General features: G+C 47.0%; 49 protein-coding genes and 2 tRNA genes (2 of these 51 cut by a window edge). 16 read left to right on the top strand and 35 right to left on the bottom strand.

Annotated features, from left to right (window positions below; genetic code table 11):
* On the bottom strand, window positions 1-171 hold the start of the coding sequence (locus tag B2X65_RS01075; RefSeq protein ID WP_290609976.1) for a sensor domain-containing diguanylate cyclase. Its footprint begins 1,539 nt before the window's first position; 171 of the gene's 1,710 nt are visible here — the first part of the coding sequence; the start codon lies at window positions 169-171; its stop codon lies beyond the left edge, outside the window.
* Between the two features lie 243 nt (window positions 172-414).
* Between B2X65_RS01075 and B2X65_RS01070 the strand changes: the two genes are divergently transcribed.
* On the top strand, window positions 415-1,035 hold the full coding sequence (locus tag B2X65_RS01070; RefSeq protein WP_290609992.1) for a DUF938 domain-containing protein: 621 nt from the start codon (window positions 415-417) through the stop codon (window positions 1,033-1,035).
* 15 nt (window positions 1,036-1,050) lie between these two features.
* On the opposite strand, the gene kynU is transcribed toward B2X65_RS01070, so the two are convergent.
* Window positions 1,051-2,361: a kynureninase gene (gene kynU / locus B2X65_RS01065; RefSeq protein ID WP_290609975.1), complete on the bottom strand. Its 1,311-nt coding sequence runs from the start codon at window positions 2,359-2,361 to the stop codon at window positions 1,051-1,053.
* Window positions 2,358-3,269, bottom strand: coding sequence for an alpha/beta fold hydrolase (locus tag B2X65_RS01060; protein ID WP_290609973.1), 912 nt, complete (start codon window positions 3,267-3,269; stop codon window positions 2,358-2,360). Before B2X65_RS01060 ends, kynU begins: the two co-directional genes overlap by 4 nt.
* A gap of 200 nt (window positions 3,270-3,469) precedes the next feature.
* Between B2X65_RS01060 and yghU the strand changes: the two genes are divergently transcribed.
* Complete coding sequence (gene yghU, locus B2X65_RS01055) at window positions 3,470-4,315, top strand: glutathione-dependent disulfide-bond oxidoreductase (protein WP_290609971.1); 846 nt, start codon at window positions 3,470-3,472, stop codon at window positions 4,313-4,315.
* A gap of 3 nt (window positions 4,316-4,318) precedes the next feature.
* On the opposite strand, the gene B2X65_RS01050 is transcribed toward yghU, so the two are convergent.
* From B2X65_RS01050 to B2X65_RS01030, 5 genes are all read right to left on the bottom strand, one after another.
* Complete coding sequence (locus B2X65_RS01050) at window positions 4,319-5,155, bottom strand: MipA/OmpV family protein (RefSeq protein ID WP_290609970.1); 837 nt, start codon at window positions 5,153-5,155, stop codon at window positions 4,319-4,321.
* Window positions 5,142-6,452: an ABC1 kinase family protein gene (locus tag B2X65_RS01045; protein WP_290609968.1), complete on the bottom strand. Its 1,311-nt coding sequence runs from the start codon at window positions 6,450-6,452 to the stop codon at window positions 5,142-5,144. The genes B2X65_RS01050 and B2X65_RS01045 overlap by 14 nt, the downstream gene beginning before the upstream one ends.
* A gap of 199 nt (window positions 6,453-6,651) precedes the next feature.
* Window positions 6,652-7,767: a GNAT family N-acetyltransferase gene (locus B2X65_RS01040; protein WP_290609967.1), complete on the bottom strand. Its 1,116-nt coding sequence runs from the start codon at window positions 7,765-7,767 to the stop codon at window positions 6,652-6,654.
* Window positions 7,768-7,820: 53 nt separating this feature from the next.
* Window positions 7,821-10,910, bottom strand: a complete 3,090-nt coding sequence (locus tag B2X65_RS01035) for an efflux RND transporter permease subunit (protein WP_290609966.1) — start codon at window positions 10,908-10,910, stop codon at window positions 7,821-7,823.
* A complete protein-coding gene (locus tag B2X65_RS01030; RefSeq protein ID WP_290609965.1) occupies window positions 10,907-11,956 on the bottom strand; it encodes an efflux RND transporter periplasmic adaptor subunit in 1,050 nt (349 codons plus the stop codon). Before B2X65_RS01030 ends, B2X65_RS01035 begins: the two co-directional genes overlap by 4 nt.
* Before the next feature lie 278 nt (window positions 11,957-12,234).
* On the opposite strand from B2X65_RS01030, the gene B2X65_RS01025 reads away from it, so the two are divergent.
* Both B2X65_RS01025 and B2X65_RS01020 read left to right on the top strand, forming a co-directional pair.
* On the top strand, window positions 12,235-13,458 hold the full coding sequence (locus tag B2X65_RS01025; protein ID WP_290609963.1) for a hypothetical protein: 1,224 nt from the start codon (window positions 12,235-12,237) through the stop codon (window positions 13,456-13,458).
* A gap of 54 nt (window positions 13,459-13,512) precedes the next feature.
* Entirely contained in the window at window positions 13,513-14,004 is a 492-nt protein-coding gene (locus B2X65_RS01020; protein ID WP_290609961.1) for a DUF1543 domain-containing protein, read from the top strand.
* A 64-nt stretch (window positions 14,005-14,068) separates the two neighbouring features.
* Here the strand turns inward: B2X65_RS01020 and B2X65_RS01015 are convergent, their stop codons facing one another.
* From B2X65_RS01015 to zwf, 10 genes are all read right to left on the bottom strand, one after another.
* Window positions 14,069-15,955, bottom strand: coding sequence for a DUF885 domain-containing protein (locus tag B2X65_RS01015; protein WP_290609959.1), 1,887 nt, complete (start codon window positions 15,953-15,955; stop codon window positions 14,069-14,071).
* Between the two features lie 112 nt (window positions 15,956-16,067).
* Window positions 16,068-17,762 carry an NAD-dependent malic enzyme gene (locus B2X65_RS01010; RefSeq protein WP_290609957.1) on the bottom strand — a complete coding sequence of 565 codons (1,695 nt, stop codon included), beginning with the start codon at window positions 17,760-17,762 and terminating at the stop codon, window positions 16,068-16,070.
* A 56-nt stretch (window positions 17,763-17,818) separates the two neighbouring features.
* Window positions 17,819-18,664 (bottom strand): HDOD domain-containing protein, encoded by an 846-nt coding sequence (locus tag B2X65_RS01005; RefSeq protein ID WP_290609956.1) that lies wholly within the window; start codon window positions 18,662-18,664, stop codon window positions 17,819-17,821.
* A gap of 226 nt (window positions 18,665-18,890) precedes the next feature.
* Window positions 18,891-19,358 carry a Dps family protein gene (locus tag B2X65_RS01000; RefSeq protein ID WP_290609955.1) on the bottom strand — a complete coding sequence of 156 codons (468 nt, stop codon included), beginning with the start codon at window positions 19,356-19,358 and terminating at the stop codon, window positions 18,891-18,893.
* A 139-nt stretch (window positions 19,359-19,497) separates the two neighbouring features.
* On the bottom strand, window positions 19,498-21,087 hold the full coding sequence (locus B2X65_RS00995) for an ABC-F family ATPase (RefSeq protein WP_290609954.1): 1,590 nt from the start codon (window positions 21,085-21,087) through the stop codon (window positions 19,498-19,500).
* 132 nt (window positions 21,088-21,219) lie between these two features.
* Window positions 21,220-21,873, bottom strand: a complete 654-nt coding sequence (locus B2X65_RS00990) for a bifunctional 4-hydroxy-2-oxoglutarate aldolase/2-dehydro-3-deoxy-phosphogluconate aldolase (RefSeq protein WP_290609952.1) — start codon at window positions 21,871-21,873, stop codon at window positions 21,220-21,222.
* A 3-nt stretch (window positions 21,874-21,876) separates the two neighbouring features.
* Window positions 21,877-22,848: a glucokinase gene (locus B2X65_RS00985; protein WP_290609950.1), complete on the bottom strand. Its 972-nt coding sequence runs from the start codon at window positions 22,846-22,848 to the stop codon at window positions 21,877-21,879.
* Window positions 22,841-24,673, bottom strand: a complete 1,833-nt coding sequence (edd, locus tag B2X65_RS00980) for a phosphogluconate dehydratase (protein ID WP_290609949.1) — start codon at window positions 24,671-24,673, stop codon at window positions 22,841-22,843. Before edd ends, B2X65_RS00985 begins: the two co-directional genes overlap by 8 nt.
* 10 nt (window positions 24,674-24,683) lie before the next feature.
* A complete protein-coding gene (gene pgl, locus B2X65_RS00975) occupies window positions 24,684-25,373 on the bottom strand; it encodes a 6-phosphogluconolactonase (RefSeq protein WP_290609947.1) in 690 nt (229 codons plus the stop codon).
* 12 nt (window positions 25,374-25,385) lie between these two features.
* On the bottom strand, window positions 25,386-26,867 hold the full coding sequence (zwf, locus tag B2X65_RS00970) for a glucose-6-phosphate dehydrogenase (protein ID WP_290609945.1): 1,482 nt from the start codon (window positions 26,865-26,867) through the stop codon (window positions 25,386-25,388).
* A gap of 260 nt (window positions 26,868-27,127) precedes the next feature.
* On the opposite strand from zwf, the gene B2X65_RS00965 reads away from it, so the two are divergent.
* On the top strand, window positions 27,128-27,985 hold the full coding sequence (locus B2X65_RS00965; protein WP_290609943.1) for a MurR/RpiR family transcriptional regulator: 858 nt from the start codon (window positions 27,128-27,130) through the stop codon (window positions 27,983-27,985).
* 138 nt (window positions 27,986-28,123) lie between these two features.
* The gene (gene pyk / locus B2X65_RS00960) at window positions 28,124-29,560 is read left to right on the top strand and encodes a pyruvate kinase (protein WP_290609941.1); all 1,437 of its coding nucleotides are present in this window, start codon (window positions 28,124-28,126) and stop codon (window positions 29,558-29,560) included.
* Between the two features lie 105 nt (window positions 29,561-29,665).
* Here pyk and B2X65_RS00955 read toward each other — a convergent pair whose 3' ends face one another.
* Window positions 29,666-30,637, bottom strand: a complete 972-nt coding sequence (locus tag B2X65_RS00955) for a DMT family transporter (protein ID WP_290609939.1) — start codon at window positions 30,635-30,637, stop codon at window positions 29,666-29,668.
* A 175-nt stretch (window positions 30,638-30,812) separates the two neighbouring features.
* On the opposite strand from B2X65_RS00955, the gene B2X65_RS00950 reads away from it, so the two are divergent.
* Window positions 30,813-31,808, top strand: a complete 996-nt coding sequence (locus B2X65_RS00950) for an ATP-dependent 6-phosphofructokinase (RefSeq protein WP_290609938.1) — start codon at window positions 30,813-30,815, stop codon at window positions 31,806-31,808.
* A 37-nt stretch (window positions 31,809-31,845) separates the two neighbouring features.
* Here the strand turns inward: B2X65_RS00950 and B2X65_RS00945 are convergent, their stop codons facing one another.
* The 3 genes from B2X65_RS00945 to B2X65_RS00935 all read right to left on the bottom strand — a co-directional run bounded on the left by B2X65_RS00945 (window position 31,846) and on the right by B2X65_RS00935 (window position 34,283).
* Entirely contained in the window at window positions 31,846-32,664 is an 819-nt protein-coding gene (locus B2X65_RS00945; protein WP_290609936.1) for a LytR/AlgR family response regulator transcription factor, read from the bottom strand.
* Window positions 32,639-33,730, bottom strand: coding sequence for a sensor histidine kinase (locus tag B2X65_RS00940; RefSeq protein WP_290609991.1), 1,092 nt, complete (start codon window positions 33,728-33,730; stop codon window positions 32,639-32,641). Before B2X65_RS00940 ends, B2X65_RS00945 begins: the two co-directional genes overlap by 26 nt.
* A 136-nt stretch (window positions 33,731-33,866) precedes the next feature.
* Window positions 33,867-34,283 (bottom strand): acyl-CoA thioesterase, encoded by a 417-nt coding sequence (locus B2X65_RS00935; protein WP_290609934.1) that lies wholly within the window; start codon window positions 34,281-34,283, stop codon window positions 33,867-33,869.
* A gap of 166 nt (window positions 34,284-34,449) precedes the next feature.
* Between B2X65_RS00935 and B2X65_RS00930 the strand changes: the two genes are divergently transcribed.
* Complete coding sequence (locus B2X65_RS00930) at window positions 34,450-36,273, top strand: M61 family metallopeptidase (protein WP_290609933.1); 1,824 nt, start codon at window positions 34,450-34,452, stop codon at window positions 36,271-36,273.
* Here B2X65_RS00930 and B2X65_RS00925 read toward each other — a convergent pair.
* From B2X65_RS00925 to B2X65_RS00915, 3 genes are all read right to left on the bottom strand, one after another.
* Window positions 36,224-37,036 carry a M23 family metallopeptidase gene (locus B2X65_RS00925; protein WP_290609932.1) on the bottom strand — a complete coding sequence of 271 codons (813 nt, stop codon included), beginning with the start codon at window positions 37,034-37,036 and terminating at the stop codon, window positions 36,224-36,226. The two genes, B2X65_RS00930 and B2X65_RS00925, sit on opposite strands and share 50 nt — an antisense overlap.
* Window positions 36,999-37,856, bottom strand: coding sequence for a 6-pyruvoyl trahydropterin synthase family protein (locus B2X65_RS00920; protein WP_290609931.1), 858 nt, complete (start codon window positions 37,854-37,856; stop codon window positions 36,999-37,001). The genes B2X65_RS00925 and B2X65_RS00920 overlap by 38 nt, the downstream gene beginning before the upstream one ends.
* Before the next feature lie 83 nt (window positions 37,857-37,939).
* Entirely contained in the window at window positions 37,940-38,197 is a 258-nt protein-coding gene (locus tag B2X65_RS00915; protein WP_290609930.1) for a hypothetical protein, read from the bottom strand.
* A gap of 150 nt (window positions 38,198-38,347) precedes the next feature.
* Between B2X65_RS00915 and fabA the strand changes: the two genes are divergently transcribed.
* Complete coding sequence (gene fabA, locus B2X65_RS00910) at window positions 38,348-38,860, top strand: bifunctional 3-hydroxydecanoyl-ACP dehydratase/trans-2-decenoyl-ACP isomerase (protein ID WP_290609929.1); 513 nt, start codon at window positions 38,348-38,350, stop codon at window positions 38,858-38,860.
* Between the two features lie 83 nt (window positions 38,861-38,943).
* Here the strand turns inward: fabA and rmf are convergent, their stop codons facing one another.
* The 5 genes from rmf to rlmKL form a co-directional block, all read right to left on the bottom strand.
* Window positions 38,944-39,126, bottom strand: coding sequence for a ribosome modulation factor (gene rmf / locus B2X65_RS00905; RefSeq protein ID WP_019674311.1), 183 nt, complete (start codon window positions 39,124-39,126; stop codon window positions 38,944-38,946).
* A gap of 322 nt (window positions 39,127-39,448) precedes the next feature.
* Window positions 39,449-41,299, bottom strand: a complete 1,851-nt coding sequence (locus tag B2X65_RS00900) for a DUF3466 family protein (RefSeq protein ID WP_290609927.1) — start codon at window positions 41,297-41,299, stop codon at window positions 39,449-39,451.
* 50 nt (window positions 41,300-41,349) lie between these two features.
* Window positions 41,350-43,254 (bottom strand): ATP-binding cassette ATPase Uup, encoded by a 1,905-nt coding sequence (locus tag B2X65_RS00895; protein WP_290609925.1) that lies wholly within the window; start codon window positions 43,252-43,254, stop codon window positions 41,350-41,352.
* A gap of 33 nt (window positions 43,255-43,287) precedes the next feature.
* Window positions 43,288-43,512: a glutaredoxin family protein gene (locus tag B2X65_RS00890; RefSeq protein WP_290609924.1), complete on the bottom strand. Its 225-nt coding sequence runs from the start codon at window positions 43,510-43,512 to the stop codon at window positions 43,288-43,290.
* Window positions 43,512-45,641, bottom strand: coding sequence for a bifunctional 23S rRNA (guanine(2069)-N(7))-methyltransferase RlmK/23S rRNA (guanine(2445)-N(2))-methyltransferase RlmL (gene rlmKL, locus B2X65_RS00885; RefSeq protein ID WP_290609922.1), 2,130 nt, complete (start codon window positions 45,639-45,641; stop codon window positions 43,512-43,514). The genes B2X65_RS00890 and rlmKL overlap by 1 nt, the downstream gene beginning before the upstream one ends.
* A gap of 206 nt (window positions 45,642-45,847) precedes the next feature.
* On the opposite strand from rlmKL, the gene B2X65_RS00880 reads away from it, so the two are divergent.
* The 3 genes from B2X65_RS00880 (at window position 45,848) to B2X65_RS00870 (ending at window position 46,980) form a co-directional block, all read left to right on the top strand.
* Window positions 45,848-45,924, top strand: a tRNA-Met gene (locus tag B2X65_RS00880).
* A 58-nt stretch (window positions 45,925-45,982) separates the two neighbouring features.
* Window positions 45,983-46,059, top strand: a tRNA-Met gene (locus B2X65_RS00875).
* Between the two features lie 393 nt (window positions 46,060-46,452).
* Entirely contained in the window at window positions 46,453-46,980 is a 528-nt protein-coding gene (locus B2X65_RS00870) for a hypothetical protein (protein ID WP_290609920.1), read from the top strand.
* A gap of 53 nt (window positions 46,981-47,033) precedes the next feature.
* On the opposite strand, the gene B2X65_RS00865 is transcribed toward B2X65_RS00870, so the two are convergent.
* Entirely contained in the window at window positions 47,034-48,992 is a 1,959-nt protein-coding gene (locus B2X65_RS00865) for a sensor histidine kinase (RefSeq protein ID WP_290609918.1), read from the bottom strand.
* A complete protein-coding gene (locus B2X65_RS00860; protein ID WP_290609916.1) occupies window positions 48,989-50,182 on the bottom strand; it encodes a sugar ABC transporter substrate-binding protein in 1,194 nt (397 codons plus the stop codon). The genes B2X65_RS00865 and B2X65_RS00860 overlap by 4 nt, the downstream gene beginning before the upstream one ends.
* Before the next feature lie 188 nt (window positions 50,183-50,370).
* Between B2X65_RS00860 and B2X65_RS00855 the strand changes: the two genes are divergently transcribed.
* From B2X65_RS00855 to B2X65_RS00845, 3 genes are all read left to right on the top strand, one after another.
* A complete protein-coding gene (locus B2X65_RS00855) occupies window positions 50,371-51,831 on the top strand; it encodes a protein adenylyltransferase SelO (protein WP_290609915.1) in 1,461 nt (486 codons plus the stop codon).
* A 113-nt stretch (window positions 51,832-51,944) separates the two neighbouring features.
* The gene (locus B2X65_RS00850; protein WP_290609913.1) at window positions 51,945-52,472 is read left to right on the top strand and encodes a phosphatase PAP2 family protein; all 528 of its coding nucleotides are present in this window, start codon (window positions 51,945-51,947) and stop codon (window positions 52,470-52,472) included.
* 27 nt (window positions 52,473-52,499) lie between these two features.
* Complete coding sequence (locus B2X65_RS00845) at window positions 52,500-53,546, top strand: glycosyltransferase family protein (protein WP_290609912.1); 1,047 nt, start codon at window positions 52,500-52,502, stop codon at window positions 53,544-53,546.
* On the opposite strand, the gene B2X65_RS00840 is transcribed toward B2X65_RS00845, so the two are convergent.
* The 3 genes from B2X65_RS00840 to B2X65_RS00830 form a co-directional block, all read right to left on the bottom strand.
* The gene (locus B2X65_RS00840; protein ID WP_290609911.1) at window positions 53,517-54,875 is read right to left on the bottom strand and encodes a DNA recombination protein RmuC; all 1,359 of its coding nucleotides are present in this window, start codon (window positions 54,873-54,875) and stop codon (window positions 53,517-53,519) included. The genes B2X65_RS00845 and B2X65_RS00840 overlap by 30 nt on opposite strands.
* A gap of 59 nt (window positions 54,876-54,934) precedes the next feature.
* Entirely contained in the window at window positions 54,935-55,990 is a 1,056-nt protein-coding gene (locus tag B2X65_RS00835) for a GGDEF domain-containing protein (RefSeq protein ID WP_290609910.1), read from the bottom strand.
* A gap of 100 nt (window positions 55,991-56,090) precedes the next feature.
* On the bottom strand, window positions 56,091-57,335 hold the full coding sequence (locus B2X65_RS00830) for an Nramp family divalent metal transporter (protein ID WP_290609909.1): 1,245 nt from the start codon (window positions 57,333-57,335) through the stop codon (window positions 56,091-56,093).
* 215 nt (window positions 57,336-57,550) lie between these two features.
* Here B2X65_RS00830 and B2X65_RS00825 point away from each other — a divergent pair, with 215 nt between their 5' ends.
* Window positions 57,551-57,671 carry the 5' end (the start) of an amino acid ABC transporter gene (locus tag B2X65_RS00825; protein ID WP_290609908.1) on the top strand. It continues 698 nt past the right edge of the window, so 121 of the gene's 819 nt are visible here — the first part of the coding sequence; the start codon lies at window positions 57,551-57,553; its stop codon lies off the right edge, out of view.

The raw sequence follows: 57,671 nt of genomic DNA, 5'->3' as shown, positions 1-57,671 counted from the left end.
AACCTGATTTGATGAAAAAACCTGCTGAGCTTGCTTTAGCGAAAGCTGAGCATTATTTTCTTGAAAATAAACAATATACTTGCCAGGAACGCCATCTTTAAACTCTGATGTATTTATGGTGTTAGCATTGACGGAGTGACTAAACAGCAGCAAAAAAATAGCAATGTTCACAAGATACAGTGCCAACAAATTTATTATGTTGGTCAAGCTGATGCGATTATAAGCTACAACGTTACTAAGATGAGACATGCAAAACCAGAAGTTCTCATAATTCGTGATTAAATCTAGCTAACAAAGAGTAGCGACTCAATCAGTTTGTAGAATAAGCTGTTAGTATAATACAAAACGTTACTTTTGGACGCTGAACCTATTTTCAAACGTTCAGATGGCTATTTTTGGAACTGAAAATTGACTATGGTATCGCAAGTGAATTACGCCGATCTGCCCTTTTCTCAGGCATGTGAAAATAACAAAGAACCGATATTAACCCTGTTAACGCAGGCGTTTGCTAATTGTAACCAAATCCTGGAAGTTGGCAGTGGTACTGGTCAGCATGCCGTTTATTTTGCCGAAAACTTAGCACATTTACGCTGGCAGGCGTCCGATCAACCTGTTTACCTGACAGCGCTTGCTGAACGCATTCGCCGGGCCAACCTGGTTAATTTACCGATGCCGCTGGCACTGGATATTTGTGCAGGTACCGCACCAGCTATAGCTGCAGATGGTTTATTTACCGCCAATACCCTGCACATTATGCCCTGGCCGGTCGTACAACATTTTTTTAGCAGGCTAAAGGCGTTGTTACAAGACAACGCCTCGTTGTGTATCTATGGTCCGTTTAATTATCAGGGGCAGTTTAGCAGTGCCAGTAATCAGGCGTTCGATCTTAGCCTTAAAAGCCGGGATCCCGCGATGGGGATCAGAGATTTTGAGCAAATTTTAGCACTGGCGCAGCAACAGGGCTTTACGTTAAAGCAAGATTGCACTATGCCAGCCAATAATCGTTTACTCTGGTTTATCAAAACTGGCAACTAGCTTCCAGGTAACGCGCTAGGTTACTTTATGTTTTACCCTGTATTGGGGCTGTAAATACTCGCCGGTTTTAACCAGTTTTGCCAGGGTTGCTGCAGCATGCCAAATGTCGCTGTAACGTAAATAGAGCGGCGTAAAACCAAGACGCAGAATATCTGGCGCCCGAAAGTCTGCAACCACCCCATGCTTAATCAACGCCTGACAAATGGCGTAGGCATCTTTATGCTGATAAGCCAGTTGACTGCCCCGCTCTGCCGATTGCTGCGGTGTCAGTAATCTTAGCTGCGCCAGGCATTCGTGTTGCTGCACCAGCAGATGAAAATAACGACTTAGTGCCAGTGACTTCTGACGCAATAGCATCATATCAACATCACTGAATACATCGAGTGCAGCATCTAAGACACTCATAGATAAAACCGCAGGGGTACCCGTCAGAAACTGGGCAATACCATCTGCCTTCTGATACTGACTGGTAAAACTGAACGGCGCACTGTGTCCCATCCAACCGGTTAACGGTTGCGTCAGTTTTTGATGGTGGCGCTTTGCGGCATAGATAAATGCCGGTGCTCCCGGACCACCGTTTAAATATTTATACCCACAGCCGACCGCAAAATCGACATTACAGGCATCCAGTTCAACCGGCAATGCACCGGCACTGTGCGCTAAATCCCAGATAACTATAATGCCGTTGGCCTGAGCTAACTCGGTTAGCCGTTGCATATTTAACAGCCGGCCGCTTCTAAAATCAACCTGAGTAAGCATAACAACAGCAACCGCGGCCGCTAACTCAGGATCCGTTAAGGCCTGCTCCAGGGCATGGGTGTTGTCGCTGTCCTCTATCAATTTTAAGCGGCAATGTTGCTCACCCAGTAATGTAGCCAGGCCTTCAACCATATATAAGTCGGTTGGAAAATTACCCTTCTGCGACAACACAACGTTGCGATTAGTCTTGCCTGCTGATTGCAACAGCATGGCGCTACTGAGTACTTTGAATAAATTCACCGAGGTTGAATCACAACTAATTACCTGTCCAGCTGCCGCGCCAATTAACGGTGCTATTTTTTCACCAACTCTGGCCGGCAAGTCTATCCAACCATGGCTATTCCAGCTTTTTATTAAATCCTGCGGCCATTGCTGTGATAACACCTGTTGGGCCCGCTCCGCTGCCACTTTTGGCATCGCCCCAAGAGAGTTGCCATCAAGATAAAGGGTATTTTCAGGCAAGATAAAGGCGTTTCGTTTATCAGCCAGTGGATCCTTCTCGTCACATTGCTGCAAATATTCAAGACTAATTTCCAGACTGTCGGAAGCGGGGTTTGAGTAAGTCACTGTGCAAAAAACTCCTGCAAGGTTGCAATAAACTGTTTATACGCTGGGGTGTGCGGATGGATCCAATCAAAATGCCCGGCTTCGTTTACCAGCTGAAAAGGCATACCACTGGCACTGGCCTGCGTCACTGGCACTATACTATCCGTTGAGCCCTGCAATAACAGGGTTTTGGGGTGCATGGCCTGCTGTTGCGGGTTTGCTTGCAGGTAATATTCTGTTTGTTGTGCAGCGCTGCCTTGCAAAAACTGCCGGGTGGCTTTCTGGCAACTATTCTCTCCTGCGCTGTAACCTGGCATATCGGTAATCGCTGCGAGGCCAACCACCCCCTTTATTGGCGGCAAATTATACAAAGCGGCTTGATGATAACTTTTGCCCGCCGCCAATAACGCTAACTGGCCACCGGCAGAATGCCCCGCCAGTACAATATTGGAGTGATCAATTGGAAAGCCTGCCAGCAAGGATTGCACACTACTGATCCCAGTTAGCACATCATGAAAGCTGCCCGGCCAGCCGCCTCCGACATCACCTGTCCGCCGGTATTCAAGCGACCATACCGCAAAACCCTGATCAGCCAGCGCCTGGCTGAAGCCATTACTGTGGCTGATGTCATACGCATTTAACCAGCAGCCACCATGAATAAACACCACCAGGGGCGACGGCTGCTGCATTGTTGCCTTCGGTGGCAGATATAATTGACCATACTGCAGTGGCGCATTACCGTAGGCCAGCTGAATACTGCTATTGCCATAGGGTAATGCTGCCAGGCTACTATAGCTGACGTTATTGATCACTTGAAGGTTGGGCAGTTCTGCTGGAACACTAATTTGTTGCCGGTCATCAGGTAGTTTCTGAGCGCAGCCGCTAAGTACCAAAGTGGCAACAGCTAATGCTATTAGTCTCTTAATCATATGGTTAATGACAACCCTGTCAGGTTTTTATTAATTACCAAGTGTATTACTGTCAATGTTTAACGCATATTCTTATTTATTCTTGCTTAGTACTAAACTCTCTGTCAATGGCATCGGGGCACCTTGTATTTCAGGCATGTTAAGCCAATATCTTTAACATAACGTTTTAACCGGCTTAAATCTTTTATCAGGAGTTAACGATGAGTGAGAACTATACCCCACCTAAAGTATGGCGTGCCGACAAAGCAAATGGTGGCCAATTTGCCAATATTAACCGCCCGGTTTCAGGTGCCACACACGATAAAGAATTAGCGCAAGGCGAACACCCTTTACAGTTGTATTCCATGGCAACACCCAACGGCGTTAAAGTTACTATTTTGCTGGAAGAATTACTGGAGGCCGGTGTTAATGCTGCGGAATATGACGCCTGGCTTATCAGCATTAAAGACGGCGACCAGTTTGGCAGTGGCTTTGTTGAAATAAATCCTAATTCAAAAATTCCGGCACTGCTTGATAAAAGTTCAGGTAGCAGAGTGTTTGAGTCAGGCTCAATACTGCTTTATCTGGCAGAAAAGTTTGATGCGTTTATCCCAAAGGATTCTGCAAAGCGCACTGAAACACTGAACTGGCTATTCTGGCAAATGGGCAGCGCACCCTTTTTGGGAGGTGGCTTTGGCCATTTTTATGCTTACGCTCCAGAGAAGCTTGAATATCCTATTAACCGCTACACCATGGAAGCCAAGCGGCAACTGGATGTGTTAGATAAACAGTTAGCAAATAATACGTACATTGCTGGTGATGAATACACTATTGCCGATATGGCAATCTGGCCCTGGTATGGGTTGCTGGCATTAGGTGAGCTTTATGATGCAGCCGAATTTCTGCAAGTTCAGGACTACCCTAACGTTCAGCGCTGGGCAAAGCAACTGAATGCGCGGCCGGCGGTACAGCGCGGCAAAATTGTTAACCGTAATTGGGGTAATGGCTTACAGTTACCTGAACGTCATGGCAGTGCTGACTTCAGCGCTATAACGGGCAGTAACTAATTGCTACCACCCACTGACTGTCTGGGCCGAGCGGGCCCAGATATAAGTGACACCGATCCCCACCGACCAGCCACCGTTTTGTGCCACTAATGGACTATGCTGATTTTTGGCACTGCTTACCGTTTCATATCGGGCAAAACTAAAGCCACGCCAGTTTGATGAGAATTTTTTACTGATTGCACCAGTAAACCGAAGGGCAATTAAGCCAGGTTTAGCGTCGAACTCAGGGCGGTCACTTTGTGAAAATTGTTCTGCGACCTGATAAAAACGGTCTGTCAGCTTTTCACTGCCAAATAAGGCACTGACGCCAAGGGTGTAACTCAGATCATCTGTTGTGGTGACATCAGCAAACAGTGCCGGCTCGAAACTGATCCCACTATAGCGCATGCCCTCTTCAACATCGAATGCCGCCCGCAGCGGTAAGTCAAGACGCAGCCTGCTGCCCCAGATGTTATCGCTGATGGTCCAACGCAAACGTGGCCCAGCCTCTACCAGCGTACCTAGTTCAGGCATGCCCTGGCGCACCTTAATGTCGCCATCAGAAGCACCCAGAGCGGCCGCAAAGCCGACATCAACTTCCAGTGTTTCACTTTTGAATGCTCGTAAGCCAACGTTGTCACGATCTGCCCTTAGAAAGTCCCCCCGGTAAATCAGATACGGCAGAATAAAACTACGTTGAACCTGCTCGTTAGAACCGGGATACGCCAGTTGCTGTATGCTAAGGCCAAGCAACCCGGCCTCCCATAATGGCAAGTCAGTTGCGGGCTCAGCTTTTGCTGAAAAACTGCACACACCCATAGTGAGCAGCAAGATTGATTTGGCAAGGTTATTTTTCTGCATAAGGTATCGGTATCGTATTGGCGTGATGCAGATAAGGCTCAAGCAATTGCCAGATATTAACCCTCACTTGCAGCCGGGACGCCAGTAGATATAAACCGGCAATTTTACGGTGTAAAAACAATGCATCGGCCGGTGGACTGTGCCAATAATTTTGCTCGGTGCTAAGCGCTGTGCCGGCATCACGCAAACGTCGGGCTAAGTCACTCGCTCCAAAATCAAATTCTGCATTCTGGCGTAAAGGTTCGCAGGCCAATGCCACCAGGTTAAGTACGGCTGCTTTTTGTTCAGGTAAAATCGCCTGGCTGAAAAAACCGATGGTGGTTAAGGCGTCATCCAGTGCTTGCGGGTTATTACTGCAAGCGGCCTGGAATAACGCCCGGTAGCCATCACTTATTTTATCGGAATAATCTCGACAGGCACCAAAATCAAGTAGCACTAACTGGCTGGTGTTTGTGTTATACAGGTAATTTGCAAAATTAGGGTCAGTTTGCACTAGTTTAAACTCAAATAACTCTCTGAAAAACAGCGTGAAAATTAAACTTAGAACCCGGTCCCGCTCCGCCTGAGATGCTGACAATAAGTTTTCTATAGGATCCCCTTCAACATAAGACATGGTCAGTATAGTGTCACTGGTGAGCTCGGGATACACTTCAGGTAACAGGTAACGGTTATCCTCAACCAGAAATTGACGATACCGCTTTAAATACTCAGCTTCTTTTAGATAATCTGCCTCGTTTTTTAACTGTATTTTGGCTTCAGCTAACAGGCTGTGGTAATCCATTTCTGCCGGAATTAAGCCACTTACCCGCAGTAATGTCGCCACGTTGTCGACATCGCTGTCAATACTGGATCTGACCCCGGGATACTGAATTTTTACCGCCAGTTTGGTTCCATTATCATGATAGGCCTGATGCACCTGACCAATTGACGCTGCTGCAATGGGTTTAAAGGTAAAGTCGGCAAAATGCTGCTGCCACTGCTCCCCCAGGTTCAGCCTCAGTACCTGCGCTAACTGCTTAGCCGGCATCGGATTGGCACTAGAGCGTAACCGAGCAAGTAAATCTGTCAGCTCTGCTGGCAGTAAATCGCCGCTATCCATAGATAACAACTGACCCATTTTCATGGCGGCCCCACGCATGTGAGCCAATTGATCTGCAACGCGCTTAATATTTGCAGGGGTAAGCAGCATCGCTTTACTACTTGGCCTGTTACCTTGCGCTAATTGTCGGGCCCCCTCTGCCAGCATGCCACCGGCAACCCGCCCGGCAAGAGATGCAAGTCCGCCTAACCGACTCAATCGGCTACCAGGTACTGCTGATGCCTTGTTAACCATCATTACCCTTAATATTGCAACTAGTAGTTTGCATATACGCTACGGGGTACCGATAAGCTCACTCAAAACCCATGGTGGGTGTTATTTTGTTTTTATTAACTAAATAGCCAAGAATATGGATAATAAAACCGACAATAAATTCAATTTTTCAGTAAAAATCGGCTTAGGTCATCAGTTGATAATGCTGCAGCAGTGCCTGTTGTTCACGCTGACAGTAATCAGCGATTGCCTCGGTTAATGGGCTTGGGCTAAATTGATAGAAACCGCGGCGGATAACCGGAACAAAGCCGCGTTTAAGCTTGTGCTCGCCCTGCGCGCCAGCATCAAACTTTACTATCTTGTTGGCAATGCAATAGTCGATACCAGCATAATAACAACATTCGAAATGCAATTTATCAAACTCTGCCAGGCAGCCCCAGTAGCGGCCATACAAGCAGTCCGTGGATTTAAAACACAATGAAGCAGCGACCAGTCTGTCGTTCAGGTATGCGGCAAATACCACGATACTCTCAGCCATATCCCGGCCCCATAACAACATTGTCTCAGGCGTTAAATAGCCATTGTGGCCGGACCTTTTCTGATAAGTAGCCTGATAGAACTGGCTGAATTTGTGCCAGAAATCAGGGGTAAGCTCACTGCCTGCATGATATTTGACGATAATACCCTGTGCGCTTACCTGCGCGCGCTCTTTGCTGATTTGTTTGCGTTTACGGGAAGGTAATGCCGCTAAAAAATCTGAAAACGCATCATAATTATGATTGTGCCACTGAAACTGCACATCAAAGCGTTCCAGCATGCCGCTGCCACGCATTATTTGCTGCAAAGGAAAGTCTGGGTACAAACACTGAAAGTTACTACACGCCAGTTGTTGCTGGCGCTGACTTATCGCTTTAAACAGCAAGCCAAAAATCTGGGCAGGTTGTTCCGTGGCAGCTACCCCGAATCTTGGCCCTTCAGCTGGCGTAAAAGGTATTGCACAGAGCAACTTTGGATAGTACGCCAGGTTGTGATGCTGGTAAGCCTCAGCAATTGCCCAATCAAACAGGTATTCGCCGTATGAGTGTAGCTTCAGGTACATGGGCATTGCCGCAACCAGTGAGCCGTCCCGGTAAAGTAATAAATGTTGCGGTAACCAGCCACTGCCCTCGCCAACACTACCGCCTTGCTCTAATGCAACAAGAAAGGCGTGTTGGCAAAATGGCATATCAGTGTCAAATAAACGGTTCCAGGACACCGCACTGACTGTCGATAGATCATCACACAGCGTTATTTCTATCATTAAAATGCACTAGTTATTATTTACGTTACACAATGCTGTTACGCTAGCGCAAATTAATCAAGGGTCTGGGCCGCTTCTAATTCGCGTTCTAACCGGTTACTTTCGTCAGCCCGTGGTTTGGCAAAGCGCGCAAGTGCCAGGTACAGTACGGGCGTAAGGTACAGCGTAAATAACACCGCAATGCCCAGGCCGCCAAATACTACCCAACCAATAGCGTTGCGCGCTTCAGCGCCGGCGCCGCTTGACAGAATAAGCGGCAAACCACCCAGCAAGGTTGACAATAACGTCATGGCTATCGGGCGCAGGCGAATTTGAGCTGCTTCTTCTACCGCTTTACGCACAGAATAACCGCGGTCCCGCAATTGATCAGCAAACTCGACCAGTAAAATCGCATTTTTTGCTAACAACCCAATTAGCATAACCAACCCAATCTGCGAATAAATATTGATTGAGGTACCGGTTAAAAACAAGGCAAATAACGCTGCGGCAATGCCAAAGGGTACCGTTGCCATGACAACTACTGCACTGTTGGCACTTTCAAACTGTGCTGCTAATACCAATAACACTATGACAAACGCTAACACGTATGTCAGCGTAACCTCACGAGCGGTTTCCTCAAAGGTTAACGCCTCGCCCAGAAATACCAGCCCCACATTTGCTGGTAGTTGCTGCTGTGCCAGCTCGCGTAATTGTTCAACTGCCTGCTCCAATGGAAAATCTTCAGGCAATTGCATTTCCATTTCAATAGCCCGGCGCTGTGACTGACGTTCCAGCTCAGCGGCGACACCCTCTTCTGAGATATAGGCCAAGCTGGAAAGAGGTACTAAACCACCCAAACTTGAACCGACATAAAGGTTTGCAAGATCAGACGGATTGGTGACCGATGACGCTGCCGCTTGCAGAATGATGGGAACAGATTGATCTCCGACATTCAGATCAGCCAGATCGTCGCCATTAATCGCAACCCGCAAAGTTGCTGCAATATCTGACAATGGCACTCCCAGCTCTTCTGCCCTGCGCCGGTCTATATTAACCCGCAATTGCGGTTGTGTAGGCTGGTAAGAAATTCTGGGCATGCCAAGTTCCGGCAATTGTTGCTGAATGGCTTTTGAAAATGCCTGGGCTGCTGCAAAAATGTCAGCGTAAGATTCGCCAGTTAACGCCAGCTCCAGCCCGCCACCCTGGCCACGTAAATTCAGGCTGTTCGAACCAAAGGCCCGGGCCGGAGCGCCCGGAATAGCGGCAAGTTGCGGACTGAGCTGATTAATAATTTCCTGTTGAGATTTGTCGCGTTCACTCCAGTTTTTCAGCGGCACGGTAATAAATACCAGGTTAGGATCCCATTGGCCAACCACCGTATAAATAGAGTCGATATCGCCACCATCAACATAAGGCAACAGAATTTCTTCCATTTTATCTGCTTGCCGATCCATAAAGTTCAAGCCTACACCATCAGGACCCCGGGCAAATACCCGGATAGTGCCACGGTCTTCGCTGGGCATTAATTCGTTATCCAGCGTTACATACAAGGCACCTGCACCACCGGCGGCCAGTAAGCAGGCAATAAACACGATCAGGGCATGATCCAACGTCCAGTGCAAACTGCGGCTGTATATCGTTAATAGCCGGTTACCTACTCCGGCAAACATATTTTTGGCACCTTGCTTAATCGGCAACCTGGCCGTCAATGCCGGTACCAGCGATAAAGCGACGAAGGATGAAATAATAACGGCCGCGGCCAATACGCCGCCAAACTCCCTGAACAACCGGCCTGCAGTTGATGGTAGAAACGCAATGGGGACAAACACTGCCACTAATACCGCGGTGGTAGCCACTACGGCGAAAAATACCTCACGGGTGCCTATAACGGCAGCGGCACGTGCACCAAGACCCATACTACGCCGGCGCTGAATGTTTTCAGATACCACAATAGCATCATCTACGATAAGCCCGGTGGCAAGAACCAACGCCAGCAAGGTTAAAATGTTGATTGAAAAACCCATTAACCAAATTGCCGCCAATGCCCCAATCAGCGATACAGGAATAGATAGTGCTGGCACGATAGTGGCCCGCCATGAGCCGATAAATAACCAGAGGGTAAAAATGACCAGTAACACGGTCAAAGCTAGCGAAGTAATCACTTCGCGCACTGATCCCCGGATAAACTCTGCGTCATCCGAAGTCACCTGCAATTGTAATTCAGGAAAACGACTCTCAACTTTTTTTACCAGCGCCAGTACTTCATCTGATATTTCAATGGTATTCGAACGCGCCTGCCTGATAATGCCCAGGCCAATAACCGGACGACCATCCAGTCTGACCATACTGTTGGCATCTGCCGGCCCAAAATAGACCGTAGCAACATCGCCAATCCGGGTATTACCACTAATAATGATGTCCTCGACCTGTTCGGCGCTTACTGAAGTTGCATCCGCCCTGACAATAAGCTGTTGGTCGGTAGAGCGCAGGCTGCCGGCAGGCACATCAAACGGAGCCTGTCGAAGTGCTGCGGCAACGTCGGTAACTGCCAGGTTGAAACTGGTCAGGCGAAGTGGGTCAAGAATAACCCGCAGCACCCGCTGTCGGTCTCCGTTTAACCTGACATCCGCTACCCCTGGAATAGTTAAAAATAACGGCGCAAGATCGGTCTCAATGCGTTCCGTCAGGGTTTCTAAGTCCAGTGTGCTGCTGGAGACCGCAATACTTACTACTGACTCTGCATCGTTATCTGCTTTAACAATAGCCAAACGTTCCACCGCGTCGGGTAGTTCACGCTGAACGCGGCTAACCGCTTCGCGGGTTTCATTGGCGGCATCATCCAGATTAATCCCAGGTCGGAACTCTACCCGTACCCGTGAGCTTCCTTCTTCACTGGAAGCGTTGATGGATTTAACTCCTGACACCCTGGCAACAGCACCTTCCAGTTTACTGGTCACCTCGGTGTCTACCGTTTCGGGTGAACCGCCGGGGAAACTTGCCGTCACCGACACGATAGGCCGGTCAACATCTGGTAGCTCACGCACTTCCAGGCCATTAATAGCGGCAATGCCGGCGATGATGATCAGTAGGTTTAATACAATAATCAGTACTGGCCGGCGAATTGACAGTGAGGGCAAGTCATTGTGGATAGGATCGTGCTTCATAAACCAGCCCTTTGTACGTTTGCAGATTGCACGGTTTGGCCGGCGCGCAGGGTTTGTACACCTTCGGTAATTAACATGTCACCCTCGGCCAAATCGGCCGCCACCAGTAACCGGCCACTAAGCCGCTGTTTTATCTGCACATCGACTTTTTTGGCCTTGCTATCTTGCTCCATCCAGACATAAGCACCAGTTGCCCCCCACAACAGCGCCGCTTCAGGGACAACGGCATAGGCTTCACCGCTAACTTCAAGTTTCACCCGAAAGCTCATTCCTGGGCGGTATAAATCATTGCTGTTATCAAGCAGAGCACGCACCCTGATGGTACGGTTAACATTATCAATACGCGAATCAACCTGACTGATTTCGGCATCAAGGTTTATGGTGCCCCCCTGCCATGGCTGCAAGGTCAACTTTGGTTGTTGTTGTAACATGCTTAGCGCAGTTTCCGGCGCTCTGAAATTAACCAATAGCTGGCTGCGGTTATCCAGAGTAGTGATCGCAGTCTGCTGGGTAATTCTATCGCCAATTTCAACATCGGTTAAGCCGACGACACCGGCAAAAGGCGCCCTGACAGTGCGATCTTCAAGTTCTGCTTCCGCCTCTGTTACCGCCACTTTAATCAAATCCCGGGCGGTCATTGCATCATCCAACTGGCTTTGAGGTACTGCACCCTGACGTCGGCTGGTTGTCAGTCTCTCCAGGGTTCGCTCTGCATCAGCGAGCTGGATCCTGGCCCGGTCTAATGCCACGTGCTGGCGCCGTGCATCAAGCTCCAGTAAAACATCGCCTCGTTGTACTTGCTGTCCCGGGGTAAAATGAATGGCTGTCACTTTATCCGCCACCGCAGGGTAAATGACGACGGATTGCACCGCCTCAGCCGAACCAACCGCTTCAACCTGAGTGCTGATACGTTCAAATTCTACCGGCATGCTGATAACCTGTGCTGCCCGCCCGGCGCCGCGGTTCTGTGCAACGCTGCTGAAACTGCTTGTGCTAATTACTACTAATACGGCGAGGCATATCGCGTTTTGCCATGCTGTTGTCATGTACTGTTCCTTTGCGGCCGGTTAGCCGTTTATTAAACGGAAAAAAATCCCTGCAATGTGACACTGTGCACGTTAACAAAGTCAGATCTTTCCGACAGAAAAATGTCTGGATTAGCTATTACCGTCAATATACGGTTTATAGCCGATGATGATCACAAAACTCGCTCAATTGGCGACAGGCTGCGGTAATTTGAGTTAAGCGGCGCTTGCGCATCGACAGCACCGCATCTGACTGCTAGCATCGACAAGCTTTTCTACCTACGCTAAGAGGCAACGCCATGGCAGTCGCGACAATTAACAGTAAGCATAGTGCTTATTCCAATAAGCTTCGCTGGTTTGTTTTTAGCCTTATTCTGCTCAGCGTTATGTTATCCTGGAGCGGCATTATTGATCGCTATACCACCGCGTATATTGATGATGCTCTGGTTGAAGCTAGTTCTGCTTTTTTAATTGCCAGAGGCATGAATGCGCTTATTTCTTTTCTGCAATCTGTAACTTTTGAGTTCAGCGTTGGAGTCGGTGGCTCTGTTGGCGCTGGTGAGGTACTTGATCCATTAAACGACCTGGTTGAACAATACTCCTCAGCAATGAAACTTGCCATTGGTTCTCTGGTGATCCAAAAAGTATTGCTTGAAATCGTCAGCGATACGTTTTTTAAAATAATGCTGAGTATTTCAGCATTACTTGTCTTGGTCAGCTCATTATTGCCCGGCGTATTCAGCTCGGTTTATTTTAAGATGCTGCTGCTTCGTTGCTTTTTAGCATTATTGTTTCTGCGTTTTGCCCTGGTGTTGGTTGTGGCGGCAAATGGCCTGGTAGACAACGCTTTTTTATATGAGCGCACCCAGCAGCAAATGCATATTCTGGAATCGATTGAAGGGGTTCAGGACCAAGATAATCAGTTGATAAACCCGGCATTAACCCGTGACCTAACTGAAGATATCTCGACCTTACAACAACAACTGACAAGCAACAGCCGAACCGTGTTAAAACTTCAGCAACAGCAGCAGCAGGGGCAACAGGAGCTGGCCGGCCTGGAGCAACAATTAGACAGTCTGCTGGATGAGCTTGGGGTGTTACAGCGACTAAATTATCTTAAACCTGATCCCAGAGTTGAACAGTTAACGGCTAAAATAAAGCAGCGGCGCGAAATGCAGCAACGCTGGCAGAATGAACAACAGAATCTGCTGCGCCAGCAAGCTGATATTCGTAATCAGGTTCAGCTTGCCGAAATGGCTTTAGAGGGAAAAACACCGGGGTTTTTTGCCGCTATTGCAAACAGCTTTTCGTCGCTGGGCGATGGTATAGCGGCAGTTAAAGATGCAGTTAACCCGCGTCTGGTTTATCAGTTAAAGCAGCGACTGGACGATGCCGTAACCAATATTCTTAATGTTATGGCATTGTTTTTCTTAAAAACCTTATTATTGCCACTGCTGTTTTTATATGTGCTGAAAAAAGGATTTACAGTTATCTGGCAAAGTAAGCCAGCAGTAGTAAATTAACCTGTTACCCGCTACTATCTGCGCCTGATTAAACCGGTGTAAGGATGTAAACCCATGTTGTATATGGTCATGTTAGGCGGCAGCCACCCTAAAGCAAATGTTGAGCTGCACGATGTCGTTTTCGTTGCCGGTGACAACCTTGAACAAACCTATCCGCAATTACGTGCGCTATGGTTTGCCGAGCCCAAAGGATTGCATATAGATGCCTGGATGGCGATATCCGGAGTAGACGGTTTTGCGGTTACCTTAGCCGATACGCCCCAAACCTCAGGCCCTAAGTTATTTTTTATTAATTTAGGTGGCTATCTCAGCAGTATATTTGGCGAAGAGCATCGTTATTTCATGTTGGTTGCTGATAGCAAAGCGCAAGCTAAGCAACTTGCAAAACAGCACCTCAATCTGAAATGGGACAAACCTCACACCGATAATGTGTTCGAGGTGGAACAATGCGTGGCACTGGAACAGGTTGACGGACGCTTTGTACAGCTACACCCGGCGGAGCACCAGGGCTGTTACTTTGAAAATGACTATATTGTCATTGGCTAAATAACGATAAAGTAACGGGTTACCAGTAATGGGGTGTTACTGACAACCCGTTAAGCACTATGGCTTAGCTGCTTGCACTGATTTTTAGCTGGCTTACCCAGTTTTTCACCCGACGCTCTAACACATTAAGTGGCAAGGCCCCACCGGTTAAAATCGTGTCGTGAAATTCACGGATGTCAAAGCGATCACCTAATTCCTGCTCGGCATACTGGCGTAGTTCCAGAATTTTAATCATACCAATTTTGTAAGCAGTCGCCTGACCTGGCATCACGATATAGCGACGTACCTCAGACACTACTGCGCCCTCAGCAATTGGGGTTTTCTCACGAAAATACTCTATCGCCTGCTGTTCAGTCCAACCTTTGCTATGTAATCCAGTATCTACCACCAGGCGCACCGCACGCCACATTTCGGTGATTAGCCGGCCAAAATCAGAATAGGGGTTCTGATAAGCGCCCATTTCTTTTGCCAACAATTCAGCATATAACGCCCAGCCTTCTGAATACACAGTAAAGCGAGCCTGCGTGCGAAAAGCGGGTACAGAGCTGAGTTCCTGGGCTATTGAAATTTGCATATGATGCCCCGGACTGCCCTCATGATAAGCAATGGCTTCCATTTCATTTTTCGGCATCGCGCGCATGTCAGACAAATGGGCATAGTAAACGCCAGGTCGTGTTCCATCCGGAGTGCCAGGAAAATAATGTTGCGCTGCGCCAGGTTGCTCTCGAAACGGCTCTACCCGTTTAACCACCAGGCCCGCCTTCGGTAAGGTACCAAAGAATTCAGGTAACCGGCTATTAATAAAATCCAGATATTGCTGAGAGTCATCAATATAGGCTTGTCGACCGGCATCAGTATCCGGGTAGTAAAACTGGTCGTCCGTTTTTATAAATTCAAAAAATGCCTGTAAATCACCAGGAAATCCCAGTTTATCCTTTATGGCTGTCATCTCCTTTGTCAGCCTTTCAACCTCATCTAAACCAATCTGATGAATTTCTTCTGCGGTTAAATCCGTAGTGGTTGACACTTTCAGTTGATGGTTATAATAGGCTTTGCCGTTCGCTTGTTTGCCAACTCCGGTAGCGACAGTGTCGGTATTTTCTATATCGTCTTCTAACCATTGCTTGAGACCACTGTAAGCCGGCTTAAAATGCTGCTCTAACGCTAATCTGGCTTCATTGGTCAGCTGCTTCGCCTGTTCATCACTCAGTTTGTCTGCGGCAATCAGGCTGTTAATTTTAGCCTTGGTATCGGCCCATAAAGGGATATCCTGCTCTGCATCCGTTAATGGAGCCCCAGCTAGCAAGCTCTCTAATTGAGTCAGTACCCCCTCATAAGCAAATTTTGGCGGACGAACCCCCTGCTCCGCATTTTGTTGAGCCCGCGCCAGTAAGTCTGTTATCGCCTTACTTATCCCTTCAATGCGCGCAACATAAGCCTGCATATCATCGGCGTTTTCTACTTTGTGAAAATTAATCAGAATTTGCGGCAGTAAGGCATGGATCCCCTGCATTTGGGTAAAAACATATCTGTTTTGTCTGAATTTTGCACCGGCCTTGGCCATTTCGTATTGATAGACCCAAACGTCATAGGATGTCTGAGCTTCCAGGTCCAGTTCATCATACGCAAAGTTGGCTTTAAGTTCGGTAACGGATTGCTCCAGCCATGCCAGTTGTTGCTGTTCAGCTGCCAGCGTGACATCATCAATTTGATCGTATTTGTCTTTTCGTCCCATAAAGGTCATCTGTATAGGGCTTTGTTGCAGTTGTTGTTCGTACTTTTCGGCAAACCATTGGTTTAGCCTTTCAGTCGTCGATACTTCAGCAGTTTGTTGGCTGACTGATTGTTCAGTTAGTGCGGTTGAATTAAAGTTGTTGGTGGTGTTTTCGGGGCTTGGATTACAGCCAGTGAGGACACTGGCCATCGCAATAAACAGCAGAGATTTACGCATTATTATTCCTTATTAACGGGCAAAGATTACTCCCAGCGTACCGTTAATAAGGCATTGAGTCTAAAACTAAATGTAACAAGATTTGTTTTGCTAAGGCTCTGATATAAAGCTGTTAACCACTAACACGCTTATAATGCCGATACTGCGGCTTCCAGAAATTATCTTCAATTCGTTGCTGCAGTAAATTGTCATCAATTTCCAATGCTAAACCTTGTTGCTGAGCCACCTTTGCCACAGCAAACGCAATTTTTTTACTAAGTTCAGCCAGTGCAGTAAAGGGCGGTAGCAGCCCTCCTTTTCCGGTGTTGGCTAACGGCGATGTCGCCGCCAGGGTTTTACTGGCTGCACGAAGCATCTCATCACTGATCAAACGCGCTTTAACCGCAATGACGCCCAGGCCAATACCTGGAAATATATAACTGTTATTGCACTGTGCTATCAGATGCTGTTTACCCTGATATTCAACCGGAGCAAAGGGGCTGCCGGTGGCGACAATTACCTCACCTTCTGTCCACTCTATGACCTGTTGCGGTGTAGCCTCGACCTGACGCGACGGATTACTCAATGGAAATATAATAGGTTTACTGCAGCCTTTTTTCATCGCCCGCACCACTTCTTCGGTAAATAACCCGGCCTGACCTGATACACCAATCAGTATATCAGGGGTGGCGCAGTGCATAACGTCAAGTAAACTCGGATACTCCCCACTATAATTCCAGTTAGCAATAGCGGTCGCATTTTGGGTCAGGGCTTGTTGGAAATCCCGTAAGTCTGGCATGGTTCCGGTCAGTAAACCTGCACGGTCAACCATAAAAATTTGCTGTCTTGCCTGTTGTTCAGTGATGCCCTCAGCCACCATCTGGCTGATCACTTGCTCGGCAATACCGCAGCCGGCAGAGCCTGCACCGACAAATACCACCTTCTGGGTACTAAGTTTAACGTTTTTACTTAAGCACGCTGCCAGTAAGCTGCCAACCGTTACTGCCGCAGTGCCCTGAATATCATCATTGAAACAACAAATCTGCTCGCGATAACGCTGCAGTAATGGCATGGCGTTGGGCTGGGCAAAGTCTTCAAATTGCAAGATGGCGTCTGGCCACCGGCGTTTAACCGCCTTGATAAACAGCTCAATAAATTCGTTGTAGTCATCCTGACCAACCCGTTTATGGCGCAGTCCCATATACATCGGGTCGTTTAGCAGCTTTTCATTATTTGTGCCCACATCCAGCATCACTGGCAAGGTATAGGCAGGGCTTATGCCACCACAGGCGGTGTAAAGTGACAATTTCCCAATCGAAATGCCCATGCCGCCAATACCCTGATCACCCAGCCCCAACACACGTTCACCGTCCGTTACCACGATCACTTTAACTTTTGCTTTGGTGGCATTGCGCAAAATATCATCCAGATTATGCCGATCTTCAAAGCTGATAAATAAGCCACGGGCGCTGCGATAAATATCAGAAAACTGTTCACAGGCATCGCCAACGGTCGGGGTATAAATAATCGGGATCATTTCTTCTAAGTGCTGCTGTACCAGCCGGTAAAACAATGTTTCATTGTTGTCCTGAATTGCCCGCAGGTAAATATGCTTGTTTATGGCTGAATCAAAACTTTTATATTGCATATATGCCCGGCTTACCTGCTCTTCTATCGTTTCAAAGCGCGGAGGCAATAAGCCAGTCAGATTAAATACGGCCCGTTCCTCTTTGCTAAAGGCACTGCCCTTATTCAATAGCGGGGTTTCTAACAAGGCCGAGCCGGAATAAGCGGTATATAACGAGGCTTTTACTTTTGCTTCAGACATAACAATGTTCCAGATAATAGCGCCGGCACTGCGAACAGTGCCGGTAACAGAATGGATTAATAAATAGTGCTGATACGTGGGTTTAACACAGACAGGATAAATAAACCTTCAGTATTACAAAAATCGATAGCCTTAATTAAGTCGGATTGTTCCAGGTGCAATAGTTCCAACACAAAAGGATCAATCAATGACTTAATACTGTAAAGATCAGGGTGCTGGTTGGCGAGCGCCATGCGCACTGCAAGATAACTGATTAAAACATCAGGCTCGGCAGCACTAAACTGTGTACTGTGTTGCCGGGTCAGGGGTTCAACAATACTGTCAGGTAATTGCCACAGGTTTAACAGTTCTCCGCCACAGGCAGCATAAGTAAAACCCAGAATAGTTTGCTGCAGCTGCCAGGGTTTAATTTCATTGTTGTAGTGCTGGCAATGTGCCGCATTGTCCGGCGCTTGTTGCATAACAACTAGCTCGCCAATATTGTGCAGTAAGCCAGTAACATAGAGGCGATCAGGCTGTCGCAAACCACAAAAGTTTGCCAGATATTTGCCAATGAGTGCGGCATTAATACTTTGTTCCCAAAAGCGTTCCAAATCAATTGAAGCTGAACCTAACTTGCTGCATGCAGAGCTGACCGCGATACTGACCACCAGATTATATAACTGGGTTTTTCCTAATACTAACAATGCTTTACTAACGGATTCGACCTGATAGGGCAAGCGATAGACAGCACTGTTAGCCAACTTTAATAGTTTTGAAGTGAGTACAGGGTCAAGTAAAATAACTTCAGCGATGTCGTCCAGACTGGCTGTTTCCGATTCCATTAATTCTTTCACGCGAAGGTAGCTATCGGGGAACACAAATAAATCGACAGCGTGTTGCGCATATTGCAAGGCGTTCATCGGGGACATCTCCGGTTGGGTCTATCAGCACCAAAAGCATCTAACGCTTTTAAGTGTTACTGCTGGTGCTGATTTTACAAGTTTTTGCCGGAAAAACTTAGTACTTTTTAAAGACATTACGATTAAACACTGATTTTAAAAGAATATGGATAAAAAAACAGCGCCACGGCGCTGTTTTTTTCATGCTTGAAACGAAATAAGTTACAACGGCTTATGTCACAACGCGCTATGCAACCAGACTGCGTAGCATCCAGGCCGTTTTTTCATGTACCGTCATTCGTTGAGTTAGCAGATCCAGGCTGACTTCATCAGAGGCCTTATCCGCCACCGGTACAATAGAACGCGCGGTTTTCGCTATGGCTTCCTGCCCCTTTACTAAGTCTTTAATCATATCTTCTGCCGCAGGAATACCCTCTGCTTCTTTAATACTGGTCAGTTTAGCAAACTCTTTATAAGACCCCGGAGCGAACTCTCCTAATGCCCGGATCCGTTCAGCAATTTCATCTACTGCCTCAGCCAATTCTATATACTGTGTTTCAAACAACGTATGCAAGGTTTGAAACATCGGCCCGGTTACGTTCCAGTGGTAATTATGCGTTTTAAGATACAAGGTATAGGTGTCGGCAAGCAACACGGCTAACCCTTCACAAATGGCTTTACGTTCGTTCTCTTCAATACCAATATTGACTTTCATACTGACGTCTCCTGTTAACTAAGCGACTGAATAAATACTATAGGTTAACAAAGAGATGGGGCCGGTGTGCCAAAAAACAAGCCGGCTGCATTACGCGTTACCGGCTGCGAGTATATCAAGTGCTGTGAAAAGTCAGAAATCAGCTGGCCTGTGCAGTTAAATACTCTTCGTAAGTACCAACGAAATTACGGATATCCTGATTGGTTATTTCAATAATACGACTGGCCAGGGTTGACACAAACTCGCGATCGTGGCTGACAAAAATCAGGGTGCCTTTATAGTGTTCCAGCGCCATATTCAATGACTCAATAGATTCCATATCCAGGTGGTTAGTGGGTTCATCCATCACCAGAATGTTGGGCCGCTGCAGCATTAACTTACCAAACAGCATTCTGCCCTTTTCGCCACCTGACAGCACTTTCACCGACTTTTTAATTTCATCCTGTGAGAATAATAAACGGCCTAAAATGCCCCGGATAGCTTGCTCATCATCTGAGGGCTGTTTCCATTGACTCATCCAGTCAAATAAACTCATTGCCTCAGAAAATTCATGAGCATGGTCCTGCGCGTAATAGCCAATTTTGACATTTTCAGACCATTTCACGACACCTGATTCCGGCTTTAGATCACCCATCAGACACTTTAATAGCGTGGTTTTACCGATACCGTTGGCACCTAAAATAGCGACTTTTTCACCAACCTCTACCGTCAAATTAAGATTTTTAAGCAGATGCAGGTCAGTAAAGCTTTTATTAAGCCCTTCTACTTCCAGGGCTAAGCGATATAGTTGTTTTTGCTGCTCAAAGCGGATAAACGGGTTTACCCTACTGGATGCTTTTACTTCTTCTAACTGAATTTTATCAATTTGTTTAGCACGTGATGTTGCCTGCTTGGCTTTCGAGGCGTTAGCCGAGAACCGGCTTACAAAGGTTTGTAACTCGGCAATCTGCGATTTTTTCTTGGCGTTATCGGATAGCAAACGCTCGCGGGCCTGCGTAGCGGCAAACATATATTCATCGTAGTTGCCCGGGTACAACCGCAGCTCACCGTAGTCGAGGTCAGCCATATGGGTGCAAACGCTGTTTAAAAAATGCCGATCGTGCGAAATAATAACCATTGTGCTATTGCGCTCGGTCAGAACATTCTCCAGCCAGCGAATAGTATTGATATCCAGGTTATTAGTTGGTTCGTCCAGTAACATAATTTCCGGATCAGCAAACAGCACCTGAGCCAGTAAAACCCGCAGTTTAAAACCGGGTGCGATGGCTGACATCAGCCCAAAATGTTGCTCTACCGGAATACCGACGCCAATCAGCAACTCGCCGGCTCTTGACTCAGCGGTGTAACCATCCATTTCGCCAAATGCAACCTCTAAGTCGGCTACTTTCATGCCGTCTTCTTCGCTCATCTCGCTGCTACCGTAAATACGGTCGCGTTCTTCCTTGACTGCCCACAATTCGTTGTGGCCCATGATCACCGTATCGATTACAGAATACTGTTCAAAGGCAAACTGATCCTGATGCAATTTTGCGACGCGATGATTCGGCTCAACGGAAACATTCCCCGCAGTTGGTTCTAATTCGCGACTGAGAATTTTCATAAATGTCGATTTACCACAACCATTGGCCCCGATCAGACCATAACGGTTACCCTCACCGAATTTAATGGAAATGTTTTCGAACAACGGCTTGGCGCCGAATTGCATTGTAATATTGGCAGTTGAGATCACTAAAAGGTCCGCTACAGATTGTACTGGATGAAAAAGGTGCGCCACTATACGCGCTTTGTCCTTTAAATTCAAAAAAACCGGCATAATAGCCGGTCTTTTTCGATTTTAATCAGCTGCTGCTGCAGCCTGAAATTAACTGTCCTGAATTGCCCTTTCAACCGCAACCCGGGTTAACTCAGTAATCATAAACCAGTTTTTTTCAGTGACTGCAGTATCCGGGACTATCCATGACCCACCGACGCAACTAACATTAGGTAATGCCAGATATTCCAGGTAATTCTTTTCATTGATCCCGCCCGTAGGGCAGAAACGGATATCAGAAAACGGGCCGTAAATCGATTTTAACGTTTTTACGCCGCCGGCGGCTTCCGCAGGGAAGAACTTAAAATGGGTATAGCCCAAGCCCGTGCCTTCCATTAGCTCAGAAATACTGGCAATACCGGGGATCAGCGGAATAACGGAGTCTTTACCCGCTTGCAGTAGCTCCCGGGTCAGACCGGGGCTAATGGCAAATTTCGCGCCTGCAGCAATAACCTGTTCTAACTGCGTAGCAGTAGTTACCGTGCCAGCGCCAACGATCGCTTCGGGAACTTGCTCCGCCAGCAACTTGATAGCATCCAGAGCTACCGGCGTTCGCAGGGTCACTTCTAAAACTTTAATACCACCGGCTAACAGCGCTTTTGCCATAGGCACGGCGTCAGCCAGATCTTTAATTACAATAACCGGAACTACTGCACCTTGTGCAAATAATTCAGCAGGTTGCAGCTGCCAATTTTCAAATGCCATAGATTAACTCGCCAAAGATTGTTTTAAGTAAACTGCAGCACCAAGTAGACCTGGCTGGGGAGCAGTCACGATATAAGTGGCGATCTGGCGATTAAACGCGCTAAACCGACCTTTTGCTTCAAAACGGGTTCTGAAATCACTTGCAGCCATTAACGGTAATAATTTAGGGGCAATACCCCCCGCAACATACACGCCACCAAACGCACTGAGTGTAAGCGCTAAATCGCCCGCAATACTGCCAAGGCTAGCAAAAAACTGGGCTACTGTAGCGCTGGCAAGTTCAGAACTTCCCTGCAGTGCCAGGCTGCCAATTTCACCGGCCGATAACGGGGCAACGTCCAGCTGGCGGTGCAATGCCAGCGCACGATAGATAGCCTCTAGCCCGGGCCCGGATAACACCCGCTCTGGCGAGACATGGCCATATTCTTTACGCAGTACCTGCTGAATAAACCATTCCTGCTCTGTCTGGGCGGCCCAGTCAACGTGGCCACCTTCACCGGGCAATGGAATAAACTGATTATTGACACTTATCAGATGGGCAACACCCAAGCCGGTGCCGGCACCCAGCACGGCCATCGGCAGATGTGACTGCGCCGTGCCGTTACCAAGCTGCACCTTATCGTTTTTTGTTAAGGCCGGCAGGCTCATCGCGACAGCGGTAAAGTCATTCATCACCAGCAAACGCTCTAAACCAAGCTGTTGTTGCATCGCACTGACCGAAAAATTCCAGTGAAAATTGGTCATACTAATTGAATCACCGTTAACCGGGCAGGCAATGGCAATAGCAACATGCTTTAAATTGCTTAGCTGTTGCTCTTGCTGATAATGCGCCAGTGCGTCAGCCAGGCTGGCAAATGTTGCGCAGGGATACACCGCGACCTTATCAAGGTTAAGGCTATTGAGGTTTACCCGGCTAAAGCGGGCATTCGTGCCACCAATATCAGCAACAATGGCGTAATCAACGGTGTTAGCCATGCAAATGTTCCTCAGTCACAAACAAACTGCAAGCACCCTGCTCTGCACCACTTAACTGCGCGCGCATTGCGCCAAACATTTCCCGGCCCATACCATAAAAATTATGACTTAAATCGGCTTGCGCCTGCTCTCTGGCGTTAAATTCGGCCTCATCAACTAATACTTCAAGCTTGCCGCTGTTACCGTCTACCAGAATCATATCACCGGTTCTAATCCGACCAATGGCGCCGCCATCTACTGCCTCTGGTGTGACATGAATTGCCGCAGGCACTTTACCTGACGCACCAGACATTCTGCCATCCGTAACCAACGCCACTTTAAAGCCTCTGTCCTGCAATACGCCAAGTGGTGGTGTTAACTTATGAAGCTCTGGCATACCACAGGCTTTAGGCCCCTGAAAACGGACCACCACGATGCAATCTTTATTCAGCTCGCCCGATTTAAACGCGGCGTCTAGTTCATGCTGACTCTGAAATACCACAGCCGGTGCTTTAATCACTTCAGTACCATCACGCAAAGCTGACGTTTTTAAGATGGCGCGGCCCATATTGCCCGATAGTACCTCTAAGCCGCCATGGCTTTTAAACGGTTTGGCAACGGTGGCTAATACATCAAGGTCAAGAGACTGCGCTGGCGCATCCACCCAATGTAATTTGCCATCTTTTAGCAGCGGCTGCTGGGTATACCGACGTAAACCAGGCCCTGCGATAGTCTGAACATCTTCATGCAATAAGCCCGCGTCCAGTAACTCGCGGATCAACAACGCCATGCCGCCAGCATGTTGGAAATGGTTTATATCAGCCTGGCCATTAGGGTAAATCCGGGTGAGCAGCGGTGTGGCAGCTGATAGCTCGGCAAAGTCATCCCAATTAACGATATAACCCGCTGCCCGCGCTACAGCAACCAAATGCATGGTGTGGTTGGTTGAGCCGCCGGTGGCCAGCAGACCAACTATGCCGTTGACGAGTGCTTTAGCGTCAACAAGCTTACCAATGGGTAAATACTCATGGCCTAATTGGGTTAACCGCGTAACCTGACGCGCGGCGGCTTTGGTTAATTCATCGCGCAGCGCACTACCAGGGTTAACAAAAGAAGAGCCTGGTAAATGTAGCCCCATCATTTCAACGACTAACTGATTTGAGTTCGCTGTACCATAGAAGGTACAGGTACCAGCAGAGTGGTACGACGCTGATTCCGCCTCGAGTAATTCTTCTTTACCAACTTTGCCTTCGGCAAACAGCTGGCGAACCCGGGCTTTTTCCTTGTTAGGAATACCAGACGGCATGGGTCCGGCTGGCACAAAGACAAAAGGCAAATGACCAAAACTCAATGCTGACATTAGTAGGCCCGGCACGATTTTGTCACAAATGCCAAGCATCAGGCCGCCGTCAAACATATTGTGAGACAAGCCAACCGCAGCAGACATGGCGATAATATCCCTGCTGAGCAAACTGAGTTCCATTCCCGGCTGCCCCTGGGTGACACCATCACACATAGCCGGTACACCACCGGCGAACTGGGCGACGCTACCCACGTCATTAACAGCCTGCTTAATTATTTCGGGATACGTTTCATAGGGCTGATGCGCCGACAACATATCGTTATATGAAGAAATAATGCCGATGTTAGCTTTGGTCAGGCTTCGTAAGTCAGCTTTGTCCTGCTTATTGCAGGCGGCAAAACCATGAGCCAAATTACCGCAACTTAATACGCCCCTATGTGGGCCGCTCTGACCCGCTTCTTCTATCCGCGCCAGATAAATAGCGCGGCTTTTGCTGCTGCGGGCAATAATACGGTCAGTGACCCGTTGAATAACAGGATTCATAACGCTTCCTCTAATTAGCGGCGTACATAACGGCCACATCTACATCTGGCTGTTGCAAAATAGCCCGGATTGGCATGCTGGTAACATCAGTACCTGCCTGTGCAGACTTTAGCACGGCAAGTTTGCCGGAACCGACAAGGTGAATAAACAAATGTTGTGTATCAAGCAGCCGGGGCAAACTTAACGAGATGCGCTGAAACGGCGCTGTTGTTGGATTAACGGCTAATACTGCTGGTGCATCAGCAGACAGGCCTGCAGTCAGTTCAGCACTGCATGGAAACAGTGACGCGGTATGACCATCTTCTCCCATGCCCAGAATAACGGCATCAAAGGAGGGTAATGATGCGATACGAGGTAGTACCTTGGCAATCGACTGTTCAGCCGTCGCTGCGCTGGCATATAAACTGATAAATTCGGCCTTTGCGGCATTTGCTTGTAGTAAATTCGCTTTAACAAGACGCTCGTTACTGTCGGTGGCATCAACCGGCACAAAACGCTCATCCGCCAGCAAGATGGTGACGTTTTCCCATGCCAGCTCAGCTTCCGATAATGCATTAAACAATGCCGTGGGTGTGCGCCCACCAGATACCACCAAATAGGCCCGGCCCCGCTCTGTAATAGCCTCATTTAGCAGGGTAACCAATCGTTTCGCAAAGTCTTCGTTCAGTGTATTGGTGTCGTTGTATTGATGAAATTGCATAGTTAAATTCCGTTATTCGTCCCAGTTCCGTTCATCACGTGCCAGCATAGAAATGGAAGCGACCGGGCCCCAGGTTCCGGCCTGGTAAGTTTTAGCCGGCTCGTTGTTGTTTTTCCAGGCGTTAAGAATGCCATCAACCCAAAGCCACGCCTGCTCAACTTCATCGCGACGTACAAATAAATACTGATTGCCCAGCATCGCTTCCAGTAGTAACCGCTCATAAGCATCGGCAATGCGCTGTGACTTGAAGGTTTCATCGAAACTTAAATCAAGTTTGCTTTGCTGCAGGCGCATGTGTTCGCCCAGGCCCGGGATCTTGTTCATTACCTGCACTTCAACCCCTTCATCGGGCTGCAGGCGAATAATTAATTTATTGGCTGGTAATTCATTGTAGGTTTCATGAAAAATGTTATGAGGTTGTGGTTTAAAACAAATAACCACTTCACTGTGTTTTTTAGGCATGCGTTTACCGGTACGCAGATAGAATGGCACGCCAGCCCAACGCCAGTTATCGATATCAACCTTGATTGCAACAAAGGTTTCAGTGCGACTGCCCGAACGGGCGCCCTCTTCTTCCAGATAGCCTGGTACCTGTTTGCCCGCAACAAAACCGCCGGCATATTGACCCCGAACAGTTTTTTCCTGAACGTTGCTACTGTCAATCCGGCGTAACGCTTTAAGTACCTTCAGTTTTTCGTCACGAATACTGTCGGCATCTAATCTGGCGGGCGGCTCCATAGCGATTAACGACAGCACCTGCAATAAATGATTTTGCACCATATCACGCATCTGACCGGCATCATCGTAATAACTCCAGCGCCCCTCTACTCCAACCTCTTCTGCAACGGTAATCTGCACATGATCTATGGCATTATGATCCCAGTTCGATGCAAAAATGGCGTTAGCAAAGCGCAAAGCCAGCAGGTTAAGCACCGTTTCTTTACCCAGATAGTGATCGATCCGGTAAATCTGGCACTCCTTAAAATGTGCCGCTACCTGATCATTGATAACGATTGAAGACGCTAAATCATGGCCAATGGGTTTTTCCAGCACCACTCTTGAAGGTTCTGCTGCTAAGCCTGCAGCAGCCAGCCCTTTGCACAGATCGCCAAATAATGCGGGGGGGGTAGCGAAATAACTTACTGGCGTGCGTTTTGAAGCGTCAACCAGTTTTCCAAGTTGCAGGTAGTCACTGGTTTGGGTTAAATCCAGCTGCACATATAACAGCCGTGCGCAAAGTTGCTGCCAGACCGTCTCATCTAAGGTTTCTTTTTTAAGAAACGTGGTCAGGTTAGTTTTCACCATCTCAAGATAACCGTCATTATCCATGGCATCACGGGCTACGCCGATAATTCTTGTGTCAGCAGCCAGCAAACCCGCTTTTTCAAGTTGGTACAGGGCCGGTAATAGCTTACGACGGGCTAAATCACCTTTCGTGCCGAATAAAATTAAATCGCAGGCGTTATTCTGGGCATGTTGTGCTGATGTTGTCATGTCTGACCCTTGCAATAATACGTAATTTTACAACACTTAACGCATACTAACGCGGTGAAATGTCGCTGTAAACCTGATTTGTTGTAATTTAATTACATTAGAACTTATATTTTGACTAATCTTACATATTAAGGCAGCCTTAGCAATGTAATTACAGTTTTGTGGTAAATTTAATACTGTTTTGTCGGCCCGCTTGGTGTATAACCAAACGGGCAACAATTTTTGTTTCAAAGCCACTCTTATAGATCAGGAATTAGCGGATGAATGTACTGGAAAAAATCGTAGGTAGTGCTACCAGCTTCAGCAAATCTGAGCGCAAGGTTGCTGATGTTATTCTGGCTAATCCACAAATTACTATACATAGTAGTATAGCAGCACTGGCTAAAATGGCCGATGTCAGTGAGCCTACCGTTAACCGCTTCTGCCGGCGCCTTGATACTAAAGGCTTTCCTGATTTTAAACTTCATCTGGCACAAAGCCTGGCCAATGGTACCCCTTATGTAAACCGCCACGTAGAAGAAGAGGATGGCCCTGAGGCATATACCGCTAAAATTTTTGAGTCTACCATGGCGGCGTTAGATACTGCCAGGCAACATGTTGATATTAATACTATTAATCGTGCTGTAGATGTATTAACTCAAGCTAAGAAAATTTCTTTTTTTGGTTTGGGCGCGTCGGCATCTGTCGCCCATGATGCCCAGAATAAGTTTTTCCGCTTTAATGTTCCCGTAGTGTGTTTCGATGACATCGTAATGCAACGGATGTCGGCAATTAACAGTTCAGACGGTGATGTGGTGGTGTGTATCAGCCATACCGGCCGCACCAAAAACCTTTGTGACATTGCCGCCATTGCCCGGGAAAATGATGCTACTGTTATTGGAATTACTGCCTACGACAGCCCGCTGGCGCGTGAATGTACCCTGGTGCTGTCTTTAGATGTACCGGAAGATACCGACATGTATATGCCAATGGCCTCACGAGTGGCGCAACTGGTGCTGATTGATATTCTGGCGACGGGCTTTACCTTACGTCGGGGCAGTAAATTCCGGGAAAATCTGAAAAAAGTTAAAGACAGCCTGCGTGGTTCACGCTTTGAAAAGAAAGACTTTAACAATTAAAAATACCAACTAACCCGTCAACAGGTTGGGCAACTGCACCAACCTGTTATGTTAGCGCTTAATGTCGCTGTATTCTGTAATAAAATTACATTACACTAAACACCTTGTAAGATCCGCGTTTAACAGCAGGAGCATCTGATGCCAAGAAGAACCAAAATAGTCGCAACCCTCGGCCCCGCTACCAATACCCAGCAATCTATTGAAAAACTTATCAGCGCCGGCGCTTCCGTGTTCAGGCTGAATTTTTCTCATGGTAGTGCTGATGATCACCGGGAACGGGCCACTATGGTAAGAGCAGCCGCAAATAAATTAGGCGCACATGTTGCTATCCTTGGCGATCTGCAGGGCCCGAAAATTCGGGTGTCGACCTTCAAAGAAGGCGCAGTGCTGTTAGCTGAAGGGCAGCAATTTGTATTAGATGCCGGCTTGGCAAAAGGTGAAGGCGATCATCATCAGGTGGGAATTGATTACAAAGCGCTACCACAGGATGTAAGCGACGGTGATTTATTGCTACTGGATGACGGCAGGATCCAACTACAGGTTGAGCGCGTTGATGGTGATCGGGTGTACACCATTGTTACGGTTGGCGGCAAGCTCAGTAACAATAAAGGCATTAACCGTCAGGGCGGCGGATTAACTGCTCCTGCCCTGACTGAAAAAGACAAAGCCGATATTATTACTGCGGCAGAAATAGATGTCGATTTTCTTGCTGTGTCATTCCCACGCAGTGGTGATGACATGCGCCTGGCTCGTGAATTAGCGCGTGCCGCAGGCTCTGAAGCTCGTTTAATGGCAAAAATCGAGCGTGCTGAAGCGGTAGCTGACAATGAAACCCTGGATGATATTATCCGGGCATCGGATGCAGTGATGGTTGCGCGTGGTGATCTAGGGGTAGAAATCGGCGACGCTGAACTGGTTGGCCAACAAAAAAGAATTATCGCTCGTTCCCGTCAGCTTAACCGTGTGGTGATAACGGCCACTCAGATGATGGAAAGCATGATAGAAAGCCCCATGCCTACCCGTGCTGAGGTAATGGATGTCGCTAATGCCGTGCTGGATGGTACTGACGCAGTGATGTTATCTGCGGAAACTGCGGCGGGTAAATATCCTACTGAAACCGTAAAAGCGATGGCCCGGGTTTGTGATGGCGCAGAAAAACACCCCAGTGTGCAAATCTCTAAACACCGGATGGACGTCGCCTTTACTGAAATCAGTGAAACGATAGCGTTATCTGCCATGTATGCCGCTAATCATTTATCCGATATTAAAGCCATTATCGCTTTAACGGAGTCGGGTTACACTGCCAAGCTGATGTCACGTATCACTTCTCCGCAGCCAATTTATGCGTTATCACGTCATGATAAAACCTTAAATAAGATGGCGCTGTATCGTGGGGTCTATCCGGCATTTTTTGACAGCACAGAACTCCATGAGCAATCATTGGCTGATGCTGCTATTGCCGCCATTCGTAAACAGGCTGGCCTGAAAAGTGGCGATCTGGTTATTATGACCCATGGTGATGCCATGGAAACCATCGGGGCGTCAAACACCTGTAAAATTGTTCAGGTTAAATAGACCGGAATTATAGACCAGTATTACGTCGGTTGACCGAGACTGACCGTACTTAAAGAATGTAAAAAGGGCCTAAGGCCCTTTTTTGTTGCCCGCATATTTCCCGGGTTAAAACACGTCTCGTTGTAACTTTCTGACCCGTTTGGCAGCCCGATACTCGACAAACTGTGGTGCCAGCGCGGTTAAGGCCGAACCGGTAACAACCATCAGAGCGCCAAGCCACGACCAGAGATTAAGCTGCTGAGCTTGCAGAAAATCCGGAAACAACCAGCTGGTAATATTGGCAAAAAGAATCGTAAATAAAGGCGTTACAGCCAATACTGCACTTACCTTTGATGCTTCCCAGTGGTGTAATGCTTCTGCAAAAGCGCCATATGCCACCACGGTGTTAAGACAGCAAAATATCAGCAGTGCCCAATGTAAATAGCTCATCATGAATAACGGTGCAAAATCAGAAACCGGTATAAAGCAAATGGTACCGGCAACGTACAACAAATACATAATTTGTTTTGAGCTGTAATTAACCAGTAATTGTTTCTGTGCCAGCGCATAAGCAGCCCAGGTAATACCGGCAGCAATGACTAATACTACACCAAGCGTTTCTGAACTGGCTTGCATAACCAGCTGCACCAGCCGCTCGTTGAAAAACAGTACCAGGCCCCCCAACAAAGTGCCAGCGCCTATTTTCTGCCACAGTAAAAGTTTTTCTTTAAAAATAATAATGCCACCGAGCATCATCAGGAATGGGGCTAATTGAATAACTACCTGCCCTGTTTCTGCACTCAGGTAATTTAACCCGCTTAAGTACATGATGTAGTTTGATAATAAACCCACTACGGCGATCAGCATCAATCCCGCAACTTTACGGTTGGCCAGCAATTTAAGTGCCGGCAACTTACCGCGGGCTGCCAGCCATATGCCGACAATAACAGCTGCTGCCAGAAACCGGATGGCGGTGATGGTATTGGCTGACATCACTTCTAGCACCATTTTTAACGCTATCGGCAACATCCCCCACAAAATAGCCGTGGTTAACGCCAATGATAGGCCAATTAAACTTTTTCCGGTAATTTGGTGCATACGGCAAGGTTCCCTCAAGCAGACAAAGGCTGGTTGTCCAGCGCGGGTATTGTCGCTTATTTTCCGTTGTACTGTCTTGTAGTTTGTGAAAATTTGCGACAAATCAAGTTCAGTTGTGATTGAACATCTATACTGAGCCCAGGCTTAAGCTGGCAGTATAGGAGCAGCAAAGACAATGGGTAATATCAAACGATTAGCAGTATTAACTTCTGGTGGTGATGCCCCAGGCATGAACGCCTGTATCAGAGCTGTTTTGTTAACTGCTAATGCCTGCAATATCGATGTCATCGGTTTTAAACATGGTTTTAATGGTTTACTGGAGCAGGAGTTTCAGACATTACACCCTCACCATGTCGATAACATAATCCAGCGTGGCGGTACCATTTTAAAAAGCGCCCGTTGCCCGGCTATGGAACAGCCCGATGGGCCGGTTAAGGCGGCAGCAATTTTGGATCAACTGAATATTGATGCACTTATTGTTATTGGCGGTGATGGCAGTTTTCGCGGCACCATGGCCATTAGCAAACACTACCGTGGTCAGTTAATTGGTGTGCCGGGCACCATTGATAATGATGTTGACGGCACTGACACTACCATTGGTTTTGCCACTGCCATTGATACAGCACTGGATGCGATTGATAAAATACGCGACACTGCCGACGCATTCGAGCGTATTTTCTTAGTGGAACTGATGGGCCGCCATAGTGGTTACCTGAGTCTGGCCGCTGGCATTGCCGGCGGAGCTGAACAAATAATTTGCCCGGAATTTGGCAAACTTGATGCAGATAATCTTAATACGATTATTACGCCTATTAAGCATGCCCAGTTACTGAAAGGAAAAACCAGTTATCTCATCGTGGTGGCAGAGCATAGCTACCCCGGCGGCGTTACGGCACTGGCCGAAGCCCTGACAATGGCGATCGGGATTGAATGTCGGGCTTGCATCCTGGGCCATATTCAGCGTGGTGGCAGCCCGGTTGGTGCTGACAGGATCCTGGCCACTAAGCTGGGCGCATTCGCAGTAGAGCAGTTGCTGCAAGGGGCTAATTTAGTAATGGCAGGCGAAGTGGATGGCGAAGCCCGGTTATACCCTCTGGCCAAAACCGGCGAACGGGCAAAAGCTATCGATCCTTTTTTAGTGCGGTGGCAGCAGCAGATTGGCAGCTTTTAAGCTGCCACATCCGGGTTATCAGCGCTGATCATTAACGCTAGTGACTAAACACCTGTTTGACCCTGTCTTTGTAACTGCGGCTGACCTTAACGGCCTGGCCATTGGTTAGCATTAGCTGATGTTCGCCGTTCGACAACATTTGTAACTTAGCAATTGTATGGACATTAACAATGGCCGAGCGGTGCACCCGCACAAACAGTCTGGGATCAAGTTCTTGCTCCAATTCTTTCATAGTGCGGCGAAGAATATGCGTTTGACCGTCTTTAGTATGAATGCACATATAGTCGCCGGCGGCATCGACCCAGTCTATTTCTGCAACAGGAACCCGGGTAATTTCACCACTGTCCTTAATACTAATAGCCTCTGGAAAGCGGTCATTAACGACAGGCTCAGATTTATCCAGACGTTGAAGAATATTTCCGGTCTCGTCACCGGTCAGTTTTGCAACGGCGGCTGCAAGCTGCCCTTTATGCTTCTGACTGTCTGCGGCCGCATGAAACTTTAACACTTTCTCCACTGCCGCTTTCAATCGTTCAGGCTCGACAGGTTTTAACACGTAATCAAGTGCATTCACTTCAAAAGCATTAAACGCATAATGATCGTAAGCGGTAACAAACACAATATAAGGTAATTTTATCTGCCGTTGCTGCAGGGTTTTTAATACCGCAAAACCATCCATACCCGGCATTTCAACATCCAGAAATACCACATCAGGTTTCAATTCCAGGATCTGGCTGACGGCTTCATCACCATTGCTGCACTGTGCAACCACATCTAACTCAGCAAAGGCAGCAAGCCTGACCAGCATGCCTTTTCGTGCTAAGGGTTCATCATCTACTATTATTACCTTCAACATGGTTTGTTTCCACTTGCTCTAACTGTAATGGGATCCGGATATTGACTTTAAGCCCTTTAGGCTCGTTGTGTGTCAATACCAGAGCAAAATCATTATCATAAAGTGCCGCCAGGCGCTCTTTGGTATTCACTAAGCCAACACCACTGGCACTGTTTCTGGGAATTCCGTCACTAATTGGCATGCCCGGTCCGTTATCAGACACTTCCAGTAATAAATCGTGCCCAAATTTCTTCGCGGTAATAGCAATGCTGCCGCCACTGACCTGGCTGGCAACCGCGTATTTAATGGCGTTTTCAATTAACGGTTGTAAGATTAAACTCGGCACCAGGGCCCGCTCCGTACCTTGCTCAATATCAAAACTAATGGTTAAGCGCTCAGAGAAGCGAACTTTTTCAATCTCCAGATAAAGCTTAGCAGCATACAGCTCCTGCTCCAGCGGCACCCGGTTAATTGGATCTTTATAAAGAGAATACCGTAAAAAATCACTTAGTCTGGTAACCATTTTATTGGCCGTGTCGGTTTCATTTATCAATACCAGCGTCGAAATAGCATTTAAGGTATTAAACAAAAAATGCGGATTGAGCTGATAGCGCAACATTTTCAGCTGTGCTTCATGGGCTTTATTAGTGGCCGTTAGCGACTTTTGTTTCTCAAGTTGCAGGGTCTGGTAATACTTGATCCCAAAATATAAACCACTCCAGCTCAGCATGACATAAAAGGCAACCGGTGTATCTTTAATGAACTGCAGCCAATCGTCCGGACGGTAGCCATGACGATAAATTTCCCAGTAATTAAAGTTTCTTACGATAGTCCATATGGCAGCGATCAATAATGCCACTACCAGCACCAATAAAATCATGCGCCAGGGTTGCCAGAACCAGATCCGCTGATAAAGATAGCGCAGCGGTATCGTGATAAGCCAGCCAACGTAGGCATCAAGTGCTACAACGATAAGGTAGGCATCACGGGTTTCCTGTACCAGAGAGCCGAGGTAATTGACAATGGCGAAACCCAGCCATCCCAGACTATGCAGGATCCAAAATTGCCGGTTGCGATCTTCAAACACTTTGTACAAGTTAAAATTCCGGGTTATTGCGCTTTGCAAAGTATAACGAAGATAGCGTCTAAAGCCTTGACGCTTGAACTGATTTCAACAGACATTAATCGCAATTTTGCAGATGATCTTTGCTGTCAGCACATACTCAGAAATCAGCCAGTACCGGCGTGGGTTTCCGATCCGAATCCAAAGCAACAAAAGTAAAACTACCCGATATCGCTTTATGCTGATCATCGCTGTACATATTTTCTACAAAAATATCTACGTGCACTTTAATACTGGTCCGGCCAACATGCTCAACCCGTGCTACCAGCTCAATAATAGTGCCGGCCGGAATAGACTCTTTGAAATCAACCCGGTCAGAACATACCGTAACCAAGGGCTTGCGACAGAAACGCGTTGCAGCAATAAATGCAGCTTCGTCCATCCAGGCCAATGCTTCACCGCCAAATAACGTATTGTGATGATTCGTTCGACCAGGAAAGACTGTCTTAGTAACCCGGGTGACGGCATGAGCCATTCGTTTGGCAATAAGGGCTTCACTGGGTGGCGTGTTTGACATAAGCTACTCACTCTATAATGACTCATTAACGGCATGTATTATAACAGGCCTTCAGTGCACACCGTTATTGTCTGACAATCAAATAGCATGCCTGGCCATCAAATAGCACATTTGGTGGTTAATATCCGTTTTCAGGGTCAACATCACTACAAGAGGTTTTAGCAACGTGGTCAGTTACCAGTTAACAATACAAGATATCAGTAGTCACTTAATTTCGCTTACGTTAAGCTTTCAACCCACCTCTTCTGTTCATCAGTTAAGTATGCCGGCATGGCTTCCCGGCAGTTATATGATCCGTGATTTTGCGAAACATATCGTCTCTATCAGTGCCTTTGATGAAAATGGTTCACTGGAACTAGCGCAGCTGGATAAACAGTGTTGGCAGCTAAGGTGTCGTCACGCACCGGTTAGTGTTAAGTATGTTATTTATGCTTATGATTTGTCCGTCCGTGCTGCGTATGTTGATGATGAGTTGGCGGTATTAAACCCGGCGGCGTTATGTCTTAATGTTAGTGAGCTGTCGCAAACGCCACACCAGATCCTGCTAACTAAGCCCACTGCGACCGGTACAGAAAACTGGCGGGTAGCGACTGCATTATCTCCGGTTAACGGCACCCCTTTTCTAGATTTTGGTCTGTATCAGGCGACAGATTATGCCAGTTTAATTGACAGCCCCATTCTGACAGGAATTTTCAGCCTGCAGCAGTTCAGCATTAATGAGATCCCTCATTATCTGGTGGTAACCGGTAATAACCTGGCTGACATAACTCGTTTGACTAACGATTTACAACAAATTTGTCAGCAACAGCGCCAGGTATTTAAAACCTTACCCACTGATTTAGACCGATACTGGTTTTTACTGTGGGTCACAGAGCAAGGATACGGTGGCTTAGAGCATCAGTTCTCTACGCTTTTGCTCTGCAATCGTTATGACTTGCCAGAAAAAAATATGACGGACCCTGATGATAACTATCAGCAATTGCTTGCGCTGTGCAGCCATGAATATTTTCATACCTGGTGGGTAAAACGATTAAAACCAACTGAATTCCATCCCTATCAATTGGATGCTGAGCAATACAGCCGGCAGTTATGGATCTATGAAGGCTTTACCTCTTACTTTGATGATCTGGCGTTAGTACAAAGTGGAATAATTCAACCTGAGCGCTATTTGGCTCAGCTGGAAAAAACCATCAGCCGGGTAACACGTAGCCCGTCGGATATGCTGCAGAGCCTGGCAGATAGTAGTTTTAATGCCTGGACAAAATTTTATAAACAAGACGAGAATGCCGTTAATGCGGTGGTTAGCTATTACGCGAAGGGGGCTTTACTGGCTTTTTGTCTTGAAGGCGCCTTGCGCCAGCAAGGCAGTTCATTACAAGACATTTGCCGGCATATGTATCAACACTACCTGACAAGCGGTACCGACGAGCACAGCCTGTTTAACAGTTTAACCGCTATGGGATTTGCAGAGCTTGCTGACAAAGCACGCGACTGGGCCTGCCAGAGTAAGCCTTTACCTATCAAAGATGCCGCTTCGCAACTTGGCTTAACGCTTAACTTTCGTCCGGCGTTGGATCACGCTGATTTTGGTGGTAAAGATAACAAGGAAGGTCGCGCCCTGCCGGCGTATCTGGCGGCAGGTATTAAGGTGCAACAAGGTTTAGTCACTGTTACCCAGATAATCGCGGGGGGTGCAGCTGCTCAGGCGGGCGTAATGGTCGGCGATCAGCTACTGGCTTTGGCCGGCTGGAAAATAACGGAACAAACATTGCCGCAATTACTAAAACGCGTAGAGCTAGCAACGCAACAACCGCTTGTTGTTTACCGTAAAGACCGTTTGTTGACCCTGCAGCTACCTATGCAAGTTGCTGCAGCAAAAATCGCCTGCCTGCAATTTAATGATGCTTTGAAGGCGGCAAGTTGGTTACAACAGGACGTTACTATTCCACCAGCAGCAACTGAGGGTCCAACCGCTCCTGAAACCAGTTAATCCGCCAGTCCAGATGAGGGCCGGTTACCCGGCCTGTGGCACCCACTTCAGCCACTTTTTCACCCTGCCGAACGTGTTGGCCAACGACGACATCAATAGCATGTAAATGCATTAAGGTAGAGCTGACACCCATCCCATGATCGATAATCAACGTAAAGCCTGAATAGTATAAATCTTCCGCCAGTAGCACTATACCCTCCCACGGGGCGAGCACTGGCGCACCGACAGGGGCAGCGATATCTAAACCATAATGCGGATTGCGTGGCTCGCCATTAAATACCCGTTGACTGCCATACACCCCGGATATCCGGCCCTCTGCAGGCCGATGTGGCTTAGCAAAAATAGCCGTTTGTTTACTCAGGGTGTTACGTACTGCCCTGACCTTCCGATTGTCGCGCTGAATTCGTGTCGTAACCTCAGCCGGTGGTGTGACATATTTTTGTGCCACGCCAGTGATGCGCTGAATATCGTACTGCCGAGCCTGGAATTGCAACGGTATGATGTGTTGCGTGTCATCTGGCTTAATAACGGTTAACTGATGTGCCAGGCTGGCATCACGGCCAATCCCAAACACAAACTGGCCTTGAGCGGTTACACTAAGCGGCTGCTCATTGAACTGCACTTTTGAGCCAGCTGGCACCTCACCTCGGATTAAACTGCCCTGGATCAGCTTACCGTCGAGGACCACCTCAGTGTTTGCTTGTAAATTCAGGCTCGTTAAAATACTACAACTGAGCAATAGCGCCTTTAGCCACACCTTCATATGCTACAACCTTATACGTTTTGCTGTTGTCCATTGCTTTTAGTTCGGTGGCGATATAGTCCGCCAGACACTCTACCGTGGTATCACAAGGAACTATTTCACAATGGTTTTTAGGGATAACCAGTTCAAACCACCCCTGGCTTGCCTGGTAGCGGAAACTATAGGCATCAGGCTGCTTATTAAGCCATTGCAATGTTTCGCTGTCACATAAATCTGTTTGACTACCTAAATAACCATCCTGCCAACGTTCGCTCCAAAGCTTATTTAAACGCGGTGACAACATGCCGTCGGCGTAGATCTGTATAGTTGAACGATGACCGTGGGCAATACGTTGACAGTTGCCATCGTGTTTTTTTAAACCATGACTGTAGTGGTAATAAAAACCCGTACTTGCTTCAGGACGCAAGGTTAAAGTTAAACCTTCAACATTTTCAGGTAATAACGGCTTTATTTGCTGTTCAAGAAACTGCCCGACACTCTTTTCGTTAATCTGCAGGCAAGGTATACGTGCAAATGCTTCCTCGGGTGAAGCCAAACTAATCAAACCACGTTCACTATGATAGCGCACAACACTGCAGGTGCTGTCCTGTTCCAGGCTCAGGGCATTACAGTTTAACGGTAACGCCAGCTTGTGATCCACCAGCTGATCAATTGCCTGTTTAATGACCTTCTTAACTTTGGCAAAATCAAACACCATGGCGGTGTCATCTAAACTGCCTTGTAATTCGGCGTCTACAATATAACTCTCCCCTACCATTCCCCTTTTAAGGTCCAGATAGGAAAAATCAATTACCGTTAGAGAGTTTACAAATAAGATCATCTGATAATCCGGGCTAATTCAGTTGCAGCAAAAGCCAAGTATACCAATTCAATGCGCTGGCAGTAAGAGTAAAGCCAGTGCTTTTAACGCTTATGTTCCGTCAACCAGCTATTCAAAATGCCAATCTGTCCACATTTATGCGCCGCATACATCAGTCGAATGGCGTTACTCAGTAATGTACTGTCATTCCATTGCGTTTTTTCTTGTATTTCCTGATAGCAACTTAACGCTTCCGGTGTCAGATAACCACGCAGTTCTTTCTTGCCTGACGCTTGCTGACGCTCGCGGTACCGCTGTTGTTTTTCGGCATTACTCAGCGCACGTTTATTGTCGTTGCTCATTGCTATACTCATACTTATTTATTTGTCAGGAAAAGACTGGCCACCTACAATTAACAGACCGGCCGAAAAACAGCGAATCGACAAATCGGACTTGTCTGGCGTACAACTGTTCGCTAAAGTGACGCAGCAATTATAATGGGTTAAACATACATGACTAAGAATAGCTTTACAAAAGAAGATTTAATCGCGTGTGCGAATGGTGAATTATTCGGCGAGGGTAACAGCCAGTTGCCGTCTGACAATATGCTGATGATGGACCGTATTGTTCATATATCTGAAGAGGGTGGCTTGTATGGCAAGGGTCAGATCATTGCCGAGCTGGACATTAACCCTGAACTTTGGTTTTTTGCCTGTCACTTTAAAGGCGACCCGGTTATGCCAGGGTGTCTCGGCCTGGACGCCATGTGGCAGCTGGTTGGCTTTTTTCTGGGCTGGTGTGGTGGCCCCGGTAAAGGCAGAGCATTGGGTGTTGGTGAAGTTAAATTTACCGGTCAGATTTTACCTACGGCAAAAAAAGTAACCTATACCATTAATATGAAACGGGTCATTAAGCGTAAACTGTTTATGGGTATTGGCGATGGCGTGGTCAGTGTTGATGGCCGTGACATCTATGCCGCCACTGATTTAAAAGTAGGCTTATTTCAGGACACTTCAAGCTTCTGACGCTGAACCACTGAATTAATACATAAAAACCCCGCTTAATCTGCGGGGTTTTTTCTAATCAATGAGATAATAGTTCTTTCCAGTTAGAGGCCTTTGTTAAACAAACCGACATTTCGATCTTCCATTGCTTCCCGCCAACCTCCGAGCCATTGCGAGCGGGCATCTAAATTTTGATAGGGACAAATTTCTTTAGAGCGTCCGGTAACACCGGCACGATAACCTTGAGCATGAGCACGTTCCAGACGATCACGTTTTTGTCTTTTCATACGGCAGTCTTCCTCAACATATTTTTATTGATTAACAGTACAGTCGTTGCATCAGCAGTCATCAATTCATCGCTAAATACAGTTGAACGCATATTGCAACAACGTACTGATTAATTGATAGCTGACAGGACGGTAAGGTTCAATCTAAAATAGCAGATATACTGCTTGACAAAACCTAACAAACTGAAGTGCCATACAATTTAATTATGTTTTTTGCTATATTTTATTATGCTTAAAATACAAATTTTGATAACCATTTTAACAAGCCCGGCTTAAACATAAAAAAAGCTGCCGAAGCAGCTCTTTTTAGCACAAGATACTGTTAGCGTCTGCGACGGTATAAAGCGCCAAAACCAACAAGTAACAACAGCCCTAAACTGCCTAAGCCACCGGCTTTACGTTCATAAGTATCTTGCTCAGTATTGCAATTGTCTGGCTCTCCATTGGCGATGGGTAATAACTTAACCGCCTTAGCCTGCTCGACCAGTTGCGGGTTACCACTCTCGTCCAATATCGGTTGTCCTTTGGCATCCAGCTGGGGCAGCGACTTTAATACTGTTGCCAGGATTTCGCCATTGTTATTAATTGCTCTGGCATCAACGATTGTAAAATCAGCGTTACAGCCAACCAGGGTATTCAAATCCTGAAAAGTATCACTGGTCATATCATACACAAAACCATGCTGACGCCGGTCTGTTGTGCCACCAATGATAATTTCAGCTCGTCCGACAATCTGGCCATTATCATTAATATCAGTTGCTACTGAAGATGAGCTGACGAAAAAGTCAGTTGGAAATACAACGGTAGCCGCAGCCACATCATAATAAAAAAACTTATCGCGCCTTGAACCATTGATAGTTTTTATTGCATAGCCGGTAGCGATATTATTATTATTTATATCTGTAGCGATACTCGCTAACCACTGGGCAGGGTCAACCATGCCCGTTGCTTCACCGTCCTGGTATAAAGTGGCATGAGGCGCAACATAGGCACGGCGAAACTGCCGACCTAAGCTATCGAGAAACAGAATGCTACGATCACTATCGCTGAAAATGGAATACCCTACCGCTATACCGTTATCATTGACCGCAGTAGCAGCACTGGCGTAGCGTATCTCTGATTCGTCCTCAGCAGCTTCGTACGCCAAACCAGTGCCTTTTTCACCAAGAAAACCGAAGGTTTGACTGACCGTTGCGCTGCCATCAGCTTGTAACTGCCATAACACTGCCCGCTCAGAATAACTCTCTGGAATGACAATGGTTTGATTGCGAACAATTTGACTCTTTAAGTCAAAAAACGAAAGTGTCCGACTTTCATGCTGACGATTAAGACAGTACACCGCAGGCTCACTAGCACCAGTGCATAGCGCTGCCAATTCTGTCTTAATATCATCATCCAACGCAACGGAGCCCGAGCCGGCAATCAGATTCTGACTATTGATGGCAAATGCCTGACTAAACCCGCCTCCCATCTCGGTATAAGGAGGTAATAAATTTACCGGACCATTGCTGGTAACGGCTACCCCATACTGAAAACCCGGCTCTGGCTGCCATACCGTAAAAGTTTCAGGCTCCTGCGAATCTGCATCTTCTGCATCAGGATCGGGCGTTGTGGTAAACTCCTGCTTACTGGAAGGCGCGGTAGCGATGCCTACGGCCACGCCTTGCTCATTAATATCATAAACATATTCGCTGTTACCGCGAAGTTGGTTAACATCCCGCAAGGAAATAGCGACAGGCATGCCATTCGCAGGCAGCGAAATAGCCACAGCCTCACCCACTGGCTGGTTTCTCTTATCTGGACTGGCAGCCAACACAACACTAAGGATATTTAATACCGTGGCATCGTAAATGCCAAGCTTGGCATCTGCAATTTGCTCTTCTGTTAAAATGGCTTTAATGGCATCACTTTCAAAATCAATGGTACTGCCATCCAACGGAAAATCGATAAAATTAACAATGTTAACGACTCGGGTTGTCAAGCCGTCCCGCACAGTGAGTTGCGTATAGCCCTGACCGGTAACAATAGCATCACCCTGATCGTTTAACGCAGCAGCAAAGGTTGCCTTGGATATAGTGTTTGGCTCCAGCTCTGCCACTTGATATACCGCCGCTGTGGCAGAAAATGCAGTTAGCAAAGGTACTAATGCTAAACTGATCCGAGATAATTTCATTCAACGCCCCTAATGTACTTCTGATGTACTTATAATCTGTTATAAAAAATCTATGAACCGGATGCTTCTAATTGTTCCCAACGCGCAAAAGCTTGCGCCAGCTTCGACTCAGTCTGCTGCAATAGGTTCAACGTCTGTTGGCTATCGGCAGCATTTCGTTTGAAAAATTCCGGATCATTAACCTGTTGCTGTAACGCGCTGAGCTCAGCATCAAGTTGCTCAATCTGTTGGGGTAAAAGTTCAAGTTCACGTTTTTCTTTGTATGATAACTTCTTAGCGTTACTAACTAAAGGTTCCGCTGGCTTTTCTGACACCGCTTTCTCGCCAGTGACCGGTTTATCATTGGCTTTTCTGACACTCTGGCGCGCCTGATAAGCTGTGACATCGTCGTAACCGCCTGCGATTTCTATAATCCGGCCGTTACCGGCAAATAATAACGAACTGGTTACCGTGTTATTTACAAACTCACGGTCATGGCTAACCAATAGAACGGTGCCCTGATACTGCTGCAGAATATCTTCCAGCAATTCGAGTGTTTCCACATCCAAATCATTGGTTGGCTCATCGAGGATCAGCAAATTACTGGGCCGGGCAAATAGCTTAGCCAATAACAAGCGGTTCTTTTCACCACCCGAAAGTGCTTTAACTGGCGTACGTGCCCGGGCCGGTGGAAACAAAAAGTCTTGCAAGTAACTCAGAACATGGCGGCTCTGGCCATTTTGCTGCACTTCCTGCTTACCATCAGCGACGTTATCTTGTACCGTTGCTTCTAAATCCAAAGCTATCCGATGCTGATCGAAGTAGGCCACTTCTAAATTGGTACCACGTTTTATCTCGCCACTGTCGACCTTGTAATCATCAAGCAACACTTTAATCAGGCTAGACTTGCCAACACCATTTGGACCGACTAACGCAATACGATCGCCACGCATTACCAGCAAATCTAAATTGTCCATAACCGGCTTGCCGTTAAATGCCAGGCTTATACCCTTACTTTCAAACACCAGTTTGCCTGAGCGGTTCGCCTGCTCAATATTAAAGTCGACTTTACCTTGCTGCTCCAAGCGTGCCGCCCGCTCCTGACGTAATGCTTTTAATGCCCTTACCCTACCTTCATTACGGGTTCGACGGGCTTTAATGCCCTGGCGTATCCACACTTCTTCTTCTGCCAGACGTTTATCGAACAACGCGTTATGCTTTTGCTCGTCTTCCAGCATTTTTTGTTTACGATCCAGATACTCCTGGTAATTACCAGGATGTGAAGTCAGCTCGCCCCGGTCTAAGTCAATAATTCGGGTAGCTAAAGCACGGATAAACGCCCGGTCATGCGATATAAAAATAATGGCGCCGTTAAAATTCAGTAAGAACTGCTCAAGCCACTGAATAGCGGCTAAGTCTAAGTGGTTAGTAGGCTCATCTAGCAATAAGATCTGTGGTTTGGCAATTAATGCCCGGGCCAGCGCCGCTTTGCGCAACCAACCACCTGACAACGTTGCTAAACTGGCATCCGGATCCATTTCAAACTGCTGACACAAATCACTGACCCGAGCCTCCAGTGACCAGCCATCACGGGTATCCATTTCATTCTGTAGTTGTTCAAACAAGCGATACTCGGCATCACCTGCGCCTTCCAGATTCTCTGACAAGGTATAAAATTGCTGCAGCTTTTCAGCTAGATCACCCGCGCCTTCGCGAATAAAGTCGGCAATTTTAGCTTGCATTTTGGCTGGAGGATCTTGCTCTAATCGGCTTAGCACAACACCGGTATTAACCACTATCTGGCCATCATCCAAATTTTGCTGACCGGTCAGCAATTTCAAGAATGACGATTTACCGGCACCGTTGCGGCCCACTAAACATACCCGCTCACCGCTGAACAGGCTAAAGTCGACATGATCTAATATCGGGTTAGTGCCAAAGGCTAAACAGGCTTGTTGAAAACGTAACAATTCCACTACTTACTATCCTTCACTCTATACATGCTATGACTAAACATTTTTTAACCAGCTGGCCATACTGTCCGCATCAAACGGCCAGTATAACAATTCATTACCTGCCGCCAGCACCGGAATATGTACCCTAAATTGCTGCAGCAATTTTTCATCGTCAATAATGTCAACCACTTGAAAGTTCACACCCGCGTCTGTCAGCAGCGCTTCGGCCTGCTCACACAGATGACACCCCCAGGTGCTATATAAGGTGTATTGCGTCATTAGCGTGTTAACTCAAAACAGACATGAATATTGGGGTTACGTTTAAAGTCTTCTGGCAAAGTCGCTGCAGAAATATCTTTAACCTGCCAACCCGCCTCTTCCAACGCCACCTTATCAATTTTAAAACGGCGTTTGTTGTTAGAGAAAATGACTTTGCCGCCCGGGTTTAAGCGCCCCACCAGCATATTCAGCAAACTGACATGATCCCGTTGCACGTCCCAGTTATCTTCCATTCGCTTTGAATTGGAAAAAGTTGGCGGGTCTACAAAAATTAAATCAAATTGGTTGCGACAGCGTGCTAACCATTGCAGACAATCCGCTTGTTCAAACTGATACTGTTTAGCCTGCGGGCCACTAAGCATTAAACCATTTTGAGTAAAGTTGCGCTTCGCCCAATCTAAATAGGTATTTGACATATCAACAGTGGTTACTGCTTTGGCCCCGCCGATGGCGGCGTGAACCGATGCTGAGCCGGTGTAAGCAAATAAATTAAGTACGGTTTTTTCTTTTGCTTGCTGCTGAATTAACCGCCGGGTTAGACGGTGGTCTAAAAACAAACCGGTATCCAGGTAGTCACGCAGGTTAACTAAAAACTTAGCACCGTACTCAGTCACTTCCTTGTACTGGCCGGCTTTGGCCATGGCCTGATACTGATTAGCGCCTTTTTGTTTTTCCCGGACTTTTAAAATCATTTTATCTGAAGTGATACCAAGCACCTGAGGTACCTGGTTCACCACATCAAACAAGCGCTTCTGGGCAATTTGCTCGTCAACCGTTGCCGGTGCAGCATACTCATGCACCACTACTTCGCCATCGTACCAATCCACGGCTACGTTATATTCCGGAATATCGGCATCGTACACACGATAACAGCTAATGCCTTCCCGTTTTGCCCACTTTTGCAGTTGCTTCAGGTTTTTAGCCAGCCGATTGCCAAATGAGCTACTCTCGTTAAAAAATAGCGATGGCGCATCAGAACTTACCGCAACTTGTTTTTCGGTCAGCTCAAACAAAGTGAACTCACAGTCGAGCGGGCCATTGGTAAATTTATAGGTTTTACTTTTAGATAAGCGTAGTGAACGCAGCAAGTCAGCATTAGAAGTAATAATAGCTAAGCGCCAGCCCTGATAATGCTGCTTTAACGCCAAAGCAAATTTACTGTATAGCGGAATTAAACTGGGTAAGTCTCCCAGCCGTTCACCGTAAGGCGGATTAGTGACAATAACACCAGCTGTTTCTGCCACACTGCCCTTAAGCTCTGTGGCATCGGCATAATCGATTTTGACATACTCAGCTACGCCAGCGCGGGCAATGTTTTGTCGTGCCTTGGCTAACGCTCGCTCGTCGGTATCACTGCCATAACAAAGTGTTTGTGATGGCAACTGTACTTCTTTGGCTTTTGCCTCCGCTTTTAACTGCTGCCAGACACTGCCCCGATGCCCTGGCCAGCCTTCAAACGCAAAGCGTTCGCGGTTAAGCCCCGGCGCTTTATTCAGAGCAATTAATGCCGCTTCAATTATTATGGTACCGCTACCACAAAACGGATCAAATAATGGCTGCCCGGCTGTCCAGCCAGAACGTTTTAATAAGGCGGCAGCTAAATGTTCCTTTAACGGCGCTTCGCCCTGACCACTGCGATAACCGCGTTGATGCAGCGATGGGCCGGAGAAGTCCTGCAGGAAATGAAAATAGTTTTTTTCTAAGCGAACCTGAAAGCGCATGTCGGGACTTAAGCGATCGACATCTGGCCTTTGGCCGGTCTCTTCGCGAAACTGATCAACAATGGCATCTTTTAAGCGCATGCCACCAAACTGGCTGTTGTCGATGGTGGCGTGCTTACCCACACAATCTACTGCCAACGTCTGGCGGATGGTCATTAACTGTGGCCAGTCAATTTTGCGGGCAATCTGGTATAAATCTGATGCTTCGGTTACGGGTTCTGACTGAATAAGGCGCATGATACGCGTGGCCAGACGCGACCATAAACACAGTTGATAAGCACTGCTTAACTCTGCTTTAAAGCGCACCACACCCATAGATACTTTAATCACGTCGCCCTGATGATGACGAATTTCATCCGCTAACAGCTCTTCGACGCCTTTTGACGTTAAAGCCCAGAATTCCAGCATAACACCCAACCTTCAAATAAAATGGCCGACAGTATAACAGAATGTGCTTTAAACACGTTTGAAGAATTGTAATAGTGCGTTATATCGTTGCTTAAATCCGCAAGGTGCTGCTTAAACGAGCACTTAAGCTGAATAACATAAAATAACACTATTAACATCTTGCATAGCCCGAATAAAAACACTAAGATGCGCCCCGCAATGACGGACGCGGGATGGAGCAGCCTGGTAGCTCGTCGGGCTCATAACCCGAAGGTCGTCGGTTCAAATCCGGCTCCCGCAACCAAAAAGCCATCATTGCATAACAAACTATTACAACCACTGCTCAGTTGTAATAACTCGGACGCGGGATGGAGCAGCCTGGTAGCTCGTCGGGCTCATAACCCGAAGGTCGTCGGTTCAAATCCGGCTCCCGCAACCAACATCTAAGCCTACTCTTTGTAGGTTTTTTTGTGTCTGTTATAACCCCTCGGGCTCCTCTTTATAACCGCGGGGCGAAGGTCACAAATCCGGCTCCCGCAACCAACATCTAAGCCTACTTTTTGTAGGTTTTTTTGTGCCTGTTATAACCCCTCGGGCTCCTCTTTATAACCGCGGGGCGAAGGTCTAAATCCGGCTCCCGCAACCAACATCTAAGCCGACTTTAAAGTCAGATTTTTTTGCGCCTAAAATTCAATAACCTAAAATTACTTTGCCGATTATTTTGGCGAAACACCCTACTGGGACGAAATGATGCAGCGGTAGCGCCTTCGCACACTTGACATCGCGTATCTGCCAACACATTCTAAATCATCCGTTATTATGGACTTTCGAAATGCAACCCACACTTTCTGTCGAGGCAGTTGTAACTGGTACAGGCCACCCATGGAGCTTTTGGCTTAATTGGTTAAATGAAATTAACGCCGGCGCGTTGGCGCACAAAGATATTGTGAGTGCCTTGCTGGCGGCACATAAAATCAGCCACTGGTGGGCACAAATGTTAACGGTGCAATATGAGCAGGCCATTGGCAGGCGTGTGCCCGGTCAGGATTGTAGCGGCCGCTTTAGTGTGTCAGTCAGTAAAACTCTGGCAGGATCACTTGATGATGCGCTCGCTTTTTGGCAGCAGCTAGTTGCAAATGTTGATGAATTTTCTGGCGTAGCAATCAGCGGCAACCCCACCGTAAGCCAAACCGAAACATGGCGCTACTGGCGCTGTAATCTGGCCGATGGCTCACGGGTCAATGTTAATATCAGCCAGAAAGCATCAGATAAAACCAGCCTGAGCATTCAACATGAAAAACTGGAAAGCACTGAACAGGTTGAGCAATGGCGCAGCTACTGGAAAGCCTGTTTAAAGTAACACCGGCATTGGCTGGATGAATTTGTCAGATTGCAGCGACCCTATACTTTAATTCAGGCGTCTACATTTTTTCTGTGTTTAACCACAATTCTTATCGGCAACGTAATAATAAAAGTAGCGCCGTGGCCCGGCTGACTTTCGCACACTATGCTGCCTTTGAGCCGTTGGGTAACGAGGTTATAAACGATGCTCAATCCTAACCCGCTGCCGCCTTGTTGCCCGGCCATGCTGAAAAACGGCTCGAAAATCCGGTTTAATACGGGCTCCGGCATGCCCGCGCCATCGTCCCGGTAAATAATTTGTAATTGGCCGTCGGCTAGCACGCTGAAGTCGATACTGATTGATTGCGGCTGGTCACTGGAAAACCCGTGCTGCAACGAATTTAACACCAGATTGGTTAAAATATGGCTAAAACTGCCCGGATAACTCTGCACGACCAGGATCTGGTCGCCTTTAATGTCAATTTTTACCTGGTATTGCCCCAGCTCATATCGCAAACTCAACATCACTTGTTGCAGGTACTCATACAAAATAAAATTGCGCCGCTGCTCAACGGACTGATCTACCGCAACCGCTTTAAAACTTTGAATAAGTTCATCAGCCCGCCGTAAATGCTGGTTAAGCTGAATAATATTCATTTTCGATTCTTGTATATAGTTTTCTAATACCGAACGTTTGAGTACATTGTTTTGCATCGCCTGATTAATGTGCAGGTTTTCCTGTTGAAGGGCGTTAGTTGCCTCCAGGCTTTTTGTTATGGGAGCGGTAATTTCACGCGCCACGCCAGCGACTAAAATACCAATTTGTGACAGCTTTGCTGCTTCAACCAATTGCTGCTGCATTTTAACCAATTCAGCATTGGTGTTATTTAACTCGGTTACTGCCTGCTGCAATTCTATGGTTCGCTGTTCCACTCTCCCCTCAAGTAGTTCCTGATGCTCTCGCAACTTAACTGCCATGGTATGCAATACGGCAGCTATTTGCTCAAATTCGGAAAACGGAAAATACTGTTGCCCCTGCTGTAAATCGCCCTGGGCATAGCGTCTGACCAATGCATTTAACGAGGTAATGGGTTTCACCTCTAATCTGACAAAAAACCAGCCTATAAGAAGCACCACTGTCAGAAACACAAATGTAATTAGCGTATACCTGTAAGTCATGGCAGTAATAGCACTAAGTACTGTTGTTTTACTGGTTGCAAAATCAATGGTTAACGTCGTTGCCAAGCCAGGAACAGCAAGCGTTGCTGAGGTCAGTACCCTATCCTCATCCGCTGACAGAGTCGTTAAAAGCGCCTGGTCTTGCCAATATATGTTTTGCAATGTTGCATCCGCAGTATATTGCTCTATAAGTGCCTTAATGCTGTGCACGGGCAAAAACGCGACAATTGCGCCAGTTAACCTACTCCGTGGGTCATTTGCCGTGCCATCAGACAATTTAAGGGGCAGCTGCATAACAATTACGTCCGGAATTATTTCAGGATTAAGCTCGGGATTAAGCGGCCTTTTGTCAGTCGTTGCCTTTAGCAGCGATTTGGTCAACTCTGCCGAAGAGACCAGATAAGTACTTTTTGTTGCGGTGTAATCCTGTTCAAATAATGCTGCTAATTGCGATTCGATAGGCGCTAACGACAACAACATCGCGTCGATTGGTACCGCTTCAACGGCCCAGGAAGTGGTATCCACTAATAACACAGCTTTAGCCAGCGGATGCTGATCAGCAATCTGCAGCAAGCTGTTGCGGGCATTTGGTGCGAAAATGCCCGAGCTGGCCGCTAACGCAGCATGGGAGTCTGCAGTTAACTGCTGCAACTGTAACGCAAGCTTTTCCAGTTCAAATTCAACTTGCAACAGCGCTTTTTCAGTCTGGGCACGCTGCTTTATTATTTGTTCTGCTGTTTGTATGGTCCGAAACTCGGAAATCAACAAGCTGCTTAACAGTAACGCCGGGATCATCGCACATAGAACAAACTGAGTAATCAGCAGGTTTTTCAATGACCATTTTTTTTTCATTGCACATCCGTCTTAAGTAGCCGCTGATCACGGGTTGACACCCGTTGCATGAGTTCCGCCGCTGCTGCTGCATCAAGCGTATTATTCTGATACAACATCATACCCTTTTGCATGCCATTCCAAACCGACACCATCGCGGCTGAAGCCGGCATAAGTTGCGTAAAGCGTCTCTGTTCATTAATTTTTGCATCTACTTGTATATCGGAAGGTTGATCAGTATTAATCGCAGTATAGCTTTGATAATACGGTATCAGATAATGTCTCTGTGCTATCGGTGCTAAATGTTCAGGCTGACGAAAAAAATCTACTAAATGTTTGATATGGTTACTCTTTTCTGAACTCAGCGCGTTGTTTGGAAACACCATAACAATATAAGATGCCAAAGGCGCAATGTGCCGGCCATCTAACTGAGGAAATAACGTTATCCCCAAATTGGTTCCTAAACGCTCTTTTGCTTCAGCCAGCGCCCAGGTACCATTTACAGCATAGGCATAATCACCATTAAAAAAGTCCTCTGACACGCAGCGGTAATTACATTGCCCATTTACAACACCCGTTGTTGCTAATTGCTGATAAAAGATTAATGCCTGCTGCATTGCCGGGGTATTTAATGTGGCATTGTCGCTGTTCGAATCAACCAGAGTTGCACCAAATAAACTTGCAAACAAGGCAAACCAGTAGGGCTCCTGATAATTCAGTGCCAATGTTTTAACGCCCTTTGCTTTTAACGTTGGGTGTTGTGCCATTAGTTGGTGCCAGTCGCTGGCAGGTTTATCGACTAAGGCTTTGTTGTAGAACATCAGTAAATGATTGCCGGCAAAAAGGGGGACGCTGAAGTGTTTGTTGCGATACTGCAATGCGTCTTTAACCGCCGCTGGCATCGTTGGCGCTATCATATCAGCAGGCAATACCGACAAGCGCATTACATCAGCATAGCCAACATTATCGGACGAAAAAATAATAATATCTGGCGACGAATGCTGATTGAATGCTCGCAATGCTGATGACTTTAACTCTTCATTCGGGAAAAAATGCACCGTGACATTAACATCATCATTGATGGCTGAATAGCGAGCAGCAATCGCTTTATAATCAGTATCCAACTCCTTAGACATATGCCAGATGGTTAATTGCGTAGCCCCATTTACCGAGAATGACAACATGAGTACGATCAATAAGAAAATACGCAAAAAGATCTCCGAAGCAAATTAACACTGCTTTGCTATATGATAATAATTCTCTGATCACTATAGAGCAATGTGTCTGACACGTCATTATTCAATGCAGAGTATCGGGTAGCGCAATACTGGTCGTTGACCGCTATGACAAGTACACTACGCCAAGTAAACTAAGTTATGGCCCAACAGAAGAAGCAATCATGTCAGAATTTAATCCTCAACATAGCCTGGCCGCACTGGGCAGCACGTTCTCGCTACCCTGCAGCCCTACGCCAGTTGCGGCACCAGAGTGGCTGGCATTTAATCAACCTTTAGCGAATGAACTTGCGCTACCTGAGCAATATCACGCCAGTGAATTGGGGTTGGCTTTGTTTGCCGGCAATAATTTACCACAGTGGTGCCAGCCGATTGCACAAGCCTACGCAGGTCATCAGTTTGCCAACTATGTGCCACGTCTTGGCGATGGACGTGCCATCCTGTTAGCTGATGTAAAGGCTACTGATGGCCAACTTTATGATATTCAGCTAAAAGGCGCCGGCCCTACCCCGTTTTCAAGAGGCGGCGATGGCCGATCGCCTATTGGCCCGGTGATCCGCGAATATTTGGTCAGTGAAGCCATGCATGCATTGGGCGTTCCCACTACCCGTGCTTTAGCAGCGGTTAGCACTGGTGAGACGGTCTATCGGGAGGAAGCATTGCCCGGCGCTATTATTACCCGGGTGGCAAAAAGCCATATCCGGATTGGTACTTTCCAATATGTCGCGGCACTGGGTGACACCGCTCGTTTAACCGAGTTTACCGACTACGTAATTGCCCGTCATTACCCGCAATGTACAATCCAGCAAAAGCCGTATCTTAAATTCCTGCAAGCTGTTATTGCTGCGCAGGCAGCAACCGTCGCCCATTGGATGAGTCTGGGCTTTATTCATGGCGTAATGAATACCGATAATATGACCATCACGGGTGAAACGATTGATTACGGTCCCTGTGCTTTTATGGAAGCTTATGACGAAAAAACCGTATTCAGCTCCATTGACCGCCGGGGCCGCTATGCCTATAGCAATCAACCTCCGGTTGCCTTGTGGAACCTGACCCGCTTTGCTGAAACCTTGTTGCCACTACTTGCTGCTGACCAGCCAGCTGCAATAGCATTGGCCAGTTCAGCGTTAGAAGCGTTCAGCCAACAGTATCAGGCGGCTTATTTACAACGAATGACCGCAAAACTCGGTATTGAGCATGCCACACCCGACGATGCAGAGCTGGTTAAAAGTGTGCTGGCATTAATGCAGCAGGATAAGGTCGATTTTACAGTGTTTTTCCGACAGCTTAGCGCGAATACTCCGGAAAAGGCTGGTGAGTTATTTAATGATCAGAATAGTTGGTTAAACTGGTTTTCAGACTGGCAAGCTCGCGTCACCGCGCAAAAACAGACTGGCAAGCACCGTGCAACTGCTATGCAGCGCGTTAACCCAGAGCTGATACCGCGCAATCATTTAGTCCAGCAAGCCATAGAGCAAGTGACCAGAGATGGCGATCTCAGTTTATTTAATCAGTTAAAACAGGCTTGGTTAGCGCCTTTTGACGCTGATCCGGCTTTTGCGGCATTCAGTCAGCCTGCCTCTGAACAAGAGCGGGTGCAACGGACTTTTTGTGGTACGTAATCAGGCGTGGCAGCGAAATGATTATGGTTAGTCATAAATGTTTCATCTGGTTTTCATGGAGATGTCATCTTAAGTGCATTTAATGGCCGCAGGTTTCGCCAGAGATAATACTGATGAATACACTGCAAAAGCTGACATTACTTGATACCAGGCTGTTTTTTCAGGTTAATTTAATTGGCCAGTTACCGTCCGTTAAAAAGCTCAGCCTGGGCTTATCACGTTGTGGTGATGGCCACTTGTATCTTATCGTTGCCATGTTGTTATGGCAGTTTGATTTGCTCCGGGGACAGCAGTTTATCCAGCATGCCATATTTGCATTTGCTATTGAGCTGCCCTTGTACCTACTGTTGAAAAACGCCATTCAGCGCGAGCGTCCCAAAGGATCAGTACAACATGGCTGGACTCCCGCTATCCGCCCTTCTGACCGTTTTAGCTTTCCATCAGGCCACACGGCCGCCGCATTTATGTTCGCTTGGCTGCTGGCCGCCTATTACCCAGACTATACCTTCTATTATTTATCATTGGCCACGGGTATAGGGTTATCCAGAGTGCTATTGGGTGTTCACTATCCTACAGATATTCTGGCGGGGGCGGCTTTGGGTAGTGTTATTGCCCTGCTGGTGCTGCAAAGCGTTGTTTAAGTCACTTAACAGCTAAACCGGACCAGAATGAAAATACTTTATGGTGTGCAAGCGACCGGCAACGGCCATATTACCCGGGCACGGGCTTTGCTGCCAGAACTGCTGCAACAAGGTATTAAGGTTGACTTCATGTTTAGCGGCCGCCCGCAGGCCCAGCTTTTTGATATGGAGATGTTTGGTCACTATCGCTGGGCCAACGGTTTTACCTTTACTACTGCCCGCGGCAAGGTTCAACGTTTAGCAACTCTTAAACATTTAAAACCAATAACATTTTGGCGTGATGTCAGGCAGTTAGATTTATCGGGGTATGATTTGGTATTAACCGATTTTGAGCCGGTAACCGCGTGGGCAGCAAAACGCCAGGGGGTATTGTCGGTGGGACTGGCAAGGCAATATGCCCTTCGTTATCCCCTGGCCGAAAAGCAGTCGGCACTTTGGTTAAACACAGCGATACAGTGCTTTGCCCCAGCCCAGCATATGCTGGGCGTACACTGGCAACCAGACTTTCCGGATTTACTGCCGCCACTATTACCTGAAACCAGCATAAAACCTCAATATTATCCTGCTGATACACGCCAACGGCCGTTTATTCTGGTCTACCTGCCGTTTGAAGACACCTCTGTTGTCATGAACTGGCTTAAACACTTCCCCAGCTGGCATTTCAAACTTTATAGCAATATCACTGAGCTGCGCTCTGAACAAAATGTGACCCTGTTGCCATTAAGCCGCAGCACTTTTCCAGGTGATTTACAGCACTGTAGCGGCGTTATCTGCAATAGCGGCTTTGGCTTATGCAGTGAAGCGTTAATCTCAGGAAAAAAAATGTTGATTAAGCCACTGCAGGGCCAGACTGAACAGGCATACAATAGTTACACTCTGGTAAAAATGGCTAAAGCGTTACAATTCGATACGTTTAATCCAGATGTGCTGCAGGACTGGCTGTCCCGGCCCCCAGCAACAGCTTACCCACTGCCACAGCCTGCAAAGGCCATTGCCCGCTGGCTAAAACAGGGTTGTAACGTGCCCGTGTCAGAGCTGGCTGCATCAATCTGGCAGGGATCGCGAACTATCTGATGCAATACGGCTATCTAACTCCAGTTTTGCGCGCTCAACCAGCTCAGGATCTAACTCGGTTTTAACAGCTACCCCTAACTCTTTGAATTCTGCAGCCTGTTTAATCAGGTTACCTTTACCGGTTACCAGCTGCCCTAATGCTTTATCATAACTCTCTCGTGCTTTATCAAGCTGCTTACCCACACCTTGCATACTGTCTAAGAACGTTTTTAGTTTCTGATAAAACTTCTCAGCCCGGTTCGCCAGTTCAGCGGTGTGTTTATTTTGATCTTCAAAGCGCCATAGCTGTCGCACAATATTTAAACTGGTCAAAAGCGTTGTCGGTGTGGTCACCAGAATATTTCTATCTAAAGCCTGTTGAAACAATTGGCTATCATGTTGTAACGCTGCCACATAAGCCGATTCTATAGGAATAAACATAAATACCACTTCAGGGGAGTTTAACCCTGCTATCTGGTAATAATTTTTATCGGCCAATTCATTGATCCGATCTTTAATAGCGCTAATATGCGCTTTTAACGCCAGCAACCGGGTTGTTTCGTCTTCCGCGTTAACATAACGGGTATAAGCCGAGAGCGACGTCTTGGCATCAATAATTAAATGTTTATTCTGGGGTAAGAAAACAACCACATCAGGTCTTTGCCGGCCACTGTCGGTATTAAAGCTTGCTTCACGCTGATAATCTGTTCCTGCGCGTAAGCCACTGTTATCCAGCACGTTTTCCAGCATAAGCTCGCCCCAGTTTCCCTGAATTTTACGCTCGCCCTGCAATGCTTTGCTAAGCTGACTGGCTTCAGTGGTAATTTGCTGGTTTAACGCCTGCAACTGTTTTAATTCGGTTTTCAGTTCAGCACGTTGCTTGGTTTCTTCAGTATGCAACATTTCAACTTTTACGCGAAAGCCTTGCATATCTTGCTGCAACGGCGTCAATAGCTGGCGCATACTTTCCTGATTCTGGTTTTTAAATATCTCGCTTTTTCTCTCCAGGATATTCTGCGCTAACAATTCAAACTCGTGCTTTAACACGGTCTTATTTTGCTGCAGCAGTTGTAATTGCTCATCAAAATGATGTTGCTTCTGCTGCAAGGTGCTGCCTAGTCTGGCGTGTTCAATCGCCAGCTGCTGATATTGTTGTTGTAACTCATGATACTGCTGCTGCAATTGCTGATACTGTTGCTGCCACAGTACGCCATGGTTGTCACTCTTGGCCAGGCCTAGTTGCAGTTCACGACGGTGACGTTGCATCCCGGAAACAGCTATAAGTAATAACACGATCAGGCCAACCAGCACCATTATTGCTATGTTATGCGGGGTAAACTGAACATTCATAAACGTAAAATCCTGCTAAATATTTCGGTAACGCGATACTGCGTCAGATAATTAAATTTTTATATTTCAACGCAGTTTCTACCTTTGCTTTTAGCGCGATACAACGCATCATCTGCTCGTTTCAAAATAATATTAGCATCATCATCGCGCATGAAACTGGCGACACCAAGACTGACCGTTAATTGTTTGCCATGCGCAAAATCATGTTTTGCTACTGTGGATCTTATTCTCTCTGCCAGTAATTTAGCACCTGTGATATCGGTATGCGGACAGATGACTAAAAACTCCTCACCACCCCAGCGTCCTGCAACATCAAGTTCCCGGCAATGTTGCAACAAAATGTCGGAGAATGAGATTAATGCCTGATCGCCGGCCATATGGCCAAAGTTATCATTAACCGCTTTGAAAAAATCTAAGTCAGCAAGTATGACACTAAACGGGCTCTGATGACGGACCGAACGCGCAATCTCACGCGACAAAATATCGTCAAGTTTTACGCGGTTGTATAACCCTGTAAGCGTGTCGGTAACGGATAACCGTTGCAATTGCCGGTGCTGATTAGCCAGGGCCTGCATCACTTCGTGCCGGCTAACTTCGTAATAATGCACCAGTAACACTAAACATACTGTGGCAAATACCACATTTAGCAATGCTTCCAGCGGAAAGCTTTCTGCAGGCCAGTAGGGTTCAAGCCAACTAAGTAACAAGGCCAGCAAGGCAAAAAACAATACGGTCGCAAATAAGCCTTTTTTGCGCCCTAACAGAAAAAAAACTAATGGTGGGTAGATACATAACCAGTAGAGTGAATAGAAATCCGGAGCAGAGAAACCCAGGTAAACGAGTAAAAATACGCCAAGTAACGATATTGTCTGAAATGCCGCCTGCCGAACATTATTTAATATTTGAAAACGTCGCAAGATCACAGACGACAGAGCGGCACCGACAAAATCCAGTAACGCAACGCTATACAGTGCGAAAAAAGCCAGATTAGCAAAAAAGAAAAAAGTGAATATAACCACCATACTGAGCAACATGCCATTGATAAGATAAACCCGCCGATATTCAGGATCGGATGGTTTAAATTGATGGTTATTGGTAATAAAGTGTTTTAGCACTTAACCCTCTGCAACATGGCTTGCCAGAACAAATGAAACATTAGTTTTAACCACATTTACTCACCGTCTGAAAATAGCAGAATATTGACAACATAAACCATCACACTACTATTGCTAAATACAAACTTCGGCCACTTAACAGCAAGGTCAGCAAACATACCAAAACAGCGATAGTATTTTGCTTTAAGGTATTTTTGTACTGCCCCATTATTGGGGAATTAACGGCCAGCAACAAGGCCAGGCTGATTAAGGGTAATAAAATACCGTTTGCCACCTGCGCAAACCAGATTATCGCCAATGGCTTTACTGCCATTGATGATAATCCAACACCAATTAACACAATAAGCAACCAGCAAGCACGAAACTGGCTTTTACTCAGTGGAATTAAACCATTTAAGGCATAGGCTGCAGCCAGCGGCGCTGTAATAGCAGAGCTTATCCCCGCGGCAAGTAACCCGCCTGCCATTAACCATACCGCAGCGTTACCCGCCAGTGGCTCAAGTGATTGTGCCAGATCAACCGCATTGTTAATCTGATGGGACCGACCGAAGAACGCCGCGGCGGCTGTCGATAAAATAGCAATTGAAATTAAGCCGCCAAGGGGAATTGCTGTACGAATGTCCGCGTTGGAAAGAGCTAACTGTTGTTTTGTATCAAGAGAAGAGCCCTGCCACTTTCGGGCACTGGCTGCCGCGTGTAAAAAAAGTGAATACGGTACAACCGTAGTTCCAACCAGCGCAATGACCGATAATACCGCCCCCGCTGGCAGAGTTGGCACAAATAACCCGCGTAGCAATGCAGGAACATCGGGTTTGCTCAATAACAGCGTTGCCAGGAATGCCAGGCTCATGAGTAAAACCAAACTAATCAGGCAGCGTTCAATCAGCAGATAATTACGCTGCCACAATACCGCAATAGCAATAGCGCCGATCAGTAACGCCCAGGGGTTGGCTAAGCCTCGTTCCCGCAACGTGCTAATTAGCCAGCTATGTTGCCATAATGCATCCGCGCCCATACTGGCACCACTGATGTTTCCCCCCTGGTATGCGCTGTTACCTATAACCACCGCGGCAAGGATCAGCAATATCATTGGATATTTCAGCCAGGTTCGGTTAAACATCAGCCGTAAGTTCTCACCTAGCCCCTGGCCGGTAACAATACCAAGGCGCGCCGCCATTTCCTGTAAAACCAGAGTTGCAAAAATCGAAAACAGCAACGCCCAAAGCAACGCGTAACCATAGTTGGCGCCGGCGAGAGATGCACTGATTACCGTGCCGGGACCAATAAAAGCAGCGGTAACTAACGTGGCCGGCCCCAGAGTAAATAGCGGTGTTTTAAGGGTCATAAAGGCACTACTTATTTATTGTTAATATTATCGCATGTGCACAAATGTGCGTCGTAGTTTAACGGTAATCTCTAATTAATGTCTATCATCGCGTAGCTGTATCGATGCCGAAGTAGGCTGCACGTTATCCTCATAGCCGTTATACTGCGGTGAAACGTCTCACTTTGCAGACCTGAAAGTCACTGTTATTCAGCGCATATTGCTAAGGTTTAATTTTGCCCTTTAACAGAACAAACATTATTGTCATTATCCTGCTATTACATGTAGCCATATTACATGTTGCGGGGGCCGCCACGGTGCCGTTAGGGGCAGCTCAGTCAGAACTGACATTACGTT

The organism is Arsukibacterium sp. UBA3155 (assembly GCA_002364615.1).
GTDB lineage: Bacteria > Pseudomonadota > Gammaproteobacteria > Enterobacterales > Alteromonadaceae > Alishewanella.
Note: the sequence above shows the minus strand (reverse complement) of the source record. Positions and strands in the feature narration are given on the sequence as shown.

What these genes read in the sequence shown, in the direction of transcription:
- B2X65_RS01070 (WP_290609992.1), top strand. Translation starts at nt 415, where the DNA reads ATGGTATCGCAAGTGAATTACGCCGATCTGCCCTTTTCTCAGGCATGT.
- B2X65_RS01060 (WP_290609973.1), bottom strand. Translation starts at nt 3,269, where the DNA reads ATGATTAAGAGACTAATAGCATTAGCTGTTGCCACTTTGGTACTTAGC.
- yghU (WP_290609971.1), top strand. Translation starts at nt 3,470, where the DNA reads ATGAGTGAGAACTATACCCCACCTAAAGTATGGCGTGCCGACAAAGCA.
- B2X65_RS01050 (WP_290609970.1), bottom strand. Translation starts at nt 5,155, where the DNA reads ATGCAGAAAAATAACCTTGCCAAATCAATCTTGCTGCTCACTATGGGT.
- B2X65_RS01040 (WP_290609967.1), bottom strand. Translation starts at nt 7,767, where the DNA reads ATGATAGAAATAACGCTGTGTGATGATCTATCGACAGTCAGTGCGGTG.
- B2X65_RS01035 (WP_290609966.1), bottom strand. Translation starts at nt 10,910, where the DNA reads ATGAAGCACGATCCTATCCACAATGACTTGCCCTCACTGTCAATTCGC.
- B2X65_RS01030 (WP_290609965.1), bottom strand. Translation starts at nt 11,956, where the DNA reads ATGACAACAGCATGGCAAAACGCGATATGCCTCGCCGTATTAGTAGTA.
- B2X65_RS01025 (WP_290609963.1), top strand. Translation starts at nt 12,235, where the DNA reads ATGGCAGTCGCGACAATTAACAGTAAGCATAGTGCTTATTCCAATAAG.
- B2X65_RS01020 (WP_290609961.1), top strand. Translation starts at nt 13,513, where the DNA reads ATGTTGTATATGGTCATGTTAGGCGGCAGCCACCCTAAAGCAAATGTT.
- B2X65_RS01015 (WP_290609959.1), bottom strand. Translation starts at nt 15,955, where the DNA reads ATGCGTAAATCTCTGCTGTTTATTGCGATGGCCAGTGTCCTCACTGGC.
- B2X65_RS01010 (WP_290609957.1), bottom strand. Translation starts at nt 17,762, where the DNA reads ATGTCTGAAGCAAAAGTAAAAGCCTCGTTATATACCGCTTATTCCGGC.
- B2X65_RS01005 (WP_290609956.1), bottom strand. Translation starts at nt 18,664, where the DNA reads ATGAACGCCTTGCAATATGCGCAACACGCTGTCGATTTATTTGTGTTC.
- B2X65_RS01000 (WP_290609955.1), bottom strand. Translation starts at nt 19,358, where the DNA reads ATGAAAGTCAATATTGGTATTGAAGAGAACGAACGTAAAGCCATTTGT.
- B2X65_RS00990 (WP_290609952.1), bottom strand. Translation starts at nt 21,873, where the DNA reads ATGGCATTTGAAAATTGGCAGCTGCAACCTGCTGAATTATTTGCACAA.
- B2X65_RS00985 (WP_290609950.1), bottom strand. Translation starts at nt 22,848, where the DNA reads ATGGCTAACACCGTTGATTACGCCATTGTTGCTGATATTGGTGGCACG.
- edd (WP_290609949.1), bottom strand. Translation starts at nt 24,673, where the DNA reads ATGAATCCTGTTATTCAACGGGTCACTGACCGTATTATTGCCCGCAGC.
- pgl (WP_290609947.1), bottom strand. Translation starts at nt 25,373, where the DNA reads ATGCAATTTCATCAATACAACGACACCAATACACTGAACGAAGACTTT.
- zwf (WP_290609945.1), bottom strand. Translation starts at nt 26,867, where the DNA reads ATGACAACATCAGCACAACATGCCCAGAATAACGCCTGCGATTTAATT.
- B2X65_RS00965 (WP_290609943.1), top strand. Translation starts at nt 27,128, where the DNA reads ATGAATGTACTGGAAAAAATCGTAGGTAGTGCTACCAGCTTCAGCAAA.
- pyk (WP_290609941.1), top strand. Translation starts at nt 28,124, where the DNA reads ATGCCAAGAAGAACCAAAATAGTCGCAACCCTCGGCCCCGCTACCAAT.
- B2X65_RS00955 (WP_290609939.1), bottom strand. Translation starts at nt 30,637, where the DNA reads ATGCACCAAATTACCGGAAAAAGTTTAATTGGCCTATCATTGGCGTTA.
- B2X65_RS00950 (WP_290609938.1), top strand. Translation starts at nt 30,813, where the DNA reads ATGGGTAATATCAAACGATTAGCAGTATTAACTTCTGGTGGTGATGCC.
- B2X65_RS00945 (WP_290609936.1), bottom strand. Translation starts at nt 32,664, where the DNA reads ATGTTGAAGGTAATAATAGTAGATGATGAACCCTTAGCACGAAAAGGC.
- B2X65_RS00935 (WP_290609934.1), bottom strand. Translation starts at nt 34,283, where the DNA reads ATGTCAAACACGCCACCCAGTGAAGCCCTTATTGCCAAACGAATGGCT.
- B2X65_RS00925 (WP_290609932.1), bottom strand. Translation starts at nt 37,036, where the DNA reads ATGAAGGTGTGGCTAAAGGCGCTATTGCTCAGTTGTAGTATTTTAACG.
- B2X65_RS00920 (WP_290609931.1), bottom strand. Translation starts at nt 37,856, where the DNA reads ATGATCTTATTTGTAAACTCTCTAACGGTAATTGATTTTTCCTATCTG.
- B2X65_RS00915 (WP_290609930.1), bottom strand. Translation starts at nt 38,197, where the DNA reads ATGAGCAACGACAATAAACGTGCGCTGAGTAATGCCGAAAAACAACAG.
- fabA (WP_290609929.1), top strand. Translation starts at nt 38,348, where the DNA reads ATGACTAAGAATAGCTTTACAAAAGAAGATTTAATCGCGTGTGCGAAT.
- rmf (WP_019674311.1), bottom strand. Translation starts at nt 39,126, where the DNA reads ATGAAAAGACAAAAACGTGATCGTCTGGAACGTGCTCATGCTCAAGGT.
- B2X65_RS00900 (WP_290609927.1), bottom strand. Translation starts at nt 41,299, where the DNA reads ATGAAATTATCTCGGATCAGTTTAGCATTAGTACCTTTGCTAACTGCA.
- B2X65_RS00890 (WP_290609924.1), bottom strand. Translation starts at nt 43,512, where the DNA reads ATGACGCAATACACCTTATATAGCACCTGGGGGTGTCATCTGTGTGAG.
- rlmKL (WP_290609922.1), bottom strand. Translation starts at nt 45,641, where the DNA reads ATGCTGGAATTCTGGGCTTTAACGTCAAAAGGCGTCGAAGAGCTGTTA.
- B2X65_RS00870 (WP_290609920.1), top strand. Translation starts at nt 46,453, where the DNA reads ATGCAACCCACACTTTCTGTCGAGGCAGTTGTAACTGGTACAGGCCAC.
- B2X65_RS00865 (WP_290609918.1), bottom strand. Translation starts at nt 48,992, where the DNA reads ATGAAAAAAAAATGGTCATTGAAAAACCTGCTGATTACTCAGTTTGTT.
- B2X65_RS00855 (WP_290609915.1), top strand. Translation starts at nt 50,371, where the DNA reads ATGTCAGAATTTAATCCTCAACATAGCCTGGCCGCACTGGGCAGCACG.
- B2X65_RS00850 (WP_290609913.1), top strand. Translation starts at nt 51,945, where the DNA reads ATGAATACACTGCAAAAGCTGACATTACTTGATACCAGGCTGTTTTTT.
- B2X65_RS00845 (WP_290609912.1), top strand. Translation starts at nt 52,500, where the DNA reads ATGAAAATACTTTATGGTGTGCAAGCGACCGGCAACGGCCATATTACC.
- B2X65_RS00840 (WP_290609911.1), bottom strand. Translation starts at nt 54,875, where the DNA reads ATGAATGTTCAGTTTACCCCGCATAACATAGCAATAATGGTGCTGGTT.
- B2X65_RS00830 (WP_290609909.1), bottom strand. Translation starts at nt 57,335, where the DNA reads ATGACCCTTAAAACACCGCTATTTACTCTGGGGCCGGCCACGTTAGTT.